The sequence below is a fragment of the Streptomyces sp. NPDC127098 genome (assembly GCF_042722465.1).
Taxonomy (GTDB): Bacteria; Actinomycetota; Actinomycetes; order Streptomycetales; family Streptomycetaceae; genus Streptomyces; species Streptomyces millisiae.
The window spans coordinates 1-57,671 of record NZ_JBHXFJ010000011.1 but is presented as its reverse complement, the minus strand read 5'-3'; the positions used below and the strand labels follow the sequence as shown (position 1 = coordinate 57,671).

At 74.8% G+C, this 57,671-nt stretch carries 31 protein-coding genes, 2 pseudogenes and 1 riboswitch (1 of these 34 running past the window's edge); of the genes and pseudogenes, 21 read left to right on the top strand and 12 right to left on the bottom strand.

Features of this window, described 5'->3' with window-relative positions; translation table 11 throughout:
- The 4 genes from ACFWI8_RS10030 to ACFWI8_RS10015 all read left to right on the top strand — a co-directional run.
- A protein-coding gene (locus tag ACFWI8_RS10030; protein WP_387087994.1) for a type I polyketide synthase crosses the window boundary here: on the top strand, positions 1-15,727 show its 3' portion. Its footprint begins 5,057 nt before the window's first position; only the last 15,727 of its 20,784 coding nucleotides appear in the window; its start codon lies beyond the left edge, outside the window; its stop codon occupies positions 15,725-15,727.
- Between the two features lie 41 nt (positions 15,728-15,768).
- Positions 15,769-22,992 carry an SDR family NAD(P)-dependent oxidoreductase gene (locus ACFWI8_RS10025; protein ID WP_387087991.1) on the top strand — a complete coding sequence of 2,408 codons (7,224 nt, stop codon included), beginning with the start codon at positions 15,769-15,771 and terminating at the stop codon, positions 22,990-22,992.
- A 102-nt stretch (positions 22,993-23,094) separates the two neighbouring features.
- Entirely contained in the window at positions 23,095-25,788 is a 2,694-nt protein-coding gene (locus ACFWI8_RS10020) for an alpha/beta fold hydrolase (protein ID WP_387087988.1), read from the top strand.
- Positions 25,788-26,693, top strand: coding sequence for an ABC transporter permease (locus tag ACFWI8_RS10015; protein WP_387087985.1), 906 nt, complete (start codon positions 25,788-25,790; stop codon positions 26,691-26,693). Before ACFWI8_RS10020 ends, ACFWI8_RS10015 begins: the two co-directional genes overlap by 1 nt.
- Here the strand turns inward: ACFWI8_RS10015 and ACFWI8_RS10010 are convergent.
- The gene (locus ACFWI8_RS10010) at positions 26,630-29,080 is read right to left on the bottom strand and encodes an FtsX-like permease family protein (protein ID WP_387087982.1); all 2,451 of its coding nucleotides are present in this window, start codon (positions 29,078-29,080) and stop codon (positions 26,630-26,632) included. The two genes, ACFWI8_RS10015 and ACFWI8_RS10010, sit on opposite strands and share 64 nt — an antisense overlap.
- Positions 29,077-29,835, bottom strand: a complete 759-nt coding sequence (locus ACFWI8_RS10005) for an ABC transporter ATP-binding protein (RefSeq protein ID WP_387087979.1) — start codon at positions 29,833-29,835, stop codon at positions 29,077-29,079. The genes ACFWI8_RS10010 and ACFWI8_RS10005 overlap by 4 nt, the downstream gene beginning before the upstream one ends.
- A 110-nt stretch (positions 29,836-29,945) precedes the next feature.
- Here ACFWI8_RS10005 and ACFWI8_RS10000 point away from each other — a divergent pair, with 110 nt between their 5' ends.
- Positions 29,946-31,115 carry a sensor histidine kinase gene (locus ACFWI8_RS10000; protein WP_387087976.1) on the top strand — a complete coding sequence of 390 codons (1,170 nt, stop codon included), beginning with the start codon at positions 29,946-29,948 and terminating at the stop codon, positions 31,113-31,115.
- Entirely contained in the window at positions 31,091-31,747 is a 657-nt protein-coding gene (locus ACFWI8_RS09995; RefSeq protein ID WP_387087973.1) for a response regulator, read from the top strand. Before ACFWI8_RS10000 ends, ACFWI8_RS09995 begins: the two co-directional genes overlap by 25 nt.
- A 34-nt stretch (positions 31,748-31,781) precedes the next feature.
- On the opposite strand, the gene ACFWI8_RS09990 is transcribed toward ACFWI8_RS09995, so the two are convergent.
- The 4 genes from ACFWI8_RS09990 to ACFWI8_RS09975 form a co-directional block, all read right to left on the bottom strand.
- On the bottom strand, positions 31,782-32,966 hold the full coding sequence (locus tag ACFWI8_RS09990) for a glycosyltransferase family 4 protein (RefSeq protein WP_387087970.1): 1,185 nt from the start codon (positions 32,964-32,966) through the stop codon (positions 31,782-31,784).
- The gene (locus ACFWI8_RS09985) at positions 32,963-33,406 is read right to left on the bottom strand and encodes a hypothetical protein (protein WP_387087968.1); all 444 of its coding nucleotides are present in this window, start codon (positions 33,404-33,406) and stop codon (positions 32,963-32,965) included. Before ACFWI8_RS09985 ends, ACFWI8_RS09990 begins: the two co-directional genes overlap by 4 nt.
- Complete coding sequence (locus ACFWI8_RS09980) at positions 33,403-34,338, bottom strand: sulfotransferase family protein (RefSeq protein WP_387087965.1); 936 nt, start codon at positions 34,336-34,338, stop codon at positions 33,403-33,405. The genes ACFWI8_RS09985 and ACFWI8_RS09980 overlap by 4 nt, the downstream gene beginning before the upstream one ends.
- A gap of 181 nt (positions 34,339-34,519) precedes the next feature.
- Entirely contained in the window at positions 34,520-35,473 is a 954-nt protein-coding gene (locus ACFWI8_RS09975) for a sporulation protein (RefSeq protein ID WP_387087962.1), read from the bottom strand.
- A gap of 200 nt (positions 35,474-35,673) precedes the next feature.
- Between ACFWI8_RS09975 and ACFWI8_RS09970 the strand changes: the two genes are divergently transcribed.
- Genes ACFWI8_RS09970 through ACFWI8_RS09960 form a run of 3 tightly spaced genes read left to right on the top strand, consistent with a single transcriptional unit; the run spans position 35,674 to position 37,496 of the window.
- Complete coding sequence (locus ACFWI8_RS09970) at positions 35,674-36,123, top strand: hypothetical protein (RefSeq protein ID WP_387087959.1); 450 nt, start codon at positions 35,674-35,676, stop codon at positions 36,121-36,123.
- A 60-nt stretch (positions 36,124-36,183) separates the two neighbouring features.
- Positions 36,184-36,876, top strand: coding sequence for a DUF3105 domain-containing protein (locus ACFWI8_RS09965; RefSeq protein WP_387087956.1), 693 nt, complete (start codon positions 36,184-36,186; stop codon positions 36,874-36,876).
- Positions 36,873-37,496, top strand: coding sequence for a DUF305 domain-containing protein (locus tag ACFWI8_RS09960; RefSeq protein ID WP_387087953.1), 624 nt, complete (start codon positions 36,873-36,875; stop codon positions 37,494-37,496). Before ACFWI8_RS09965 ends, ACFWI8_RS09960 begins: the two co-directional genes overlap by 4 nt.
- 396 nt (positions 37,497-37,892) lie before the next feature.
- On the opposite strand, the gene ACFWI8_RS09955 is transcribed toward ACFWI8_RS09960, so the two are convergent.
- A complete protein-coding gene (locus tag ACFWI8_RS09955; protein WP_311597851.1) occupies positions 37,893-38,276 on the bottom strand; it encodes a S4 domain-containing protein in 384 nt (127 codons plus the stop codon).
- A gap of 10 nt (positions 38,277-38,286) precedes the next feature.
- The gene (locus tag ACFWI8_RS09950; protein WP_387087950.1) at positions 38,287-39,312 is read right to left on the bottom strand and encodes a LacI family DNA-binding transcriptional regulator; all 1,026 of its coding nucleotides are present in this window, start codon (positions 39,310-39,312) and stop codon (positions 38,287-38,289) included.
- 220 nt (positions 39,313-39,532) lie between these two features.
- Between ACFWI8_RS09950 and speB the strand changes: the two genes are divergently transcribed.
- Genes speB through ACFWI8_RS09915 form a run of 7 tightly spaced genes read left to right on the top strand, consistent with a single transcriptional unit; the run spans position 39,533 to position 48,017 of the window.
- Entirely contained in the window at positions 39,533-40,747 is a 1,215-nt protein-coding gene (speB, locus tag ACFWI8_RS09945; protein ID WP_387087947.1) for an agmatinase, read from the top strand.
- Positions 40,748-40,775: 28 nt separating this feature from the next.
- Positions 40,776-42,368 (top strand): ABC transporter substrate-binding protein, encoded by a 1,593-nt coding sequence (locus tag ACFWI8_RS09940; RefSeq protein WP_387087944.1) that lies wholly within the window; start codon positions 40,776-40,778, stop codon positions 42,366-42,368.
- A complete protein-coding gene (locus ACFWI8_RS09935) occupies positions 42,365-43,666 on the top strand; it encodes an MDR family MFS transporter (protein ID WP_387087942.1) in 1,302 nt (433 codons plus the stop codon). Before ACFWI8_RS09940 ends, ACFWI8_RS09935 begins: the two co-directional genes overlap by 4 nt.
- Positions 43,667-43,671: 5 nt before the next feature.
- The gene (locus ACFWI8_RS09930) at positions 43,672-45,699 is read left to right on the top strand and encodes a dipeptide ABC transporter ATP-binding protein (RefSeq protein WP_387087939.1); all 2,028 of its coding nucleotides are present in this window, start codon (positions 43,672-43,674) and stop codon (positions 45,697-45,699) included.
- Positions 45,699-46,559, top strand: coding sequence for an ABC transporter permease (locus ACFWI8_RS09925; protein WP_387087936.1), 861 nt, complete (start codon positions 45,699-45,701; stop codon positions 46,557-46,559). Before ACFWI8_RS09930 ends, ACFWI8_RS09925 begins: the two co-directional genes overlap by 1 nt.
- Positions 46,560-46,578: 19 nt before the next feature.
- Entirely contained in the window at positions 46,579-47,577 is a 999-nt protein-coding gene (locus tag ACFWI8_RS09920; protein WP_311597841.1) for an ABC transporter permease, read from the top strand.
- 47 nt (positions 47,578-47,624) lie between these two features.
- Positions 47,625-48,017, top strand: coding sequence for a hypothetical protein (locus ACFWI8_RS09915; protein ID WP_387087931.1), 393 nt, complete (start codon positions 47,625-47,627; stop codon positions 48,015-48,017).
- 3 nt (positions 48,018-48,020) lie between these two features.
- Here ACFWI8_RS09915 and ACFWI8_RS09910 read toward each other — a convergent pair whose 3' ends face one another.
- Positions 48,021-49,463: a dihydrolipoyl dehydrogenase family protein gene (locus ACFWI8_RS09910; RefSeq protein ID WP_387087928.1), complete on the bottom strand. Its 1,443-nt coding sequence runs from the start codon at positions 49,461-49,463 to the stop codon at positions 48,021-48,023.
- 32 nt (positions 49,464-49,495) lie between these two features.
- A complete protein-coding gene (gene ligD / locus ACFWI8_RS09905; RefSeq protein ID WP_387087926.1) occupies positions 49,496-50,524 on the bottom strand; it encodes a non-homologous end-joining DNA ligase in 1,029 nt (342 codons plus the stop codon).
- A gap of 142 nt (positions 50,525-50,666) precedes the next feature.
- Between ligD and ACFWI8_RS09900 the strand changes: the two are divergent.
- Both ACFWI8_RS09900 and ACFWI8_RS09895 read left to right on the top strand, forming a co-directional pair.
- Positions 50,667-51,134, top strand: a pseudogene (locus tag ACFWI8_RS09900) (nucleoside deaminase); the annotation flags it as partial.
- Complete coding sequence (locus tag ACFWI8_RS09895) at positions 51,117-51,635, top strand: tetratricopeptide repeat protein (protein ID WP_387088180.1); 519 nt, start codon at positions 51,117-51,119, stop codon at positions 51,633-51,635. The pseudogene ACFWI8_RS09900 and the gene ACFWI8_RS09895, both read left to right, overlap by 18 nt.
- A 16-nt stretch (positions 51,636-51,651) precedes the next feature.
- On the opposite strand, the gene ACFWI8_RS09890 is transcribed toward ACFWI8_RS09895, so the two are convergent.
- Positions 51,652-53,046 (bottom strand): acetamidase/formamidase family protein, encoded by a 1,395-nt coding sequence (locus ACFWI8_RS09890; RefSeq protein ID WP_387087923.1) that lies wholly within the window; start codon positions 53,044-53,046, stop codon positions 51,652-51,654.
- 215 nt (positions 53,047-53,261) lie between these two features.
- Here ACFWI8_RS09890 and ACFWI8_RS09885 point away from each other — a divergent pair, with 215 nt between their 5' ends.
- Together ACFWI8_RS09885 and ACFWI8_RS09880 are read left to right on the top strand one after the other, a co-directional pair.
- Entirely contained in the window at positions 53,262-53,903 is a 642-nt protein-coding gene (locus ACFWI8_RS09885) for a UdgX family uracil-DNA binding protein (RefSeq protein ID WP_387087920.1), read from the top strand.
- Between the two features lie 98 nt (positions 53,904-54,001).
- Positions 54,002-54,118: riboswitch (SAM riboswitch) on the top strand.
- Between the two features lie 158 nt (positions 54,119-54,276).
- Positions 54,277-55,578 (top strand): aminotransferase class V-fold PLP-dependent enzyme, encoded by a 1,302-nt coding sequence (locus ACFWI8_RS09880; protein ID WP_387087917.1) that lies wholly within the window; start codon positions 54,277-54,279, stop codon positions 55,576-55,578.
- Between the two features lie 273 nt (positions 55,579-55,851).
- Here the strand turns inward: ACFWI8_RS09880 and ACFWI8_RS09875 are convergent, their stop codons facing one another.
- Positions 55,852-57,291 (bottom strand): helix-turn-helix domain-containing protein, encoded by a 1,440-nt coding sequence (locus ACFWI8_RS09875; protein ID WP_387087914.1) that lies wholly within the window; start codon positions 57,289-57,291, stop codon positions 55,852-55,854.
- 205 nt (positions 57,292-57,496) lie between these two features.
- Between ACFWI8_RS09875 and ACFWI8_RS09870 the strand changes: the two are divergent.
- Positions 57,497-57,671, top strand: a pseudogene (locus tag ACFWI8_RS09870) (glycosyltransferase); the annotation flags it as partial.

Below are 57,671 nucleotides of genomic sequence, written 5' to 3'. Positions count from 1 at the left end.
GGGCGAGGGCGTCGGCCTCGTCCTGCTGGAGCGGTTGTCGGACGCCCGCCGCAACGGTCATCCGGTCCTGGCCCTCATGCGCGGCTCGGCCGTGAACCAGGACGGTGCCTCCAACGGGCTGACCGCGCCCAACGGCCCGTCGCAGCAGCGGGTGATCAGGCAGGCGCTGGCCGATGCCGGTCTCGCCGCCGCCGACGTCGACGTCGTGGAGGCGCACGGCACGGGCACCACCCTGGGCGATCCGATCGAGGCGGGGGCGTTGCTGGCCACCTATGGTCAGGACCGTCCGGCCGAACGGCCACTGCTGCTGGGCTCGGTGAAGTCCAACATCGGCCACACCCAGGCGGCGGCGGGCATCGCGGGCGTCATCAAGACGGTGCTGGCGATGCGGCACGGGGTGCTGCCCGCCACCCTGCACGTGGACGAGCCCACCCCACACATCGACTGGACGAGCGGTGCCGTCGAGCTGGTGACCGAGAGCACCGGCTGGCCCGCCGTGGACCGGCCACGTCGCGCGGGTGTCTCCTCGTTCGGCATCAGCGGCACCAACGCCCACGTCATCCTCGAACAGGCGCCGGCCTCACCGCCCGCACCGGCAGCGCCGATCGGCGAGACCCCCGTGCTCTGGCCGCTGTCCGCCAGGACGCCGGACGCCCTGCGCGCCCAGGCCGGGCGGCTGCTCGACCATCTCGACGCCACACCGGCGCCGGACCTCGCCGCCATCGGGCGCACCCTCGCCACAGGGCGCGCCGCGCTCGAACGCCGGGCTGTCGCCGTCGGGCACACCCTGCCCGAACTCCGGGCCGCGCTCGGGGCGTTGGCGGCAGGCCGGACCGATGCCGGCCTCGTCGTGGGCGCCCCCGACGGCGCCCAGGGGCGCACGGCGTTCCTCCTCGCCGGCCAGGCCGCCCAGCGGGCCGCCATGGGGGCCGGTCTCTACCGCGCGGTGCCCGCCTTCGCCGAGGCGCTCGACGACGTCTGCCAGCACCTCGACCCGCACCTCGACCGGCCGCTGCGGCCCCTGCTCCTCGCCGACCCGCACACCCCGGAAGCCGCCCTCCTCGACCAGACCCGCTACGCGCAACCCGCGCTGTTCGCCGTCGAGGTCGCGCTCCACCGGTTGACCACCCGGCTCGGCATCACGCCGGACCTGCTCATCGGCCACTCCCTCGGCGAGCTCGTCGCCGCCCATCTGGCCGGCGTGCTCTCCCTGCCGGACGCGGCCACCCTGGTGGCGGCGCGCGGTCGGCTGATGCAGGACGCCACCCCCGGCGGGGTGATGATCGCCGTCCAGCTCCCCGAGGCGGAGGTGGCCACCGCGCTCACCGGCCTCTCGGACCGCGTCGTCATCGCCGCCGTCAACGGGCCGCGCGGCACCGTGCTCGCCGGCGACGCCGAGGTGACGCGGGAGGTCGCCGCCCGACTCGCCCCGCGCCCCGAACACCGCCGCGAGCTGCGGGTCTCGCACGCGTTCCACTCGCCGCACATGGACGGCGTGCTCGCCGAGTTCCGCGCCGTCGCCGGCAGCGTCAGCTACCACCCGCCGACGGTCCCCGTCGTCTCCAACGTCACCGGTGAGCTGGCCACCACGGAGCAGCTGACCAGCCCTGACTACTGGACCGAGCACATCAGGCGGCCCGTCCGGTTCCGGGACGGCGTCGACACCCTGCGCGCCCTGGGCACCACCACCTACCTCGAACTCGGACCCGACGCGACCCTGGCGGGCCTGGCCGAGGAGACCCTGGCCGCCGCGCACTCCACCGGCCACCTCACCACGGCGGTGCTGAGCCGCCGCCACCCGGAGCCGGTCGCCCTGTGGACCGCACTGGCCCGACTGCACGTCCACGGGATCTCCCCTGACTGGGCCGGTCTGTTCGGCGAGGCGGCCGGTGCCGCCACCGACCTGCCCACCTACGCCTTCGAGGGGCAGCGGTTCTGGGCGGATGCCGCCACATCCGGGCGCCTGGCCGGGGCCGACGCGGTGGACCACCCGCTGATCGACGCCCGGCTGGTGCTGGCCGACGACGAGGGCGAGTTGCTGACCGGGAGCCTCGCCACCGCCGCGCTGCCCTGGATGACCGACCACACCATCGCCGACACGCCGCTCTTCCCGGCCGCGGGCTTCGCCGAACTCGCCCTCACCGCCGGGGACCTGGTGGGCTGCCGCGTGCTGGGCGAGCTGACGCTCGAGACCCCGCTCGCGCTGCCCGCCGAGGGGACAGTGAAGCTGCAGGTTCGCGTCAGCGCCCCCGACGACGCCGGACGGCGCTCCCTCGCCGTCCACTCCCGCGTCCGCGAGGACGCGTCGTGGACCCGGCACGCCGCAGGACGCCTCGAACCCGACGACGCGCGGGAGCCGGCCGGCGAGCCGCTCACCCCGTGGCCGCCAACCGAGGCCGAGGCCCTTGACGTCGACGACGTGTACGCCGGCCTCGCCGACCGCGGCTACCGGTACGGCCCCGCCTTCCGGGGCCTGCGCGCCGCCTGGCGGCGCGGGGACGAACTCCTCGCCGAGGTCGAGCTGCCCGACACCGTCGAGCACGGCCAGTCCGGCGGTGACTTCGCCCTCCACCCCACGCTGCTCGACGCGGCCCTCCACCTGGCCGCCGCCGAAGAGACCGGCCGGTTGCGACTGCCCTTCGCCTGGACCGGACTGCGGCTGCACGCCACCGGCGCCCGCCGGCTGCGGGTGCGGCTCACGCCCACCGGCACGGACCGCCACGCCCTGCTCCTGACCGACACCGACGGGCGGCCCGTGCTCACGGCGGAGGCGCTGACCTGGGCCACGGCCGACGCCGACCGGCTGGCGGGCTCCGGCACCGCCCGGGACGGCCTTTCGCGGCTCGCCTGGCTGCCGCTGGCCGCCCCGACCGAGCCGGCGCGCACCACCGGGTGGGCCGTGCTCGGGGACGACGACCTCGGACTCGGCGGCCGCCGCCACCCCGACCCGTCCGCGATCGAGGAACCCTTCCCCGAGGTGGTTCTCGCACCGGTCGCCGGCCCGGACCCCGACCGGTCGCTGCCCGACGCCGTCACACACGCCGCGGAGCGGGTGCTCGACCTCGTGCAGCGGTGGCTGGCCGAGGAGCGGACCGCCGCCTCGCGCCTGGTGCTGGTGACCCGCGGGGCGACGACCGGCACCGACGCGGCCGCCCTGGCCCAGGCCGCGGTCTGGGGCCTGGTGCGGTCGGCCCAGACCGAGCACCCCGGCCGGTTCTCCCTGGTCGACCTGGCGGACGACCACTCCGCCACCGCCGCGGCGCTGCCGGCGGCCGCTGCCGCCGGGGAGCCGCAGGTCGCCGTGCGCGCCGGCGAACTCCTCGTGCCGCGGCTGCGACGGGTGACCCAGCCGCCGAGCGACACCCCGCGCGACCAGGAAGCCCCGGGCACCGTCCTGATCACCGGCGGCACCGGAGCGCTCGGAGCCGTGCTGGCCCGGTTCTACGCCGTCTCCCGCCCGGGCTGCCATCTGCTGCTGCTGAGCCGGCGGGGCCCGGAGGCCCCGGGGGCCGACCAGCTGCGCGCGGAACTGACCGGGCTCGGCGCCCGGGTCACCATCAGAGCCTGTGACGTGACCGACCGCGCCGCGCTCGCGGCCGAACTCGCCGCGCTGCGTGCGAAGTACCCCCTGACCTCGGTGGTGCACGCGGCGGGCGTGCTGGACGACGCCACCGTCGAGTCCCTGGACGCCGAGCGGCTCGGCCGAGTGCTGCGCCCCAAGGTCGCCGCCGCTTGGCACCTGCATGAGCTGACCAGGGACACCCCCCTCGCCGAGTTCGTCCTGTTCTCCTCGATAGCCGGCACGATCGGCACCGCGGGGCAGGCCAACTACGCGGCGGCCAACGCCTTCCTCGACGGCCTCGCGGACCACCGGCGCGGGCTCGGCCTGCCCGCCGTCTCGCTCGCCTGGGGGCCATGGGCCGCGGACGGCGGGATGGCGGCGGCGCTGACCGATGTCGACCTCGCCCGCTGGCGCGGCATCGGCATCAGCCCGCTGTCCGAGGACGAGGGCCTCACGCTCTTCGCCCGGGCCCTCACCCTGGACGAGGCCAGGCTGTGCCCGGTGCGGATCGACGCGGCGACGGCGACGTCCAGGACCACGGCCGCCGCCCTGCCCGCGGTCCTACGGGGCCTGGTCAGGACGGCGCGGCGCGTGGTGGCGGCCAGCGAAGGGACCGGCGGTTCCGTGCTCCGGGATCGGCTCGCCGGCCTGCCCGCGGAACAGGCGGTCGCGGTCGTGCTGGACGTGGTGCGTGAGCAGGCGGCGGCCGTGCTCGGCATGCGGGACCCGGCCGCCGTCGAACCCGAACGCGCCTTCAGGGAACTCGGCTTCGACTCGCTGGCCGCCGTCGAGTTGCGCAACGGGCTCAACGCGGTCGCCGGCTCGCGGCTGCCCACCACGCTGGTCTTCGACCACCCGACCCCCCTCACGCTGGCCCGCTTCCTGGCCGCCGAGCTGGGCGCCGCCGGCGCCCCGGCGACCGCCCCCGCCCCACGGCTGATCCCGCACGCCCTGGACGAGCCGGTGGCGATCGTGGCGGTCGGCTGCCGCTACCCCGGCGGGGTGCGCTCGCCGCAGGACCTGTGGCGACTGGTGACGGACGGCGCGAACGCGGTCGGCGAGTTCCCCACCGACCGTGGCTGGGACACGCACGCGCTCTACGACCCGGAGCCGGGAGTGCCGGGGAAGACCTACTCCCGCCACGGCACGTTCCTCTACGACGCGGCGGGCTTCGACGCCGAGTTCTTCGGGATCTCGCCGCGCGAGGCGCTGGCGATGGACCCGCAGCAGCGGCTGTTGCTCGAGACCTCGTGGGAGACGCTGGAGCGGGCCGGGATCGATCCCCGTGCACTGCGGGGCAGCCGGACCGGCGTTTACGTCGGCGTCATGCACCACGACTACGGCGCCCGGCTCCCCGGGATACCCGACGCCGTCTCCGGCTACTACGTGAACGGCACCGCGGGCAGCGTCGCGTCCGGCCGGGTGTCCTACGCCTTCGGCTTCGAGGGTCCGGCGATGACGGTGGACACGGCGTGCTCGTCCTCGCTGGTCTCGATGCACCTCGCGGCACGGGCGCTGCGCTCGGGCGAGTGTGACCTGGCGCTGGCCGGCGGCGTCACCGTGCTGGCGACGCCCGACGTCTTCACCGAGTTCAGCCGGCAACGCGCGTTGGCGCCCGACGGGCGGATCAAGCCGTTCGCGGCGGCCGCCGACGGCACGTCCTGGGGCGAGGGCGTCGGCCTCGTCCTGCTGGAGCGGCTGTCGGACGCCCGCCGCAACGGTCACCAGGTGCTGGCACTGGTCCGTGGCTCCGCGGTGAACCAGGACGGGGCGTCGAACGGGCTGACCGCGCCCAACGGGCCGTCCCAACAGCGGGTGATCCGCGATGCGTTGGCGAGTGCCGGGCTCGGCACGTCGGACGTGGACGTGGTGGAGGCGCACGGCACGGGCACGACGCTGGGCGATCCGATCGAGGCGGGGGCGTTGCTGGCCACCTATGGTCAGGACCGTCCGGCCGAACGGCCACTGCTGCTGGGCTCGGTGAAGTCCAACATCGGCCACACCCAGGCCGCCGCCGGCGTGGCCGGCGTGATCAAGATGGTCGAGGCGATGCGGCACGGGGTGGTGCCGGGGACCCTGCATGTGGACGAGCCGACGCCGCATGTGGACTGGTCGTCGGGGGCGGTGGAGTTGGTGACGGCCAACACCCCCTGGCCGGGCGTGGACCGGCCGCGCCGCGCGGGCGTCTCCTCGTTCGGCATCAGCGGCACCAACGCCCACGTCATCCTCGAACAACCCCCCGCGATCGCGGACCCCACCCCCGCCGAGCACGACTCCTCGCCGGCGCCGCGAGGGGCGATGCCCTGGCTGCTGTCGGCCAGGGACGACGCGGCGCTGCGTGCGCAGGCGGCACGGTTGCTCGCCCGTACCGCCGACGAGGAGGCACCCCCCGCCCAGGACGTGGCCTGGTCCCTGATGACGACCCGGACGTCCCTCGAGCACCGGGCGGTGGCCATCGGTGCGGACGACGAGGAACTTCGCGCCGCGCTGGGTGCCCTGGCAGCCGGCGAGACGCACTCGGGGCTGGTCACGGGCGAGGTCGTGCCAAGCGGGCGGCTCGCCTTCCTCTTCACCGGGCAGGGCGCCCAACGTGTCGGAATGGGGAGGGAGCTGTACGAGACGTTCCCCGCCTTCGCCGAGGCCTTCGACGCCGTCTCCGCCACGCTGAGCCGGCATCTCGGGACATCGGTGCGCGAGGCCGTCTTCGCCGCCGACAGCCCGCGGGCACGCGAGGCGCTGCAGCGCACCGAACTGGCCCAGGCGAGCCTGTTCGCGGTGGAGACCGCCCTGTTCCGGCTCGTCGAGTCCTGGGGACTGCGGCCCGACCACCTGGTGGGCCACTCCCTCGGCGAACTCGTCGCGGCCCATGTGGCGGGGGTGTGGTCCCTCGAGGACGCCAGCGCCGTGGTGGCGGCGCGCGGCCGGCTGATGGGAGCCATGCCGGCCGGTGGTGTGATGGTGTCGCTGCGCGCCGGCGAGACCGCCGTGCGCGAGTCCCTGGAGGGTTACCAGGACCGGGTGTGCGTGGCCGCCGTCAACGGGCCGGCGAACATCGTCATCTCGGGCGAGGCGGACGCCGTCCAGGAGGTGGCGGAGCGGTGGCGCGGCCGGGGGGTCGAGCCCCGCCGGCTGCGGGTGAGCCACGCCTTCCACTCGCCGCACATGGACGGCATGTTGGAGGAGTTCGGCCACGTCGTGGCCGGCGTCTCGGCGCGCCCGCCCCGGGTGCCGGTCGTCTCCAACGTGACCGGACGTCTCCTCACCGACGAGGAGGCCCGCTCGCCGGAGTACTGGACGCGGCAGGTCCGCCAGCCGGTGCGGTTTCACGACGGCATGACACACCTGCGCGAGCGCGGAGTGGGTGCCTTCCTCGAGCTGGGGCCCGATGCCGTACTGACCGTCCTCGGCCAGGAGTGCCTGGTCGAGGAGACCGGCGGGGAGGCCGCCCCGACGCCCCTGCTGATTCCGGCGCTCCGCCGTGACAGGGCCGAGCCGCGCGCGCTGCTCGACGCCGTCGCCCACCTGCACGTCCGCGGCCTCGCCGTCGACTGGCGCGCTCTCGTCGGAGGCGGAGACGCCAGGACCGTCGACCTGCCCACCTACGCCTTCCAACGTGACCGGTACTGGATCGCTTCGAGCGACGCGGCCGGGGACCCGGACACCCTGGGGGTGGCCGACGGCGACCACCCGTTGTTGGGCGCGGCCGTGGCACTGGCCGGCGAGGACAGCCATGTCTTCACCGGTAGGCTCTCGTCGCACACCCATCCGTGGCTGGCGGACCACGCCGTCCGGGACGCGCCGCTGCTCGCCGGGACGGCACTGGTCGAGCTGGCGCTGCGCGCGGGCCGCGAGGTCGGCCGCGACCTGCTCGAGAACCTCACGCTCGAAAGGCCGCTGCTGCTGCCCGCGACCGGCGCCGTGCGGATCCAGGTGCTGCTCGGTCCCGCGGACGACCAGGAACGTCGGGCCGTCACCATCCACTCCCGGCCGGCGGACGCGCCCGACGAACTCCCCTGGATCCGCCACGCCACGGGCTCCTTCGCCCCCTTCGCGGGCGGGCCGGTGCCGGGCACCGGTGGAACCACGGCCTGGCCGCCGGCCGACGGCGTCCCGCTCGACGTCGCCGAGCACTACGCGCGACTGGCCGCCCGCGGCTACCAGTACGGCCCCGCGTTCCGAGGGCTCGTGGCGGCCTGGCAGGACGGGCATGCCGTCCACGCCGAGGCCGCTCTCCCCGAGGCGGCCGGTCGGGCCGACGGCTTCGGTATCCACCCCGCCCTGTTCGACGCCGCGCTGCACGCCGCCCTCCGCTCGTCCGACGAAACGGTCGTACCGTTCATCTGGCGCGACGTCCGGCTCCACGCCACCGGCGCGAGCGTGGTGTACTCCCACGTCGACGCCAGCGACCCGGAGCGCTTCGCGATCACGCTCAGTGATCCGAACGGCGCTCCCGTCCTGACCGTCGGCTCCCTGACCCTGCGGCCGGCCCCGGACCTCGCCCCGACGAAGCCGGGGAGCGAGGACCTGTACCAGGTGGCCTGGGAGTCCCTTTCCCTGCCCGAGCCTTCGGCCCCGGCCGAAGGGGTGGCGACGGCCCCGCGGTTGGCGGTGCTTGGCAGCGGCGAGGAAGCCGACGTGCTCACCGACGCCGCCCGCGCCGCAGGGGCCGAGGTGACCGGCCATCAGGACGTCACGGCCCTGCGGTCGGCGCTCGCGGCCGGCGACCCCGTGCCCGATGCCGTCCTCGTGCCCTGCGCCGAACCCGGCGCCCGCACGGAAGCTGACACCTCGTCGGCCACGCACGCCACGGCACGGGCGGCCCTCGACCTGCTGCGGGCCTGGCTGAGCGACAGCCTTCTCGCCGGAGCCCGGCTGGTCCTCGTGACCCGGCGCGCCGTCGCGGCACGGGACGGCGAAGACGTGCCCGGCCTGGCCGCCGCCCCCGTGTGGGGCCTCGCGCGATCGGCCCAGACAGAGAACCCGGGCCTGTTCGTCCTCGTCGACCACGACGGCGACCCGGCGTCGCTCCGCCTGCTCACCGGTGCTCTCGCCACCGAGGAGCCCCAACTCGCCCTGCGTGCGGGTGCCTGTCTCGTACCACGGTTGGCGAGGGAACAGGCGGCCGCCTCCACGCGCCTCGTCGCGCCGGCCGAGGGCCCCTGGCGGCTGGACTTCACGGCCCCCGGGTCGGTCGAGAACCTGGCCCTCAAGCCCCACCCCGACTTCGATCGGCCGCTGGCCGAGGGCGAGATCCGCGTCGGGCTGCGCGCCGCCGGCCTCAACTTCCACGACGTGATGACCGGGCTCGGGCTCGTCTCCGACGGTCAGCCACCCGGTGGAGACGGCGCCGGCATCGTGCTGGAGACCGGCCCCGGCGTGCGGGACCTGGCGGTCGGGGACCGCGTCATGGGCCTGTTCACCGTCGGCACGGGACCGGTCGTGATCGTCGATCGACGGTTGGTCGTCCCGATACCCGAGGGGTGGAGCTACACCGAGGCGGCGACCCTGCCGGTGGCCTTCCTCACCGTGTACTACGGGCTCATCGACCTCGCCGCCATCAGGCCGGGCGAGCGTCTGCTCGTCCACGCGGCGACGGGCGCCGTCGGAATGACGGCGCTCCAACTCGCCCGCCACTGGGGCGTCGAGGTGTACGGCACGGCGAGCCCGGGCAAGTGGGAGACGCTGCGCGCGCAGGGGCTCGACGACCGGCACATCGCCAGTTCCCGCACGCTGGAGTTCGAACAGCACTTCCGTACCGGCACTGGCGGGCGCGGCGTCGATGTCGTCCTCAACTCCCTCGCCGGCGACTTCGCCGACGCCTCGCTGCGGCTCCTGGCGTCCGGGGGCCGGTTCGTGGAGATAGGCCTGACCGATGTCCGGGAGGCCGAGGCAGTGGCCGCCCAGTACGACGGGGTCGCCTATCACGCCTACCACGCCGCCCATGACCCGGGCGCGGACCGCGTCCAGGAGATGCTCGGCCAACTCCGGGAGCTCTGCCTGGCCGGCGTACTCAGGCCGCTGCCCAGCACGATCTGGGACATCAGGCAGGCACCCGAGGCCCTGCGCCACCTCGCGCTGGCCAAGCACACGGGCAAGGTCGTGCTCACCGTTCCGCCCACCGCCGACCAGGCGCGGAGCACCACCGCGGGCACGGTGTTGATCACCGGCGGAACCGGCGTGCTGGGTCGGTTGGTCGCTCGTCACTACGCGCGTGAGGGTCGGGCCGGTCATGTGGTGCTCGCGGGTCGGCGTGGTGCGGACGCGCCGGGTGCCGCGGAGATCGTCGCGGAGTTGGCGGAGTGTGGTGTGAGCGCCGCCGTGGTGGCTGCCGACGTGGCGGATCGGGAGGCGTTGGCCGGGGTGATCGCCGGCCTGCCGGCCGATCGTCCGCTGACCTCCGTGGTGCATGCGGCGGGCGTGTTGGATGACGGTCTGGTCGGTGCGTTGACGGCGGAGCGGTTGGCGGCGGTGTTGCGGCCGAAGGTTGATGCGGCCTGGCATCTGCACGAGCTGACCCGGGACCTGGATCTGGACGAGTTCGTGCTGTTCTCCTCGTCGGCGGGAACGCTCGGCACCGGAGGCCAGTCGGCCTACGCGGCGGCCAATGTGTTCCTCGACGCGCTGGCCGCGTACCGCCGTGCGCGAGGGCTGCCGGCCGTCTCGCTCGGCTGGGGGCTGTGGGCCGAGGCCAGCGGCATGACCGGACACCTCACCGAAGCCGACCAGGCCCGGATGGCCCGCCTCGGCCTCACTCCGATGAGCACCGACCACGGCCTTGGACTCCTCGACGCGGCGCGGGCCGTCGACCGGCCGCTGCTGCTGCCGATGACGGTCGACACCGCGGCGCTCGGCGCCTCCCCCGACCTTCCGGCGACGCTGCGTGGCCTGGTCCGGGGACGGACCCGCGGAGCAGCCGTGCTCGGCGTGGCGTCCGCCGCCCGCACCGTCGCCGACTCCGCCCTGGCGACCCGCCTGCGCGGGCTCACCGAAGGCGAGCGGGCCCGGACCCTTCTCGACCTGGTGACGCGCGAGGCCGCGATCGTCCTGGGGCGGGCGGACGCGGGCGGAATCGGGACAGAGCGGCGGTTCTCGGAGATCGGCTTCGACTCCCTCACCTCCGTCGAGCTGCGCAATCGGCTCAACGCCGCGACCGGGCTGCGGCTGCCGGCCGCCCTGACGTTCGACTACCCCACTCCGGAGGCCCTCGCCGGGGAACTGCTGATCCGCCTCACCGGACGACAGGAGCCCGCGGCGGCCCCGGGTGCCGAGCACACGGGCGTCCGCACGGACGACGAACCGATCGCGATCACGGCCATGGCCTGCCGCTTCCCCGGCGGGGTGCGGTCGCCCGAGGACCTGTGGCGGCTGGTGTTCGAGGGCGTCGACGCCATCGGGCCGTTCCCGACCACCCGCGGCTGGGACCTGGACGCGTTGGTCGACCCCAATCCCGACCGGTCGGGGACCACCTATGTCGCGCAGGGTGGATTCCTGCACGACGCGGGGGAGTTCGACGCGGAGTTCTTCGGGATCTCGCCCCGTGAGGCGCTGGCGATGGATCCGCAGCAGCGGTTGCTGTTGGAGACGTCGTGGGAGGCGTTGGAGCGGGCGGGGATCGAGCCCGGCACGTTGCGCGGCAGCCGCACCGGCGTGTTCGTCGGCGCGATCCCCCAGGAGTACGGGCCGCGGCTGACGCAGGCCCCCGCCGAGCTCGGCGGACACCTCCTGACCGGCAACACCACGAGCGTCGCCTCGGGGCGTATCGCGTACGCGTTGGGGTTCGAGGGGCCCGCGCTGACGGTGGACACGGCGTGCTCGTCGTCGTTGGTGGCGTTGCACATGGCGGTGCGGGCGCTGCGTAACGGTGAGTGCGATCTGGCGTTGGCCGGTGGGGTGACGGTGATGCCGGCGCCGGGCGTGTTCGTGGAGTTCAGTCGGCAGCGTGGGTTGGCTCCCGATGGCCGCGTCAAACCCTTCTCCGCGGGGGCGGATGGTACGGCGTGGGGTGAGGGTGTCGGGTTGTTGTTGGTTGAGCGGTTGTCAGACGCGCGGCGTAACGGGCACCGGGTGTTGGCGGTGGTCCGTGGTAGTGCGATCAATCAGGACGGGGCGTCGAACGGTTTGACGGCGCCGAACGGTCCCTCGCAGCAGCGGGTGATTCGGGAGGCGTTGGCTGACGCGGGGTTGACCACGGCTGACGTGGATGTGGTGGAGGCGCACGGGACTGGTACGACGTTGGGTGACCCGATCGAGGCAGGGGCGTTGTTGGCCACCTATGGTGAGGGTCGTCCGGTGGAGCGTCCCCTGTTGTTGGGGTCGCTGAAGTCGAATATCGGTCATACCCAGGCGGCGGCCGGCGTCGCGGGTGTGATCAAGATGGTTCTGGCGATGCGGCACGGGGTGGTGCCGGGGACCCTGCATGTGGACGAGCCGACGCCCCATGTGGACTGGTCGTCGGGGGCGGTGGAGGTGGTGACGGCCAACACCCCCTGGTCCGAGGCGGAGCGGCCACGGCGCGCCGGCGTGTCCGCGTTCGGCATCAGCGGCACCAACGCCCACGTCATCCTCGAACAACCCCCCGCGATCGCGGACCCCACACCTGGCGAGCAGGACTCCTCGCCGGCGCCCCGAGGGGCGATGCCCTGGCTGCTGTCGGCCAGGGACGACGCGGCGCTGCGCGCCTACGCGCGCACCATGCTCGACCGCCTCGCGGGGGAGACCGGGACGGATCCGGCGGCCATCGGGCGTGCCCTGGCACAGACCAGGACGGCACACGAGCATCGGGCCGTCGTCCTCGGTGGCGAACTCGGCGAGTTCCGCGCCGGGCTCGCGGCCCTCGCCGCGGGGAAGGAAGCCGACAACCTGGTGACCGGCACCTCCGGCGGGCAGCCGGGCGGCACGGTCTTCGTCTTCCCGGGCCAGGGCGCTCAGTGGGCCAGGATGGGCGTCGAACTCAGTGCGACCTCAACGGTGTTCGCGGAGCACCTCGCGGCCTGCGCCGATGCGCTCCGGCCGTACACCGGCTGGGAGCTGCTCGACGTGCTCACCGAGGCCGACGGCGCGCCGCCGCTCGATCGGGTGGACGTGGTCCAGCCCGCGCTGTTCGCCGTGATGGTGTCGCTGGCCAGGCTGTGGGAGTCGCTCGGCATCACTCCGGACGCCGTCGTCGGGCACTCCCAGGGCGAGATCGCCGCCGCGCACATCGCGGGCGTGCTGACGCTCGAGGACGCCGCCCTCGTCGTGGCCCGTCGTTCCAAGGCGCTCACCGCGCTCGCCGGCAGCGGCGGCATGGTCTCACTGCCGCTCGACCGCGACCGGGCCGCCGAACTACTCGTCCCCTGGGCCGGCCGGCTGACCGTCGCCACCGTCAACGGCCCCGGCAGCACCGTCGCGGCGGGCGAGGCCACCGCCGTCGAGGAGCTGCTCGCGCACTGCGCAGACCGGGGGATCGGGGCCCGCCGAATCCCGGTGGACTACGCCTCGCACTCACCGTGGGTCGACGCCGTCCGCGACGAACTGCTCGCCCAACTGGCGACGGTGCGCCCTCGCACGCCCGAGATCCCCTTCCACTCCACGGTGGCCGGCCTGTCGGGTGGGCCACTGCCAGAAGGCACCGCCCTTGACCACGCCTACTGGTTCGAGAACCTCCGCGAGCCCGTCGAGTTCGAGAGCGCCACGCGTGGCCTGCTGGCCGCGGGCCACACGCTGTTCGTGGAGGTCAGCCCCCATCCGGTGCTGGTGCCCGCGATGCGCGAGACGGTCGAGGCCCACGGCGCGGACGACCGCGTCGCCGTCGTCGGTACACTGCGCCGCGGCGAGGGCGAACGACGGCTGCTCACCTCGCTGGGCACGGCGGTCGCGCACGGTTCAACCCCCGACTGGCCCGCCGTGCTGGGCGTGGGACCGGCCGACCCCGCCGAACTGCCCACCTACCCGTTCCAACGTCGCCGCTACTGGCTCGACCCGGCGGGTACCGCGGGCGCCGCGCCCGACCCGGCGCCCGATCCCGCGCAGGCCGCCGAGCGGGAGTTCTGGGGCGTCGTCCTCCAGGAGGACCCGACCACCCTGGCCGGCATGCTCGGGCTCGCCGACCCCGGGGCGCTGACCCCCCTGGTGCCGGCGCTCGCCTCCTGGCGCCGGCGCGGCGTCGACCGCTCCCGCATCGACTCCTGGCGCTACCGGGAGTCCTGGGAGCCGTACACCGAGCTTGGCCGGGGCGACGCCGCCGGCGTTCCCAGCGGCACCTGGCTGCTGCTGATCCCCGCAGGCCATGCCGAGCACCCCTGGGTGAACGCCGTCACGGCCGCCCTTGAGGCGCGCGGCGCCGAGCCCCTGCCCATCGTCCTCGACCCCGCCATACCGGAGCACCAGACGCTGGCCGAACCGCTGCGCGCCGCAGTCACCGCCGCCGGCCGGCCGCCGGCCGGCATCCTCTCCCTGCTCGCCCTCGACGAGGGCCCGCACCCGGTCAAGCCGACCCTGCCGGTCGGCCCGACGCTGAACCTCGCGGTGATCAGGATCCTGGAGGAGGCCGGCGCCACCGTCCCCGTGTGGTGCGCCACCTTCGGCGGCGTCGACGCTGGCCAAGGCGGCACGAGGCTCAGCCCCACCCAGGCCATGATCTGGGGGGCCGGACGATCCATCGCCCTGGAGAACCCGGAGGTCTGGAGCGGGTTGGTCGACCTGCCGGCGTCACCGGAGGACACGGTGATCGCCCAGCTGAGCGCGGTGCTCGGGCAGCACGACGCCGAGGACCAGATCGCCCTCCGGCCGGCCGGAGCCCTGGTGCGACGCCTCGTCAGGGCTCCCCTCACCACCGCGCCCGCCGACACGGAGTGGCGGCAGCGCGGCACCACCCTGATCACCGGCGGCACCGGCGGCCTGGGCGCCGGCGTCGCCCGCCGGCTGGCCGCCCGCGGCGCCGAGCACCTGCTGCTGGTCAGCCGCCGCGGGCCGCAGGCCGAGGGGGCCGCCGAACTCGCCGCCGAACTGCGAGCGCTCGGCAGCCGGGTGACCCTGGCCGCCTGCGACATCGCCGACCGCGACGCGCTGGCTCGGCTGCTCGCCGAGGTCCCCGCCGACCTGCCCGTCCGCGCGGTCGTGCACACCGCGGCGGTCAGCGTCTACCGGCCCGTCGCCGAGAGCACCCTGGACGACGTGGACCAGGTGCTCGTCGCCAAGGTGCGGGGCGCGGTCAACCTGGACCGGCTGCTCGCCGACGCGCCGCTCGACGCCTTCGTGCTCTTCTCGTCAGCGACCGGCACCTGGGGCGGCGCTGGCCTCGCCGCCTACGCGGCCGGCAACGCCTTCCTCGACGCGCTCGCCGCGCGCCGCCGCGCCGACGGCCTACCGGCCACGGCGATCGCCTGGGGTACCTGGGGCGGCTCCGGTCTCGGCGCCGACGAGCGGACCCGCGCCTTCATGAACCGGACGGGCGTGCACTCCATGCCGCCCGAGCAGGCCATCGACGCCCTCGAACTCGCCATGGCCGTGGGGGAGTCCGGACTCACCGTCGTCGACGTCGACTGGGACGCCTTCGCCCGCTCGTACGCAGCGGTCCGCCCCGCGCCGCTGCTCTCCGGCATCCCGGAGGCCCGCCGGGCCATGACACCGGCGGGTGAAGCCGGTGCGGACGACGACGGCCCGCGCGGAACCGCGTTCGTCGAGCGGCTCGCCGGCCTCCCGGCCGCCGAGCAGCACGCCGCCCTGCTCGACCTGGTGCGGGCCGAGGTGGCGGCGGTGCTCGGCCACGACAGCCCGAAGGAGGTGGCGGCCGACCGCCCCTTCCAGGACCTGGGGTTCGACTCGATGACCTCCCTGTCGTTGCGTGTCAGGCTGCGGGTTGCCACCGGGCTGCGCCTGCCGGCCACGCTGGTGTTCGACCATCCGACCGCGGACGCCCTCGCCGGCTGGCTGCGCCAGGAGATCCTCGGCGCCCAAGCCCCCGACGAGCCCTCGGTGTTCGGGCAGCTCGACCAGTTGGAGGCGGCCCTGGCCAAGGTCGAGGACCCGGTCGCCCTCCGGGCCCAGGTCACTTCCCGGCTCAGCCAACTGCTCGACACCTGGCGAGAGCTGTCGGTCGGCGCCCCCGCCGACGGGGCGCGGCTCAGCCAGGCGTCCGACGAAGAACTGTTCCAGATGCTCGACGACGAGTTCGGCATCTCCTGACCGGTCACTTTCAGCAGGCGGATATAGGGGTGTTTGTTGTCATGCCAAGCTCGGCACACGGGCCGGTGAGCGACCCGGAGAACGAGGAGAAGCTCCGTTACTTCCTCAAGAAGACGATGTCCGACCTGCGGGTGGCCAGGCAGCGGCTGGCCCAGGTCGAGTCACGGCTGACGGAGCCCATCGCGATCGTCGGCATGGGATGTCACCTGCCGGGCGGCGTCGAGAACCCCGACGAGCTGTGGGACCTGGTGGCCGGCGGCGTCGACGCGATCGGTGAGTTCCCCACCGACCGCGGCTGGGACCGGTCCGCGGTCTACGGGCCCGACGCGGCGGCCGACGGCCGCCCCACCCCCTTCGAGGGCGGCTTCCTCGACGGCGCCACCACCTTCGACGCCGAGTTCTTCGGCATCTCCCCGCGCGAGGCCGCGGTCATGGACCCGCAGCAGCGCCTGGTGCTGGAGACCGCCTGGGAGACCCTGGAACACGCCGCCGTCATCCCGGCCGACCTGCGCGGCAGCAGGACCGGCGTCTACGTGGGAGTGCGCGCCGCCGACTGGGAGTCCGGCTGGTACCGGGCCCGCGAGGCCGCCGGATTCGGCGTGACCGGCGGCACCCTGTCCGTGCTGTCCGGGCGCGTCGCCTACCACCTCGGCCTCGAGGGGCCGGCCGTCACCGTCGACACCGCCTGCTCGGCGTCGCTGGTCGCCGTGCACCTCGCCGTGCAGGCCCTGCGTTCCGGGGAGTGCGAGCTGGCGCTGGCCGGCGGCACCACCGTGATGACGCAGCCGGCCGAGTTCACGTCCTTCTCCCGGCAGGGCGCCCTCGCCAGGGACGGCCGCTGCCGGGCCTTCGCCGCCGCCGCCGACGGACCCGGCTTCAGCGAGGGCGTCGGCCTCGTCCTCCTGCAACGGCTCTCCGACGCGCGCCGCGACGGACGACGGATCCTCGCCGTCGTCCGAGGCAGCGCCGTCAACCAGGACGGTGCGTCCAACGGACTGACCGCCCCCAGCGGCCCCTCCCAACAGCGCGTCATCCGCCAGGCGCTGGACGCGGCCGGGCTCACCGCGGCCGACGTGGACGTGCTGGAGGCGCATGGCACGGGCACCCGGCTCGGTGACCCCATCGAGGCGCAGGCCCTCCTCGCCACCTACGGCCGCGACCGGCCGGCCGACCGGCCGGCGCTCCTCGGCGCCCTGAAGTCGAACATCGGCCACACCCAGGCGGCGGCCGGAGTGGCCGGGCTGATCAAGATGGTGCAGGCGATCCGGCACGGCCACGTGCCGCCGACGCTGCACGTCGACCGGCCGACCCCCCTCGTCGACTGGGACTCCGGCGCCATCCGGCTGGCCACCGAGGGACGGGCCTGGCCGGAGACCGGCAGGCCCCGGCGCGCCGCCGTCTCCGCCTTCGGTATCAGCGGCACCAACGCCCACGTGATCGTCGAGGAGGCGCCCGTCGACGAGGAGCCGGCGCCCACCGGCCGCGTGACCGCCGCCCCCGGCGCCCCCATGCCCTGGGTGCTGTCGGCCCGCGACCCGCGGGCGCTGCGCGGCCAGGCCCGCCGGCTGCTCGACCGCCTCGACCGCGAACCCCGACCGGAACCCGCCGAGGTCGGCCACGCGTTGGCCGCCACCAGGACCCCGTTCGAACACCGTGCCGTGCTCCGCGGCCGGACGGCCGCCGAGGCGCGCTCCGCCCTTGCCGCGCTCGCCGCCGGCACGGCGGACGCCGCTCTCACGGTCGGCGTCGCCGCGCCGGAGCCCGGCAGGACCGCGCTGCTCCTCACCGGCCAGGGCGCCCAGCGCCCCGGCATGGGACGCGAACTGCACGCCGCCTTCCCCGTGTTCGCCGAGGCCTTCGATGAGGCGTGCGCCGCCTTCGAGGGACTGCTGCCGACGCCCCTTCGGGACGTCGTCCTCGGCGCCGACGGAGCGCCGGGCAGCGGTGCGCTGAGCGGCACCGGCTTGGCGCAGCCGGCCCTCTTCGCCTACGAGACCGCCCTCTACCGGCTCTGGCGCTCCTGGGTGCCGACCGCTCCCGACTTCCTGCTCGGCCACTCGCTCGGTGAGATCACCGCGGCCCACCTCGCCGGCGTGCTGTCCCTGCCCGACGCGGCCCGGCTGGTCGCCGCCCGCGCTCGGCTGATGCAGGACCTCCCGGCCGGCGGCGCGATGGCGGCGGTCGCCGCCACCGAGAAGGAGGTCGCCGCGGAACTCGCCGCCCACGCGACCCCCGCCCGCCCGGCGGTGATCGCCGCCGTCAACGGGCCCTCGTCCGTGGTGATCTCGGGCCACGAGGAGACGGTGACGCGCGTCGTCCTGGCCTTCGCCGACCGCGGCACGTCCACCAGCCGGCTACCGGTCTCGCACGCCTTCCACTCGCCACTGATGGAGCCGATGCTCGACGAGTTCGCCGAGGTGCTCCGCGACCTCACCTTCGCCGAACCCGAGATCCCGCTGGTCACCAACCTCACCGGCCGCGTCGCCGAACCCGGCCGGCTCACCACCCCCCAGTACTGGCTCGACCAGATACGCCAAACCGTCAGGTTCGGCGCCGGCGTCGAGACGCTGCGCGCCGAAGGCGTCACGGCGTTCGTGGAGATCGGACCCGACGCCGTCCTGACGCCCGCCGTCCTGGAGAGCCTCGGCACGGGGCCCGACGCCCTCGCCCTCGCCGTCCAACGCCGCGGGGGCACGGCGCGCGCCCACCTCGACGACGCCCTGACCGCCGCCTTCCTGCACGGTCTCGAGGTCGACTGGACCCGCGCCTTCGACACCGGCGGGACACGCCACCACCTCGACCTGCCCACCTACGCCTTCACCCGTAGCCGCTACTGGCCGACCCCGACACCCGTCGTCGGCGCCCGTGCCACCGTCCCGCATCCCCTGATCGACGGTGTGGTCCGCGACCCGGTCACCGGCCGCCTCGAACTGACCGCGCGGCTCTCCACCGCCGCCGCGCCCTGGCTCGCCGACCACGTCGTGCTCGGCCGAGTGGTGGTCCCCGGCGTCGTCTTCGTGGAACTCGCCCTCCAGGCCGGCCGCGAGGCCGGCTGCCCCGTGGTCGAGGAGCTGGATCTGGAGAGCCCGCTGCTGCTGCCGGCCCGGGCCACCGCCGTCGTGCGGATCACCCTGGACCAGCCGGGACCGACCGGCCGCCGGGCGCTGCTCCTCGAGTCGCGACCGGCGGACGCGGCCCCCGACGCGCGCTGGGTGCGGCACGCCACCGGCACGGTCGTCGCCTCAGCGCCCGCGCCGGAGCCGGCCACCCTGACCCAGTGGCCACCGGCCGGCGCCGTCCCGCTCGACGGTCCGGACCTCTATGAGCACGCTGCCGACTCCGGCTTCTCCTTCGGGCCGTCCTTCCGCGGGCTCGTCGCGGTATGGCGACGCGGAGACGAGACCTTCGCCGAGGTCCGACTCGCCGAGGAACTACGCGAGCGGGCCGGCGGCTACCTGATGCACCCCGTCCTGCTCGACAGCACGCTCCATCCGCTCGGCCTCGACATGGTCGGCGAGACCAGGCTGCCGTTCGCCTGGAACGGAGTGCGGCTCTCCCCGCCGGAGACCACCACGCTCCGGGTCAGGATCGGCCCCGCGTCCTCGGGCGAGGGCCACTCCGTCACCCTGGCCGACGACCGGGGCACCCACGTCGGCGGCATCGACTCCCTCGTGATGCGGGCCGTCACCACCGCCAGGCTCGACGCGGCGATGGACGAGCCGGGCGACGCGCTGTACCGGGTGGCGTGGCAGCCTCTGCCCGCGCGGGACGCCCGCCCGACGCCGGGGCGCCGGCTCGCCCTGGTCGGCCACCTCCCCCAACCCCTCACCGACCTCGCCCCCCACTATCCCGACCTGGCCGCGCTCGCCGCCGTCACCGGGCCGGGGGCCGCCACGTGTCCCGACACCGTGGTCTGGTGCGCCCCGGAACGGCCGGACCTCGACCCGGCGGCCGGCCCGGCGACCGGAGTGCGCGAGGCCCTGCTCGAGATCCAGCGCTGGCTCGCGGACGACCGGCAGGCCTCCTCCCGCCTCGTGGTGCTCACCAGGAACGCCGTCGCCACGGACGCGCCGGAACCGGTCGATCCCGCCGGCGCGGCGATCTGGGGCCTCGTCCGGGCGGCCCAGACGGAACACCCGGACCGCCTCCGGCTCGTCGACTGGGACGGCACCCCCGCCTCGGCCGACGCGCTGCGGCACGCGTTGGACGACGACCGGCCCCAACTCGTCGTCCGCGCCGGCCGATGCCACGCGCCGCGCCTGACCCGCGCCACCGGGCAGCGGCTCACCCCACCCGCCGTGGCGGCCTGGCGTCTCGAACCCGGCCACACCGGCAGCCTGACGACCATCCGGCCGGTGCCCCACCCGGCGGCCGAGGCGCCGCTCACCGGCGGGCAGATCCGGGTCGCCGTGCGGGCGGCCGGACTCAACTTCCGCGACGTCCTCAACGCCCTCGGGCAGCTGCCCACCGCGAGCCCGCTGGGCGCCGAGGGCGCGGGCGTGGTCACCGAGGTCGGCCCAGGCGTCACCGGGATCGCCCCCGGCGACCGGGTGATGGGCCTCTGGCCATCCGCTCTCGGCCCCCAGGTGGTCGCCGACCGACGGCTCGTCCTTCCCGTACCCGAGGACTGGACCCTCGCCCAGGCCGCGACCGTGCCCATGGCCTTCCTCACCGCCTACCACGCGCTCCGGGTTCTCGCCGACCTGCGGCCCGGCCAGACCGTCCTGGTGCACGCGGCCGCCGGTGGCGTGGGCATGGCGGCCACCCAGATCGCCCGGCACCTGGGGGCACGGGTCCTCGCCACGGCCAGCCCCGAGAAGTGGCCCCTGCTGCGCTCGGTCGGCATCGCCGCGAACGACATCGCCTCGTCCAGGTCGCTCGACTTCGAACCGGCCTTCCGACAGGCCACCGACGGGCACGGCGTCGACGTGGTGCTGAACGCGCTCACCGGCGACTTCGTCGACGCCTCGCTGAGGCTGCTGGCCCCCGGCGGCCGGTTCGTCGAGATGGGCGTGACCGACGTCCGCGACCCCCGGGAGGTCGCCGCCGCCCACCCCGGCGTCGGCTACGACGCGTTCCTCGTCACCGACCACGGCCCCGACCACCTCGGGCGGCTCCTCGCCGAACTGCGGGACCTCTTCGCCCGCGGCGTGCTGCGTCCCCTGCCGCTCACCGCCTGGGACATCCGGCGCGCCCCCGAGGCGTTCCGCCAGATGCGCGAGGGCCTGCACACCGGCAAGCTGGTCCTCACCGTCCCCCGGCCCCTCGATCCGGAGGGCACCGTCCTGGTCACCGGCGGCTCCGGCACCCTGGCCGGCGAGATCGCCACCCACCTGGTCGCCAGGCACGGCGTGCGGCACCTGCTGCTGGCCAGCCGGCAGGGCGAGCACGCGCCGCGGGCGCGCGCACTCCGCGACGAACTGGCCGCGAGGGGAGCCCGGGTCACCATCGCGGCCTGCGACACCGCCGACCGCGCCCAGGTCGCCGCACTGCTCGACCTGATTCCCGCGGAACACCCGCTGACCGCCGTCGTGCACACGGCGGGCGTGCTCGACGACGGCGTCATCGAGGCCATGACACCGGACCGCCTGACCGCCGTCCTGGCACCCAAGGTCGGTGGCGCCGCCCATCTGGACGAGCTCACCAGGCGGTTCGACCTGTCGGCGTTCGTGCTGTTCTCCTCCGTCGCCGGGGTGCTGGGCAGCCCGGGGCAGTCCAACTACGCGGCGGCCAACGCCGCGCTCGACGCCCTGGCCGCGCGCCGCGCGTCCGCCGGCCTCCCCGCCACCTCCCTGGCCTGGGGCCTGTGGGCCAAGCCGAGCGGCATGACGGGATCGCTCGACGCGGCCGACCTGGCCCGCGCCCGCCGGCTTGGCGTGGGGCCACTGCCTACCGACCGCGCGCTCGCCCTGCTCGACGAGGCACTCGACCGGGCCGACGCGCAGCTGGTGCCGGCCAGGATCGACGGCGAGGCGCTGCGGGACTCCGCCGCCGGCGGCACCCTGCCGGCCATGCTCGAAGGACTGGCCGGCCGGGTGGCCACCACCGGGGCACCGCGCGACCTGCCGGCCGTGTCGGCTCTGGACGCCCGGCTCGCCGCGGCCCCCGAAGCCGAGCGGCACGCCATCCTGCTGGACATCGTGCGTGCCGAGACCGCCACCGTCCTCGGCCACCCGGGACCCGCGGCCATCCAGCCCGACCAGTCCTTCCAGACCATGGGCTTCGACTCGCTCACCTCCATCGAGCTCCGCAACCGACTCAGCGGCGCGCTGCGGCTGCGCCTGCCGGCGGCCCTCGCCTTCCGGTATCCCACCCCGGAAGCGCTCGCCCGGAGCCTGGCCGAGGAACTGGCCGACACCCCGACCGCGGCCCCGCCGCACCCCGACGCGGCGACCGGCGGCGACGCAGGTCAGGGCCCCGGCCCGGGCGAGCTCTATCGACGGCTCGTCCTCGACGGCCGGGACGAGCAGGCGGAGACGCTGATCGCCAGTGCCGCCGGCGTTCGGGACCGCTTCGAGGCGCCGTCCCGCGCCGTGTACGGGGCGCCCGCCCTGACCCGGCTTTCCTCGGGTGACGAGGTGCCGGAACTCATCGCCCTGCCACCGCTGGCGCCGGTCGACGGGCACGCCCAGTTCGTCCGCCTCGCCGAGCAGTTGCGTGGCCGGGCCGGCCTGTCGATCCTCGCCATCCCCGGCTTCCGGCAGGGCGAGCCGCTCGCGGCCACCCGGGACGTCCTGGTCGGTGCCCTCGTCGAGGAGCTGCGATCCGATGTCGACCGGCCGTTCGCCCTGCTCGGCTACTCCTCGGCCGGGCCGGTCGCCCACGCGGTCGCGGAACGGCTGGAGAGCGAGGGCGCGCCGCCCGCCGGCGTGGTCCTGCTCGACAGCTACATCCGCGACCAGATGACGCCCCGGTTCCGGGCCGCACTCGGCTACGAACTCGTCGAGCGGAGGCGAGAGTTCGCTGCCCTCGACTTCACCACGGTCACGGCCTGCGGCTGGTATGGCGCGATGTTCCACGACTGGCGCCCGGGGCCGCTGCGGGCCAGGACGCTGCTGGTGCGCCCCGAGCACTGCGTGCCCGAGGCCCCGGACATGCGCACCACCGACCTGACCGACTGGCGCACGGTCTGGCCGCAGGAGACGGAGAACGCCGAGGTGCCGGGCGACCACTGCACGATGATGGCGGAGCACGCGGACACCACCGCCGAGTCCGTCCACCGTTGGCTCGCCGAGCTGCGGGTGCCCAGCGCGTCCGTGCGCTGAGCCCACCCACACCATCGGCGGCCGGCCCACCCGGACGGGCCGGCCGCCGCCTCGGTTAGCGTTGAGGTGCTGTCCGTCACCTCGAAGGGGGAACCCCGGCACATGAGAACGCGATGGCCCCTGCGGGGCCGCCGGTTGGCCGGGGCCCTGGCCGCCCTGGCCGTGCTCGCCGGCGCCGGCACCTGGGTGGCGGCCGGCGACGAGGGCCCTGAGGTGGTGCGGGACGACCGGGTCTTCGAGATGCCGGAGGAGCCTGGCAGCCGTCAGACCGTGCGGATCGACACCTCGTTCTTCACCACGGCCGACGCCGCCGAGCCGCGCCCCGCCGTGCTCCTCGCGCACGGCTTCGGCGGCAGCAAGGACGACGTCAGGCCGGAGGCCGAGCGGCTGGCCCGTGCCGGCTACGCCGTGCTGACCTGGTCGGCCCGCGGCTTCGGGGGCTCCACCGGCCGCATCGGCCTCAACGATCCGGACCGCGAGATCGCCGACGTCTCCCGGCTGATCGACTGGCTCGCCGAGCGCCCCGACATCCGGCTCGACGGCGACGGCGACCCCAGGGTCGGCATCGCCGGCTCCTCCTACGGCGGCGCCGTCGCGCTCCTCGCCGCGGGACACGACGACCGGGTGGACGCCATCGCCCCCCGCGTCACCTACTGGGACCTCGGCCAGGCGCTCTTCCCCGACGGCGTCTTCAAGCGACTGTGGACCGGCATCCTGTTCACCACCGGATCCACCGAGGCCACCGGCTCGCCCGGCGACGACCCGGGCTGCGGCCGGTTCCTGCCCGAACTGTGCGAGCTCTACGAGCGGGTGGCCGTCGCCGGCGAGCCCGACGAGGCCGCCCGCCATCTCCTGCAGGCCCGCAGCCCCGCCGCCGTCGCCGACCGCATCGACGTGCCGACCCTCATCACTCAGGGCCAGCACGACTCGCTCTTCCCCCTCGACCACGCCGACGCCATGGCCGGCGCCATCGAGGCCAACGGCGCACCCGTCAGCGTCGACTGGGTCTGGGCCGGCCACGACGGCGGCATCTCCGAGGCCGGCAGGACCGAGGCCCGCACCCTCGACTGGTTCGACCGCTACCTGCGCGAGGACCCGGCCGCCGACACAGGACCCGGCTTCCGCGTCACCCGGATCAGCGGCTTCGACTCCACCAACGGCTCCACGCTGCTGCGCGGCGCCTCCGGGGACACCTATCCGGGGCTCGCGGGCGAGCCCACCACCATCGACCTCGAGGGCGGCGAGCAGACCTTCGTCAACCCGCCCGGCGGCTCCCCGCCCGGGGTCTCCGCCGTGCCGGGGCTCGGCGCCCTCGCCCGGATCTCCACCCTCGGTCTCGGACTCGCCTTGGACTTCCCCGGCCAGTACGCCGCGTTCGACTCCGCGCCGCTGACCGAGACGGTGCGCGTCACCGGCGCCCCCACCGTCCGGATCCAGCTCGACTCGGACGCCGACAGCGCCGTGCTGTTCGCCAAGCTCTACGACGTCGCGCCGGACGGCGGCAGCCAGAGCCTGCCCGCCCAGCTGGTCGCCCCGCTCCGCGTCGACGACATCGGCGAGGGACGCGTCGTCGACGTCCGCCTCCCCACCATCGACTACCCCTTCGAGGCCGGCCACCGGCTGCGCCTCGTCCTCTCCAGCACCGACATCGGCTACGCCTCGCCGGACGAGCCCGCCACCCACACCGTCTCGCTCGCCGACCCCGGGCTCACCCTCCCCACCGCCCCCGACCTCGCCGGCGGCGCGTCGCCGCTGCCCTGGTGGACCTGGGGCCTGCCGCTCGCCGCCGTCCTCGTCGCCACCACCCTGCTGCTCACCGGCCGGCGCCGCACCCCGGCCGCCGCGGCAGGCCCGGCCGACCCCGCGCCCGACCCCCGGCTCGCCGACGTACCGCTGCGGATCGAGGGCCTCACCAAGCGCTACGCGGGAGCGGGCGACCGGTACGCCGTCCGCGACCTCTCCTTCCAGGTCAGGCGCGGCCAGGTGCTGGGCCTGCTCGGCCCCAACGGCGCCGGCAAGACCACCACGCTGCGCATGCTGATGGGCCTGATCCGCCCGGACGCGGGCGAGATCAGGCTCTTCGGCCACCTGGTCACCCCCGGAGCCCCGGTGCTCTCCCGGGTCGGCGCCTTCGTCGAGGGCGCCGGCTTCCTGCCGCACCTCAGCGGCCGCGCCAACCTGGAGCTCTACTGGGCCGCCACCGGCCGGCCCGCCGCCGACGCCCACCTGGCGGAGGCGCTGGAGATCGCCGGCCTCGGCCCGGCCGTCGACCGCGCCGTGCGCACCTACTCGCAGGGCATGCGGCAGCGGCTCGCCATCGCCCAGGCCATGCTCGGCCTGCCGGAGTTGCTGATCCTCGACGAGCCGACCAACGGCCTCGACCCGCCCCAGATCCGCGCCATGCGCGACGTGATGACGGGGTACGCGGCCGAGGGCCGCACCGTGATCGTCTCCAGCCACCTGCTGGCCGAGGTCGAACAGACCTGCACCCACCTGGTGGTGATGGACGGCGGCCGCCTGGTGCGCTCGGGGCCGGTCGGCGAGATCACCGGATCCGGCGACACCCTGCTGGTCGGCATCGACATCGAGGCCACCGACGCCGTGCTGGAGCGGATCGCCGCGCTGCCCGGCGTCGCCTCCGTGGGCCGCGCCGAGGCCGGGCTGCTCGTCCGGCTCGACGGCCTGACCGCCTCCGAACTCCTCGCCGAGCTCGTGCGGTTGGAGATCCCCGTGCACTCCGTCGGCCCGCACCGCCGTCTCGAGGACGCCTTTCTCACCCTGATCGGAGGCGCCTGATGGCCGCGCCCGACACCACCGCGAGCACCACCGCCACCACGGCCGCCGCCGGCACCACGGCCCTCGACGCGGCGCCCGGCTACGCCGCGCGCCGCACCCTGCCGCTGCGCGTCGAGGCCGTCCGCCAACTGCGCCGCCGCCGCACCCTCGTGCTCGGCGCGCTGCTCGCCCTGCTGCCGGCCGTGGTGGCCGTGGCCTTCGAGGTCGGCGGCCAGCCGGGCGGCGGCGGGGGTGAACTCACCCTGCTCGACACCGCCACCGTCTCCGGCGTCAACTTCGCCGCCACCTGCCTTTTCCTCTCCGCCGGCTTCCTCCTCGTGGTGCCCGTCGCGCTGTTCTTCGGCGACACCGTGGCCGCCGAGGCCGGCTGGTCCTCGCTGCGCTATCTGCTGGCCGCCCCCGTGCCGCGCACCAGGCTGCTGCTCAGCAAGCTGGGCGTGGCGCTGCTGTTCAGCGCCGCCGCCATGGCCCTGCTGCCGCTGGTGGCGCTCGGCGTGGGCACCGCCGCCTACGGCTGGGGCCCGCTCGAACTGCCCACGGGCGGCACCCTGCCGGCCGGCGAGTCGGTGCGCCGGCTCGCCATCGCCGTCGGCTACGTGCTGGTGTCCCAACTCGTCACCGCCGGCCTGGCGTTCTGGCTGTCCACCGCCACCGACGCGCCGCTCGGCGCGGTGGGCGGCGCCCTCGGGCTCACCATCGTCGGCAACATCCTCGACGCCATCACCGCGCTCGGCGACTGGCGGGACTTCCTGCCCGCCCACTGGCAGTTCGCCTGGGCCGACGTCTTCCAGCCACAGCTGGAATGGGGCGGCATGATCCGCGGCGCGGCCATTTCCACGAGTTACGCCCTGGTGCTGTTCGCCCTGGCCTTCCGCGGCTTCCGCACCAAGGACATCGTCTCCTGAGCCGGACCGGGCGCCGCCTCCCGGCGCAGGGCGCGGTGGGCGGGCAGCACGCTGGCGGCCAGGCCGAGCAGCAGGCACCCGACCACCGCGCCCACCACCCAGGACCACGCCACCACCGGTTCCACCGGAACGCCCAGGTTCTCCCGCAGCCCCCGGCTCATGCCCAGCAGGGCCGGAGCGGCCGCGGCCAGGCCCAGCGCGGCGCCGATCGCCACGACACAGCAGGTCTCCCCGGCGACGGCCAGCTGGACCTGACGGCGGGAGGCGCCGGACAGCCGCAGCACCCGGAAGTCACGCACCCGGTCCGAGGTGGCCGCCAGCAGGGTGGAGCCGACGGCGATCGCCGTGTACCCGGCCGTCATGGCCACCAGGATCAGCGTGAAGAGACGTATCAGACGATCCTCCTCCGCGTCGCCGGCCCGCGCCTGTTCCAGGACCGAGACCTCCTCCGCCCCCAGCTCCGCCGGAGGACGGGCCGGAGAACCACCGGTGCGGAAGACGACGTCGGCCAGTGCTGAGGGGTCACGCTCCCGAACCGCCTCGGCCGGCAACAGCAGCTGGTAGGGCAGGTCGTCGCCGACCACCGCCGCCACCCGGGGACGCTCCACCCGGCCGTCCTCGAAGACGAGGTCGGCGTTCGCACCCTCCGACCAGCCATGCGCGGCGGCCACCGCCGCGCTCACCACGACGGTGCCCTCGGCCGGCGCGGGCGCGGCGTGGACCGCCTCGAACCCCGGGAAGACGCCGGCCGCCTGCAAGGCGGACCCGTCGGCCCCCGCGTAGACGGTGGTCGACAACACCGCGGTGCCCTCGACACCGTCGGCGGCCGCGGCCGAGAGGCCGGGCGTGCCCCGCGGGACGATGGCGGCCTCCGCCCGCACGGCCGCGGCCTGGCTCGCGGCGTCCGCGCCGGCGGTGGTCTCCACCGTGCTGGTGATCAGCACGGCGAACGCCACCGTGGCCAGCACCGGCGCGATCGTCGCCGAGGTACGGCGCACCGCGGTGCGCATGCTCTCGCGCACCAGCATGGCCGTCGCCCCGGGACGTGACGCGAGCGGCCGGGCCAGGGCGCTGACGACGGGCCGGGTGAGGGCCGGGCCGAGGACGGTGAGCCCGGCGGTCAGACCCATCGCGGCGCCGAGCCCCAACAGGACCATGGCGTCAGGCCCGGCGGCGGCCGTGCCCACGGCACAGGCCAGGCCGGCGCCGGTCAGCCCGAGCCCGGCCAGCCACCGCCCGCGCGTCATCGGCCGGCTGTCGACCACCGCCTCCCGCATCGCGTCCAACGGAGCCACCCGCGCCGCCCGCCGGGACGCGACCCACACCCCGGCCAGGGCCACCAGGAGTCCGAGGGCGAAGGCCGCCGCCGGCACCCACCAGGTGAACCGCACGGTGAAGCCCACCGGTTGCAGGCCGCCGTCGACCAGCAGCCCGGCCATCACGGGCGCGAGCGGCACCCCGAGCAGCGTCCCGACGCCCGCCGCGAGCCCGCCCACCGCCAGCGCCTCCACGTACAGCACCCGGCGCAACTGCCGCGGCGTCGCGCCGACGGCCCGCAGCAGGCCGAACTCGCGGCGGCGCCTGGCGACCGTGAAGGCGAAGGCCGACGACACGACGAAGACGGTGACGAAGGCGGAGAGCACCGTCATGGCGGTGACCACCTGGGCGCCGATCCACCGCGTCATCTCGTCCTGCTGCGGGGCGAGCGCGTCCCGGGCCGCACCGGACAGCACCCGGCCCTCGGAGCCGACGACCTCCCGCGCCGCCCCGGCCACCCGCGCCGGATCGGCGTCGGGCGCGAGGGTGAGACCGATGACGCGGACGCCGCCCGCCAGTTCACCGGCCCGCTCGTCGGTGACGTAGTAGCCGGGGCCGGCCATCGTCCCCGCGACCGCGAAGTCCACCGGACCCTCCGCCGTGAGGATCGCCACCCGCTCACCCGGCGGAATGCCGAGCGCCCGGTCCACGACGATGTCGTCGCTGGCGACCGGCGGGCCGCCGGCCGTCAGTCCGTAGGAGGCCAGCGCCGCGGTGGACCAGCCTCGGCCCTGCCGCTCGCCGGCGCGCTGCTCGGTGCCGACCGCCTGCGCGTAGAAGTCGCGCACCGGCACCGCAGACTCGACCCCCGGGAGCGCGGCCAGCGCCTCCCGAAGCCGCTCCGCCCGCTCGGGCGCCCAGGGCGGTGGCTGCGCGAACACCCCGCTGACCCGCGCCCCCTCCGGGCTCGCGACCAGCACCGGGGCACCGGCGAGCCGCTCGGGCACGCCCGTGCCGCCCGAGAGCAGGATCAACGAGCTCATCGTCAGCACGGCGACGCCCACCGCGACCGCGACGAAGGAACCGAGGAACGAGGACCAACGCTCCCTGACCATGGCCCACCCGATCACGACCGCACCTCCAGCGCCGCCGTCCTCGCGGCTATCGCCTCGGCCCCCGCGCCGCCGGGCAGCTCGTCCGCCAGCCGGCCGTCCGCCAGCAGCAGGACGCGGTCGGCGAACGCGGCCGCCGCGGGGTCATGGGTCACCATGACCACCGTCTGCCCTTCGGCGTCGACCAACTGCCGCAGCAGCCCGAGTACCAGGCGTGAGGCGGCGCTGTCCAACGCCCCGGTCGGCTCGTCGGCGAAGAGCACCGCGGGGCGCGCCATCAGGGCCCTGGCGATCGCGACGCGTTGTTGCTGCCCCCCGGACAGCTCGCTCGGCCGGTGTCCCGACCGGTCCGCGAGGCCGACCCGTGCCAGGGCCTCGCGCGCCACACCGGCCGCCGGGCGTCGGCCGGCGAGCCGCAGGGGCAGCTCGACGTTCTGCTCGGCGGTCAGGGCCGACACCAGGTTGAAAGCCTGGAAGACGAAGCCCACCCGCTCCCGACGCAGCAGGGTGAGGGCGTCCTCGTCGAGGCCGCCGAGCTCGGTGCCGTCGATCCACACCTCGCCGGCGGACGGGCGGTCGATGCCGGCCGCGCAGTGGAGCAGGGTGGACTTGCCGGAGCCCGAGGGGCCCATCACGGCCGTCATCGTGCCGGGGGAGAAGTCGACGGTGACACCGTCCAGGGCGGCGACGGCATGCTCCCCCACGCCGTGGCGCTTGTGTACGGCGCGGAGCCGGACGGGAGGGGGAGCGAGGGCGGTCTGAGTAACGTTCATGGCTCAAGGCAACGACACGGTGACCCACCGGCACATTGGTGCCTGGGCGAGAACGAATACTCCACCTGGCACTACCGACCGGCCGCCGTCCACTCGGTACGGTCGGTCGCGTGTTTCCCCGTAACGTCCTGGAGGCCCTCAGCTACCGGCCTCTGGGGTATCTCCGTAGCGGCTGGCCCCTGCGGGCGCTGACGTACCTCCTGACCGGCGGGTTCTTCAGTACCACGCTCGGCCTCGCGGTGCTCGGCGTGCTGACCGCCCCCTTCGGCCGGGTGGCCGGGGTGTTCGCCGCCGTCCACATCCTGGCCTTCGCCGTGCTGATGGCGGGGCCGTTCGAGAGGTGGCGCCTCACGCTGATAGACCGCGAGCCGCTGCGCCCGCTCGACGGCTGGCGGACCGTGGGCTACGGCGCCGTCTCGATCGTGGCCGTGGGCTGGGCGGACCTCGCCGTCGTCCTCGTCTCGATCGGCATCCCCGGCTTCCTGCTCTGCGCCCCGTTCCAGCCCACCGCCGCGCCCTGGCAGTCCATCGCGGGACCGGTCGCCGGAGCGGTCCTGCTGCCCGTGGCCGCCTATCCCATCGGCGCCTGGGCCGGGGCTCGCGGCGCCCTGGCCCGCGCCGTGCTCGCCCCGAAGGACCGTGAGCTGCGCGAGGTGATCCGCTCCCGGGCGCGGCTCGTCGACGCCTTCGAGACGGAGCGCCGGCGCATCGAGCGGGACCTGCACGACGGAGCCCAGCAGCGCCTGGTGGCACTCCACCTGAAACTGGGCATCGCCGCGCTCGACCTGCCGCCGGGCGGCGTCGCGGCCAAGGAGGTCGGCGAGGCCCACACGCTCGCCAAGGAGGCGCTCGCCGAGCTGCGCGAGCTGATCAGGGGAGTGCACCCCCAGGTGCTCACCGAACGCGGAATCCCGGCCGCCGTCCGGGACATAGCCGGGCGCTCCCCGGTCCCGGTCGACACGGACCTCGACCTCCCCGACCGACTGCCGCCAGGCGTCGAGGCGACGGCCTACTTCGTGGTCACCGAGGCGCTGACCAACATCGCCAAACACAGCGGCGCCGGCCGGTGCCGCATCGCGGCCCGCAGCACCGAGGGCGTGCTGCGCCTGGAGATCGAGGACGACGGCGTGGGCGGTGCCGACACCGCGCGGGGCAGCGGCCTGATCGGCCTGGCCGACCGGGTCGCGGCGGCCGACGGCAGAATGTTCCTCTCCAGCCCGCCCGGCGGGCCCACCCTGATCAGAGCGGAGATCCCGTGCCACCAGCCCTCCGCATCCTGATCGCCGAGGACGCCGTGCTGCTGCGCGAGGGCATGGTGCACCTGTTGCGCCGCTTCGGCCACGAGGTGCTGGGCGCCGTGGGCGACGGCACCTCACTGCTCGCCGCCGCCCGGCGGCAGAAGCCCGACCTCGTCGTCGCCGACGTCCGCATGCCGCCCGACTACCGTGACGAGGGCCTCCGCGCCGCCCGCAGCCTCCAGGCGGAGCAGCCGGAACTCGCGGTCCTGGTGCTCAGCCAGTACGTCGAGCAGACCTTCGCCGACGAGCTGCTCCAGGACCGCCGGGGCGGCGCGGGGATGGGATATCTCCTCAAGGAGCGGATCGGCGACGTCGAGGAGTTCGCCGACGCCCTCGACCGGGTCGCGGCCGGGGCGACGGTGGTGGATCCCGAGGTGGTGCGTCAGCTGCTGGCCCGGCGCCGGGACCCGTTGAGCCGCCTGACCCCACGCGAGCACGAGGTGCTGGCGTTGATGGCCGAGGGCCGGTCCAACGCGGCGATCGCCCGACGTCTGGTGGTGACCGAGGCGGCGGTCGCGAAGCACATCGCCAGCATCCTGGCCAAGTTGGACCTCCCGCCGGCTCCGGACGACCACCGCCGGGTGCTCGCCGTGCTGGCCTACCTCCAGGTCTGACGGTGGGCGACGCGAGCGCGGGCGCGGCCGACCGTCAGCCGGCCGGCGCCCGGGAGGTCGACAGGGACTCGAAGAGCGCGGTCCACCTGTCCCGGATCGCCTCCGGGGAGTACGCCTGCACGGTGGTCAGCGCCGCGTCGCCCATCTGCGCCCGCAGGCCCTCGTCGGCCATCAGCGTGCGCATCGCCCCGGCCAGCCCTGCCACGTCCTCCGGCGGGACCAGCAGCCCCTCCTTGCCGTCCGTGATCACGTCCGCCGGGCCCGTCGGGCAGTCGAAGCTGACCACCGGCAGCGCGTGCGTCATCGCCTCGATCATCACCATCGGCAGGCCCTCGGCCCGCGAACTCAGCACGTACATCGAGGCCTTGGCGAGCTCCTCGTCCATCTGGTCGGTGCGGCCCATCAGGAGGACGTGGTTGTAGAGGTGGCGTTCGTCGATCATCCTGCGCAGCTGCTGCCTGCGGTCCCCGGTGCCGTAGATCCGCAGCTGCCAGTCGGGGAACTCGTCGACCACCTGGGAGAACGCCTTGATCAGCAGGTCGAAGCCCTTCTGCGGGCGCAGCCGGCCGGCCGCCACGGCGATCCGGCTGGCACACGTCGACGGCTTCTGCTTCAGCGAGTGGACGGCGTTGGGAATGCACTCCACCCGAGCACCGGGCGCGATCCGGAGGTAGTCGCGGCGATCCCGCTGCGTCAGCACCGCGATCGCGTCGAACCGCCCGTACCACCGGGAGATCGCCGCCTGCACGTCCGGTTGGTGCACCGCCAGGTTCATGTGCTCCTGGGCCACCCGCAGCACCCCCCGGGTGGCGAAGCGGGCCGCCAGCAGGTTCAGCGAGGGCCTGGTGGTCACCAGCACCCCGTCCCGCAACTCGCCGAGGTAGCGGATGATCTGGCGCTCGATCCGCCGGGTGAGCGCCGAGTGGCTGCCCTCGCCGCGCGGCACGTGGCGGGGCGGCAGCCCGGCCCGGCGCGCCGCGAGCCGGCCGAGCCACCCGCGGGGCTCGCTTCCCGGGCCCTCGTGTCCCGGTCGCAGGTCGCAGAGGGCGAACAGCCGCACCCGGGGATCCAGCGGGAAGTACGGCCGGTCGGCGCGCCGCAGCACGCTGACCACCCGAACGTCGTGGCCCGCCGCGGCCAGCGCCCCGGCCTGGGTGAACACCGTCCGGATGGTGCCGCCCATCCCATAGGCGTGCAGCAGCAGATAGCGGATCTTCATCGCCCGGGTAGCACCTCGACGGAGAGATTTTCCTTGATCGTGTAGTACGGCCGCACCAGCATCGTCAGGTCGCCCCTGGTGACCTGTTGGCCGGGGAAGACCATGATCTTCTTCTTGCCCCTGATGTCGTCCAGCAGCCGCCCCACCCGTAGCCCGGCACCGCTGTCGTCAGGGGGCACCAGCCACACGTCCCACAGCGCCGGCGGTTCGAACGGGCCCTCGGGCACCAGGTCGGCCACCGGCAGCGAGGCGTCGAAGGCCACCCCGTCGAGCGGCGCCGGATAACACAGCGCGCGCTCGCCCGCCGCGCCGCGCAGCGTCAGCCGCAGCGTCCAGGCGCCGGCCGTCGCCGGCTCGGGTTCGTGCTCGTGCAGCCGGCCGACCAGCCGCAACGCGCCGTCCCGCGGCCACACCTGGGCCAGTTCCGCGTGGCCGCTCACGACGACCGCCCGCTGGGGACCAGCTGGCCGGCAGCCGTCTCCGCCTCCGCGTATCCCCAGGTTTCGCAGATCTCCCGCAGCACCGTCGGCACCGCCTCCGGCGGCGGCAGTTCGCGGCCCGGCTGGACCCGGCCCGACCTGACCTTCTCCCGCCAGTCGCCGAGCCCCTTCTCCAGGCCGGCCGTCCCGCCGGGTGCCTGCCCGTACTCCAGCATCCCCGGCTCGAAGTCGACCTCCAGGAAGTCGCAGACGGCGCGCAGCGTGGTCTCGGGCTCGGCCGTCAACTCCTCGTAGCGCACGGTGTGTCCTGGCAGCGCCTGGCGGGCGCGTTCCACCGCGTTCAGATAGCGCAGCGCGTCGTGCGCGGCGTGCTCGGGGTTGCGCTTGACCGGGTCCGCCTCGTGCCAGGACCGGGCGACGGCGGCCGGGTGACGCAGCAGGAACAGGAACCTCGCGTCCGGCCAGCAGGCGGCGATCCGCCGGAACACGAAGGCGTTGCCCGGGGTCTTCTCGACCAGCGTCTGCTTGCCGGAGCGCACCAGCTCCCGGTGCAACACCCGGTCCCACAGCAGGTGTTCGAGCTCGGTGCGGTCCAGCCCGAGCAGGCTGAGCGAGCGGTCGGCCAGCCGGGTGGCGTGCGCCACCTCGAGGCGGCGGAAGTGCAGTTCGTGCGGCGCGTGCAGCCGGGAGTGCGCGTTGAGGGTCAACCGCAGCAGGGTGGAACCCGAGCGCACCGGCGCGATGACGAAGACGGGCCGGCGCAGCAGCCGGTCGATGGCCGGATCGGCCGGCGGCCGCGGCTCGATCGCGCCCCGGGTGCCGGTCGGGCGCTGGGTGACCGCCGGGCGGGCGACGATCCGAGGGCCGGCGCGACGCACCTGGAAGCCGGTCGCCGAGCCGAGCGCGGCGTTGATTGTCCGAAGCAGTTTCATGGCGAACGAGGCCCAACACCAACGGGGATGAGAAGGAGGAAGATCGATTTCAGGGTCGTTCTTACACCAGACTCACCGCGTCGCCGGGGCAAGACCCGTTGCCGGCCGTGGATAACGCGCGAAGGCTCACTCGCCCGAGTGAATCGGGGAACTCGGGCGAGTGGGCGGGTGGTTCAGCGCGTCATTCCTCGTCGCCCTCGAAGGCGTCGCCGATCTCGTCGATGATCTCGCCCATCACGAGCCCGCCGACCACACCGGCCGCCACGCCCGCGACCATCGCGCCGGCGCCGAAGCCCGAGCGCTCCTCGTCGTGGTGCTCGTGGTGGCCGTGGCCGCCGCCGAAGAAGCCGCCGCCGTGGCCGCCGTGCCGTTGGGCGAGCTGCTGGACCCAGGAGTCCACCAGGGCGTTGAAGTCGGTCTGCCCGACGTCCTGGTGGCTCACGAAGAACCGGTTGATCACGTCGTGCCCCGAGGAGAGGAAGCCGCCCGGCTTGTCGGCCTCCAGCACCACCTCGAGCCCGCCGGGGGAGGCCAGCAGGGAGATCTCGACCTCCCGCATCGCGTGCGCGTACCGCTCCGGCGGGTACATCTCGATCTCCTGGTAGAACGGCAGCGTCTGCCCGGTGCCGCCGATGCGCCCCAGTTCCAGGTCGGCCGACCTGAACCCGAAGCCGAGCTGGCCGAACGCCTCGAGCACGGCCTCCTGCACCGGCAGCGGCCGCACCATCAGCGGGTCGAGGTCGCCCTTGTCCACCGCTCCCGCCACCGCCAGCTCGGTCCGCACCCCGAGCACGATGCCGAGCGGCTGGCCGTAGATCTCGGTGATCGGTGTCTCCCAGGGCACCGGCACCTGGAAGGGCACGCTGAACTCCTGCTCCTCCGCGAGCCGGAAGCCGCCGCCCACCGTGACCCGGTGGAAGGCCACCTGGCCCTCGGTCTCCGAGTCGTGCCCCTCGGCCTCGACCCGGGCCACGAAGTCGAGGTGGATGCCGGTGATCTCGACGTCCATGGAGCCGCCGCGCACCATGACCCGCCCCGTCAGGGTGCTGCCGGGAACGACCGCACCACCGTCCAGGATCGTGTCCACCGAGGGACCGCCCACGCCGATCGCCCCGAGCAGCCGTTTGAACACCATCTCGGCGTTCTCCTTCGAATCTGAGAGTCTGATGAGTCGGATAGATCCTGAAGATCCCATATGTATGGAATCCGCGCGGCCGCGGCCCCAACAACCGTGCGACACAAGGCCGTTTCCCACGCTACCCTGCCGGTCGCGACGATCCGTGGTCATGACGGCACCGGTCCATCACCGATCGGCCATGAGTACGATGACCGTCGATGACCCGAACAGCCGGCCGGACCGGCGGCACAGACGTCAGCCCCGCCCGGTACGGCGGGGCTGCCTCGGGCGCGCCACCAACGCGGAGCCTGCTGCTCGCGCTCGTCGTGGTGCTGTGCGCGCTCGGCCTCTGCGCGGCCGGCGCCGAGACCGACGCCCTGGCCGCGAGCCACGCCGTGTCCCCGGGTCAGCACGCCGCGCAGTCGGATCTCGGGCAGCACCCGCACGCCCAGCAGCCGGCGGATTCCATCGACCCGGGCAGCACCTGCCATGGCGGCCCGGGCACGCCGGCGGATCCGCTACTCCCGGCCCCGCTCGCGCTCCACGTTCCGCCGACCGATCCGGCCCCGCCCGCCGCCCGCGTCGTCGCCATCGCCGGCATCAGCGGCCCGGCGAACGACCGGGTCGGGGAGGTCGACCTGCATCGGCTGCGGATCCAGCGAACGTGACGGGAAAGTCCCACCCCGCAATCCCAGACCGGACCATCCCGTTTGCCGGAAGAGGACACCATGGCAACCAACAGGACCAACAGCAAGGCCACCAACAAGCCCGGGGGGAAGTCGGGCAAGCGGAACGCGGCCGCCGAGCGCCGGGCCAAGATCGAGGAGGCCCGCCGCAAGGAACGCGCCCGTGACCGCCGCAACCGCATCCTCACCATCGCCGCCTGCATGGTGGTGCTCGCCGCCACCGTCGGCGGCGGCTGGTGGCTGTGGGCCAGCACCGACGGCGACGACTCGGGGACGCCGCAGGCCGGCGAGGCCAGCGAGATCGAGGGCGTGCAGACCTGGGACGAGCTGGGGCGCAACCACGTCGAGGGCCAGGTCGACTACCCGATGAACCCGCCGGCCGGCGGCGACCACGCGCAGGCCTGGATGAACTGCGACGCCGACGTCTACGAGACCGAGATAGCCAACGAGAACGCGGTGCACTCGCTGGAGCACGGCGCGGTCTGGGTCACCTACAACGACGCCGCCGCCGAGGCCGACATAACGACCCTCTCGGAGCGGGTCTCCGCCACCAGCTACACCCTGATGAGCCCCAAGCCCGACCAGGAGTCCCCGATCGTGCTCACCGCCTGGGGCAACCAGCTGGCCCTCGACACCGCCGACGACCCGCGCGTCGAGACCTTCTTCAACACCTTCGTCCAGGGCGCCCAGACCCCTGAGCCGGGCGCCGCCTGCACCGGGGGGCTCACGGAATGACAGCCAGTGTCCGGCGGTGGCTGCTGGCGGCGAGCGGCGCGATCGCCGTGGTCGCCGCGGTGCTGATCGGGCTGACCGCCCTGGCCCCCGCCGAGTCCCCGCCGGCCGCGCCCGCCGAGGGCTCGGCGGACGTCGGCTTCGCCCGGGACATGTCCGTCCACCACCAGCAGGCGGTGGAGATGTCCTTCATCGTCCGCGACCGCACCGACGACGAGGACGTGCGCAGGCTCGCCTACGACATCATCAACACCCAGGCCAACCAGCGGGGCATGATGCTCGGCTGGCTCGAGGTCTGGGGTCGCAACAAGAGCTCGGGCGAGCCGCCGATGTCCTGGATGGCGGAGGGCGGCCACGGCGGTGGCCACGAGGGCGGGATGCCCGGCATGGCCACGGACGAGGAGCTCGACGAACTCTCCGCGGCCGAGGGCGAGGACGCCGAGATCCGCTACCTGCGCCTGATGACGGCGCACCACGAGGGTGGCGTGCTCATGGCCGAGGCGGCCGCGCGCGAGGCCGACACCGAGGAGATCAGGAACCTGGCGGCCGGCATGGTCGAGGCCCAGGAATCCGAGATCCGCCTCATGACCGACATGCTGGCCGACCGCGGCTCCCAGCCGTAGCCCTGGCCGGGCGGGCCGCACGGGGCCGGGCCCGGTCGGGCCCTGGGCCCGGCGCCCTGCCGGGCGGTCGGCCTGCGGCCGTGCCGCTGCCGCCGCGCGGCGGGGCGGGGTCGGCTGGCGGTGCCGGGTGCGACCGGCCGGCGATCGGCTTGGCCGGGTGTGGCCGCTGGCTGGAAGTCCCGGCCGTGGCCACGCGGCCGTGGCCGCCGCGTGGCGGTACCCGTCGTCGCCGATCCGTCGGGCGGCCGGCGGCGGTCGGGCCGCTCGGCCCGGCGCCTGCGGCGGCTCGGCTTGGCCGGGGTGTGGTCCCCGGGCTGGGATTCCCGGCCGTGGCCGCCGCGTGGCGGAACCGGCTGGTGGCGGCTTCGGTCGGTCCGGCCGCCGCCTTCGGCGGCGTCAGCGGAGGCCGCGGAGGCGTTCCGTCTCGCGGCGTTCGCGTTTCGTCGGGCGGCCGGTGCCGCGGTCGCGGCGGGGGATCGCGGCCCACTCCTCGCGCGGGGGCGGCGGCGGGCTGTTGTCCTGGTAGCACTCGACCGCGACCGGCGCGCCGACCCGCTTGCGGATCAGCTTGCGCACCACCACGACCCGCTCCCACCCCTCCTGCCGCACCCGGATCTCGTCGCCGGCCCGCACCGGCTGCGCCGGCTTCGCCCGCTCCCCGTTCACCCGCACGTGCCCCGCGCGGCACGCGCTGGCGGCGGCCGAGCGGGTCTTCGCCAGCCGCACGGACCAGATCCAGCTGTCCACCCGGACGCTGCCGCTCTCCTCCTCGGAAGCCATGCGGCCGAGCCTAACCCGCCCGCACCGGCTCGCGCCGCGCCGTGGACTCGCGCCAGCGCACCCGGGCCGGCAGCACGGTCGTCCGCTCCGCCGGCGACTCGTCCTCCTCGATCAGCCGGATCAGCAGCTGGGCGCACCGCAGCCCCAGCTCCCGCGGCCGCATGTCCACGCCGGTGACGGTCGGCGTCACGGCGGACAGCGTGCGGCCCTCGCCGCAGCAGGCCAGCAGCACGTCGGCCCCCGGCGCGCGCCCGAGGGCGCGCAGCGCGTCGAGCGCGCCCAGGGCGATGGCCTCGGAGGACACCACCAGCAGATCGGTCTCGGGCTCAGCCAGCAGCAGTTCGGTGAGCATCGCCGTGTGCTCCGCCACCGAGAGGTTGAGGAACCGGCTCTCCCGGGTGATGCCGGGCAGTTCGTGTTCCTCGCACCAGGCGAGGAACTCGGCCCGCAGCAGCACGCCCCAGCCGCTGTTGGCGTCCGGACCGACGAAGGCCGGTCGCCTGGCGCCCTCGCGCAGCGCGTGGTCCAGGATCTCCCGCAGCGCGGCACCGTGGTCCGCCGCCACCACGGGGCAGGTGGGCATGCCGGGCGGGAAGTGTTCGCCGGCGACCACCGGGAGGCCGGAGCGCAGCAGTTCGTGGGCGCGCAGGTCGTCGGCGATGGGGTCGGCGATGATCACGCCGTCCACGCGCGGCACGCGGTTGCGCGGCACGGCCGGGTTGCTGGACAGCAGGGTGAGGTCGTAGTCCTGGGCCTGGGTGCCGTCCAGCACGCCCGTGACGAACTCCCTGAAGTAGTCGGAGGCGAAGCGGTCGCCGGCGTGTACGTGGTGCAGCGCGATGCTGCGCAGGATCCCCGTCCGCAGGCCGCGGGCGACGGCGTTGGGCCGGTAGTCGAGCGCCCTGGCCGCCCGGATCACGGCCTCCCTGGTCGCCTCGGTCATCCGCCCGGTGCCGGAGAGTGCCTCGGACGCGGTGCTCGGGGAGACCTTCGCGGCTCGGGCCACGTCCTTGAGCGTGACTGCCTGGCGCCTCATGTCGCACATCATACGGACGGCCCGTCGCCGGGCCGTGGCCGCACCGGCTCCGCACCGAGGCGGTGTTACGGCCGTGAGTCGGGGGCGATTCGGTCGGCGGCGCCCCGGGGGCGACGTGTAAACACCCGCCTCGGGAGGGCCGTTACGCATTGACGAATCGATTCGGCAGTTCTTAGGTTCGCTGCCTGCCAACCCCGTTCTGAGGGTCTGAGAGGGTTCCTTGACAGCGCACCACCACGATCACGACCACGGCCACCACCACCACGACTTCCCCGAGGGCTTCTTCGAGCAGCCGGCCCGGCTCGGCAGTGGGCTCGAAGGACACGGTGCGGTCGACGACTTCAACACGGGTCGCGCACCGGGGCCGATCTTCGTCAACCGCAAGGGCGAGGGCGGCTTCGCCGGCATCCAGACCTTCGCCAAGCTGCCCATCTGCCTCACCCCCGAGGACCTGGTCGCCGGCGAGATGGACGTGGCCATCTGCGGGGTCCCCTGGGACGCCACCGCCACCGGACGCAGCGGCACCAACCACGGCCCGCTCGCCATCCGCGCCTGCGACTACAAGGGCGGTTACGGCCGCGCCCACTTCTCCCTCGACACCCATGTCGACGCCCTGGAGGTCCTCAGGGTCTGCGACTACGGCGACGCCCCGATCAAGGTCGGCAACACCTGGAACACCTTCGAAGGCATCCGGAAGTTCGTGGGCACCATCGTCGGCTCCGGCGCGATCCCCATCATCCTCGGCGGCGATCACGCCACCACCTGGCCGTCCGCCACCGCCGTCGCGGACCACTACGGCTACGGCAAGGTCGGCATCGTCCACTTCGACGCCCACGCCGACACGGGACCCGACACCCCGGGGAGTCTCGCCAGCCACGGCACGCCCATGCGCAAGCTCATCGAGAGCGGCGCCGTGCCCGGCCGGAACTTCGTCCAGGTCGGACTGCGCGGCTACTGGCCCGACCAGGAGATCCTCGACTGGATGGACGAGCGCGAGATGCGCACCCACTTCATGGCCGAGATCAACCGGTTCGGCTTCGCCACCGTCCTGGAACGCGCCGTCGACGAGGCCCTCGACCAGGCGGACCACCTCTACATCTCGCTCGACATCGACGTCGCCGACCCCGCCTACGCTCCCGGCACCGGCACCCCGGAACCCGGCGGACTCACCAGCACCGACGTTCTCACCGCCGTCCGCCGGTTGTGCGCGGAGGTCGGCATCGTCGGCATGGACGTCGTCGAGGTCAGCCCGCCCTACGACGACCGCGGCGAGATCACCGCGCTGCTCGCCAACCGCGCCGTCCGCGAGGCGCTGACCGGCATCGCGATGCGCCGCAGGGGCATCACCGAGCCCGACTACCTGCACCCGCACGCCCTCGGCCCCGGCCACTCCCGCGCGCTGCGCGACCGCGAAACCGACCAGCCGGCGCAGTGACCCCGGCACGCAAGCAAGGAGCGTCCCCATGAAGAGATCGCGCGCCGCGGGCCTGGCCGCCGGCACCCTGGCCCTGACGCTGGCCGTCGGTGCCTGCGGCGGGGGAGCGGCCGGCACGGCGGGCTCCGCCGCCCCCACGGACGGCGTCCTCCGCGTCGGCCTGCTGAACGACATCGGCCAACCGCCGGACCCCGACGTCTACTACGCGGGCAACGGTCTCGCCCTCACCACCAACATGTACGAGGGCCTGGTGCGTTACGAGCCGGGCACCGAGGAGTCCGTCATCGGCCCGAGCCTGGCCACCGAGTGGGAGGTGTCGGACGACAACACGACCTTCACCTTCACCCTCAGGGAGGGCGTGACCTTCCACGACGGAACGCCCTTCACCTCGGCCGCCGTCGAGCCGTCCTTCGACCGCCGCGCCGCCGTCGCGGCCGGCCCCGCCTACATGGTCGACGGGGTCGCGTCCGTCGAGACCCCCGACGACACGCACGTCGTCATCACGCTCGACGAGCCCAACTCCGCCTTCCTCGACTACCTCGCCTCGCCCTACGGCCCGCGCGTGATCAGCCCCACCGTGCTGAGCGAACAGGCCGGCGACGACCACGCCCAGACCTACCTCGCCACCCACTCCGCCGGCACCGGCCCCTACCAGCTCAGTGCCGCCCGGGTCGGCGAGCGCTACGAGATGACCGCCCACGACGGCTACTGGGGCGGGGAGCCCACCTTCACCACGGTCGAACTCCCCGTCTACACCGACACCTCGGCCATGCAGCTCGCGCTCGACAACGGCGACCTGTCCGCCATCATCGGCGCCGTCCCCTCCGCCTCCCAGGAGCGGTACATGGCGGACGACAGCCTCCAGGCGCTCAGCCTGCCGTCCTTCCAGGTCGGCGTCCTCTACATGAACCCCAACCGGCCGCTGCTGGCCGACGCCGCGGCCCGCCGCGCGACCTTCCAGGCCGTCGACTGGGCCACCATCATCGACCAGGTCGTCACCCACAAGGCAGAGTTGGCCACCGGCACCTACTCACGCGGCGCGATACCCGACGGCGCGGACGCCCGCGAGATCACCTACGACACCGCGCCGTTGGAGGAGTACGTCGCCGGCCTCCCGGCCGCCCAGCGGTCCGTGGTGATCGGCCACAACGGCGGCAGCGCCGACGACCAGCAGATCGCCACCATCGTCGCCGCCCAACTCCAGGAACTCGGCCTGGACACCACCGTCTCCGCCTACCAGACCTCCCAGGTCTTCGGGACCTTCGCCTCCGACCCGCAGGACGCGCCCGACCTCTACGTCGCCTCCGGCACCTGGCCCGACTCCAGCAACGCCTACATGTACGGGCACGTGTTCTGGGACCAGGACGGCGGCCTCAACCACCTCCAGTGCTCCGACCAGGAGACCAGCGACCTGCTGGCCGAGGCCCTGCGCACCGGTGACACCGACACCTACGCCGCCGCCGGACGGGCCATCACCGAGGCGGCCTGCACCCCGGCCTGGTCCTACGTCAACGACTTCGTCGTCACCCAGCCCTGGCTCGGCGGCGTCGCCGAGTCGCACTCCATCGCCGAGCCCTACACGCTCGACTTCAACACCCTGACCATCCAGGACGGTCGGTGACCGCACCACGCACCCGCGCCCGGGACCTCCCCACGGGCTTCTGGTGGCTCTGGCTCGCCGTGCTGGTCACCTGGACGGGACGCTTCGTCGTCCCGTTCATGACCCTCTTCCTCACCCGCGACGCCGGCCTGACCACCTCCCAGGCCGGGCTGATCGTCGCCGGGTACGGCGGGGGAGTCGTGGTCTCCACGCTGGGCGGCGGCGTCCTGTGCGACCTCGTCGGACGCCGCCGCACCCTCCTCGGCAGCATGCTGCTGTCCGCCGTGGCCATGGGCGTGATCCCGTCCTTCACACACCCCGCCGCGACGGCCGGGCTGCTGTTCGCCTTCGGCCTGGTCAACGGCGCCGCCCAGCCGGCCATCACGGCCCTGGTCACCGACCTGGTGGCCCCCGCCCACCGGCGGACCGCGTTCGCCTACAAGTACTGGGCCGTCAACCTGGGCTACGCGATCGGCCCGCTGCTCGCCGGCTTCATCGCCGAGCGCGCGTTCGAGTACCTCTTCTACGCCCAGGCCGGCGTCCTGGTGGTCGCCGCCGCCATCGTGCTCGGCGGCGTCCGCGACACCTACACGCCACCCGGGCTCCGCGGGCGGGACCGGCGGGCCGACCGCGCGGCGGATACCGGCAGCCTCGGCGAGGTGCTGCGCGACCGTGTCTTCCTGACGTTCGTGGCCGGGATGTTCGTCTACTCCGTCGTCTATGTGCAGTCCACCGTCTCCCTCCCGGTGACCATGCTGGACGAGGGCTTCACCAGCCAGCAGTACGGGCTGCTGCTCACCCTCAACGGCGTGCTGCTGTGCGCCCTGGGGATCCCCTCGGCGAGCCTCGTCGCCCGTTGGCGGCGGGAGGCGATCCTCGCCGTCGCGCTCTGCGTCACCGCCGTCGGCGTCGGGCTCCAGGCGTTCGCCACCACCTGGGCCTGGTACGCGGTCGCCGTCGGCGTGTGGACCCTGGGCGAGATGGGCGCCCACCCCGCCGCCCAGTCCATCGCCGCCGACATGTCCCACCGGCGGGCCCGCGGCCGCTACCTCGGCGTCTACGCCCTCGCGTTCTCCACCGCCACCATGGTCGCCCCCCTCGTCGGCGGCGGCGTCGTCCAGTACCTGGGCAGCGCCGCCCTCTGGCTCGGCTGCGCCGCCGCCTGCGTCCTGATCGCCGCCTTCCTGACCGCCACCGCCCGCTCCCGCGAGGACCGCGTCGCCCGCTCCGAGGACACCGAGGGCGCCGACGGCGCCGCGGACACGGACGAGCCGGACGACAGGCGGCCGGTGGACGAGACCGTCCAGAAAGCGAGGTAACCGAAGTGCTCCGCACCCTCGGTGAACAGACCGCCACCCCCGTCACCCCCGCCGCCAGCATCCGCGGACTCGAACTCAGCCTGGTCCGCAACGGCACCCGCACCACCGTGCTGCACGGCGTCGACCTGGACATCGCGCCCGGCGAGATCCTCGGCCTGGTCGGCGAGTCGGGCTCCGGCAAGAGCGTGCTCAGCCTCGCCCTCATGGACCTGCTGCCCCGCGCCGCCGAGCCGCGCGTGACCGGCACCCTCACCGTGGGCGGCACCGACATGGTGCGCGGCGACCAGGAGCGCCGCCGGCTGGCCCGCGCCCGCGACCTCGGCGTCGTCTTCCAGGACCCGATGACCTCGCTCAACCCCACCATGCGGGTCGGCCGCCAGGTCGTGGAGGCCGCAGGCAGCGCCGCCGAGGCCGTGCGGTTGCTGCGCGCGGTCGGCGTCCCGGACCCGGAACGACGCATGCGCGCCTACCCCCACGAGCTCTCCGGCGGACTGCGCCAGCGGGTGATGATCGCGATGGCCGTCGCGGGTGGCCCCAGGCTGATCGTCGCCGACGAGCCCACCACGGCCCTCGACGTCACCGTCCAGTCCCAGGTGCTGCGGGTGCTGCGCGGACTGACCGACGAGGTCGGCTGCGGAGTGCTGATGATCACCCATGACCTGGGCGTCGCGGGCCAGATCGCCGACCGCGTCGCCGTCATGTACGGCGGCCGGCTCGTGGAGACCGGCCCCACCGACCGGGTCCTCACCGACCCGCGCCACCCCTACACCATCGGGCTCCTCGCCTCCCGGCTCGACTTCACCACCGACCGCCACGCGCCGCTGCGCACCCTCCTCGCGGAACCGACCGCCCACCAGCCCACCGACGCCGGCTGCGCCTACCGCCCCCGCTGCGGGATCGCCGCCGCCGGCTGCGCCGAGGAGCTCCCGGCCCTGTCGCCGGCACCGGGCACCGCCCTCCACCACGCGGCCTGCCACCGCGCCCCGGAGGCCGCCCGCCTCCTGGCCGACCAGGCCGGAGCCCCCGTGACGCCCGCCGGCGAGCGGCCAGGACCCGCCGGCCGGGGGCGGCCACCCGTGCCGGACGTCGTGCTCCAGACCACGGAACTCACCTGCGACTTCACCGTCCGGGACCAGCGCGGGCGGAAGGGCAGGCTCGCCGCGTTGCGCGGGGTCACCGTCGACATCGAGGCGGGCGAGTCGATCGCGCTGGTGGGGGAGTCCGGCTCCGGTAAGTCCACCCTGCTGCGGATTCTCGCCGGGCTGCAGAAGCCGACCAACGGCACCGTCGCCGGGCCCGACCGGGCCGACATCCAGATGGTGTTCCAGGACGCCGGCGCCTCCCTCACCCCCTGGCTCACCGTCCGCGAACTTCTCACCGAACGCCTCGCCAGGCTCGACCGCGCCACCAGGCGCCCCCGCGAGCGGGTCGCCGGGGCGCTGCGCGCCGTCGGGCTCCCCGAGTCCGTCGTCGACGCCAGGCCCGCCGAACTCTCCGGCGGCCAGCGGCAGCGCGTCGCCCTCGCCAGGGCCACCATCGTGCCGCCCCGCGTGCTGCTGTGCGACGAGCCGACCAGCGCCCTCGACGTCTCCCTCGCGGCCAACGTCCTCAACCTCATCCGCGAACTCCGCCGCGACCTCGGCATGACCGTCGTCTTCGTCACCCACGACCTCTCCGTGGCCCGCGTCATCGCCGACCGCATCGCCGTCATGTACCTCGGGCGGCTCGTCGAGATCGGCTCGGCCGACGAGATCGTCGCCGACCCACGGCACCCGTACACCAGGGCGCTCATCTCGGCCGTACCCGGACTCGGCGTCACCCTGCCCGAGATCGTCGGCGAACCCGCGAGCCCGCTGGCCCCGCCGAGCGGCTGCGCCTACCACCCGCGCTGCGCCGTCGCGCGCGACGAGTGCGCGAGCACCCTCACCGGGGTCCAGCTCGTGCCCATCGGCCCCCGCCCGCCCGGGCCGGCCCGCACCGCCCCGCCGTCCGCCCGCCGCAGCCTCGCCTGCGTCCACCGAGGGGAGTCCTGATGTCAGCCACCGCCGCCGAGGCGGCCCTCGTCCCCACCCCGCGCCTGCGCCTCTCCGGAGGACCGGTCGTGGACCACGCCGTCCTCGGCCTGGTCGCCGTCGTCACCCTGGTGGCCCTGTTCGCCCCCTTCCTCGCGCCGGAGGACCCGGTGCGGGCCGCGGGGCAGCTCTACGCCCCGGTCGGCAGCGAGGGGAACCTGCTCGGCACCGACGGCATCGGCCGCGACCTGCTCTCCCGCACCCTGCTCGGGCTGCGCACCAGCTGGCTGATGGCCCTCGTCGTGGTGGCCGTCGGCCTCCTCGTCGGCGGCACCGTCGGCCTGCTCGCCGGCGCCTTCGGCGGCTGGCTCGACTCCCTGCTGATGCGGGTCACCGACCTGTTCCTCGCGCTGCCCGCCATGCTGGTCGCCGTCGCCGTGGCCGCCGCGCTCGGCTCGGGTCTCTGGAACACGTTCCTGGCCGTCTCCGTCGTCTGGTGGCCCTACTACGCCCGCATCGTGCGCGGCGAGGTGCGGGCCCTGGCGGTGCGCCCCCACGTCGAGGCGGCCAGGATGGCCGGCGTCGGCCGGACCCGGCTCGTCCTGCGGCACCTGCTGCCGGGCGTCGTCCCCTCGGCGGTCGTGACCGCGAGCCTGGACGTCGGCAGCGTCGTCCTCGTCCTGGCCAGCCTCTCGTTCCTGGGCCTCGGACAGTCGGCCCCGGCGCCGGAGCTCGGCGCCGACACCGCGCGCAACCTCGCCGAACTCCTCCCGCACTGGTGGATCCCCGTGATCCCCGGGCTCACCGTGATGCTGCTGAGCCTGATCGCCAACCTCGGTGGCGACGCCGTACGCAACATCCTCGCCCGCCACGGCCGTTGAGAGACACAGGTCAGACGCCATGACGATCCGCTTCGCCCTCTCCCGCCTCCTCTCGCTCGTCACGCTGCTGCTGGTGCTCTCCCTGCTGCTGTTCGTGCTGCAGGAGATCTCCGCCGCCGACGCGGTGGCCGCCACGCTCGGCCCCACCGCGTCACCCGAGGCCGTCGCCGCCGAACGCGCCCGCCTCGGTCTCGACGACCCGGCCCCCCAGCGGTATCTCGGCTACCTCGGTGGGCTGCTCACCGGCGACCTCGGCACCTCCTTCCGCACCCACCGACCGGTGACCGACGACATCGGCGTCTACCTGCCGGCCACCCTGGAACTGGTCCTCTTCGCCCTCCTGCTCGCCCTGGTCATGGCGGTGCTGTTCGCGCTCTCCAGCGTGCTGCGCTGGCGTGCCGCCGCGCCCTTCCGCGGCCTGCTGTTCCTCTCCTCCACCGCGCCCACGTTCCTGCTCGGCATCCTCAGCCTGATCCTCTTCTACCGGGAGTTGGGCTGGCTGCCGGCCAACGGCCGGGTCACCGGATCCTCCCCGGACGGCGGTCCCACCGGACTGCTGGTGCTCGACGGCCTGTTGACCGGTGACCCCGCGCTGGCCGGCGACGCGCTGCGGCACCTGGTGCTGCCGGGGCTCGCCCTGGCGGTGGGGCCCGCGCTGGCCATCGGCCGGGTCTTCCGCTCCAGCCTGCTGACCACGCTGGACGCCGAGTACGTGCGCACCGCCCGGTCCAAGGGGCTGACCGAACGGGCCGTCGTGCTGCGGCACGTGGTGCGCAACTCGGTCAACGCGGCGCTGTCCATGAGCGGTCTGCAGATCGGCTTCATGTTCGCCGGGGTGCTGGTGGTGGAGAGCGTCTTCAGCTGGCCGGGACTCGGCAGCTACCTGGGCGCGTCGGTGCCGGTCTCCGACTTCCCCGCGGTGGCCGGCGTCACCTTTGTCCTGGGAGCGGTGTATATCGTGGCCAACGCCCTTGCCGACGTTCTCCAGGCTGCCGCCGACCCCCGGCTGAGCGTCTGAGAGAGTGGTCCGCACCACACGCCGGACGATCAGTGCGGAGGGAACAAGTGCGGGCTCGGCAGAGGACGTTGGGAATAGTCGCGGCGGCGCTCGTGGGCGCGGCGGGGTGCGGCACGGCCGACTCGCTCGAACCCGACCGGGGGCCGCGCCCCGCCTTCACCACGGACGCCACCCCCGAGGCGCCCGAGCCGGACCAGGAGATCACCGACCCCCTGCCGGACGAGGGGCTGACGACCACCGTCCCCGAGCCGCGCCAGGAGGAGCCGACCGCCGAACCGGAGCCCGAGCCCGACCCCACCACCGCCGAGCCCCCGCCCGCGACCGAGCCCGCCGACCCCGAGGAGGAGGCCATGACGGCGTTCTGCGAGGCCGCCGAGGAGTGGAGCGAGTTCTGGGACGACCAGATGCGCGACCTCTGCGCCCCCTACGCGGGCGGCTAGGAGTTAGGCCGCGGGCTGGTCCCGGTAGGTCTCCAGCAGCCGCAGCCAGATCTCGTTGACCGTGGGGAACGCGGGGACCGCGTGCCAGAGGCGGGAGACCGGGACCTGCGCCGTGACCGCGATGGTGGCGGCGTGCAGCAGTTCGCCGGCGCCGGGACCGACGAAGGTGGCGCCGAGCAGGCGCTCGTCGTCCAGGTCCACCACCATCCGCGCCTGCCCCCGGTAGCCGTCCGCGTACAGCGCGGCGCCCGACACCGAGCCGAGGTCGTAGTCGACCACCCGGTAGCGACGGCCGGCCGCCTCGGCCGCGGCGGCGGTCAGGCCGACCGAGGCCACCTCGGGCTCGGTGAACACCACCTGCGGCACCCCCGCGTGGTCCGCCGTGGCCGCGAACGGGCCCCAGGCCGTGTCGTCCACCGGCTCGCCGGCGGCCCGGGCCGCGATCGCCGCCCCGGCGATCCGCGCCTGGTACTTGCCCTGATGGGTCAGCAGCGCCCGGTGGTTGGGGTCGCCCACGCAGTAGAGCCAGCCGTCGGAGACCCCCGTCACCCGCAGGGTGTCGTCCACGTCCAGCCAGGAACCCGACTCCAGGCCGACCGTCTCGAGCCCCAGGTCGTCGGTGCGCGGCGCCCGGCCGGTGGCGAAGAGCACCTCGTCAGCGGTCACGGAGTCGCCGCTGTCGAGCGCGACCTCCACCGGCCCGTCGCCCCTGGACAGGCCGGTCACCGAGACCCCGGGCCGCACGTCGACGCCCGCCTCCCGCAACCCGTCGGCCACCAGGTCGCCGGCGAACGGCTCCATCCGGGGCAGCGGCCGCTCCCCGCGCATCAGCAGCGTCACGCGCGAACCGAGCGAGCTCCACGCCGCCGCCATCTCGGCGCCCACCACGCCGCCGCCGACGATGGCCAGCCGCCCCGGCACCTGCTTCGCCGCCGTCGCCTCCCGGCTGGTCCAGGGCCGGGCCGCCGCCACCCCGGGCAGCTCGGGGACGACCGCCCGGCTGCCGGTGCAGACCACCACCGCGTGCCGCGCGGTCAGCCGCCGCTCGCCCACCACGACCCGGCGCGGGCCGTCCAACCGGGCGTGGCCGCGGACCAGTTCGATGCCGACCGAGTCCAGCCAGGAGACCTGCCCGTCGTCCCGCCAGTCGCCCACGAAGGAGTCGCGCCGCGCGAGCACCGCCGCCGCGTCCACCGGCCGCTCGCCCGCCACCTGGCGGGCGCCTTCCACGGACCTGGCGGCCCGCAGCGCGGCCGCCGGCCGCAGCAGCGCCTTGCTCGGGATGCACGCCCAGTAGGAGCACTCGCCGCCCACCAGCTCGCTCTCCACGATCACGGTGCGCAGCCCGGCCGCAGCCGTTCGGTCCGCGACGTTCTCGCCGGTCGGCCCGGCGCCGATCACGATCACGTCGTACGTGTCGTGGGCGGCGTTGGCGTCGTCACTCATCTTCAACTCCCGTCTCGTTCAACCGTTCCACGCTAGGCGCTCCCTTCCCGATCTTCATCTGGCCGCGCCGGCAACGTGACCTCGGCCGGCTCGCGGTCGGGGCGCAGCCCGCGCCACACCGGGTGGCGCAGCCGGCCGTCTGCGGTCCAGGTGCGGTGCGCCACCTCGCCGACCAGCCGGGGCTCGACCCAGTGCGCGCGGCGGGCGTGCGGGCGCGGCACCGGCTCGTCGAACGGACTCGTGGCGCGCGCCAGCGGCGCGAGGCGGGCACCCAGGTCGGCCAGCACCGCCTCGCTGAAGCCGGTGCCCACCCGGCCGAGGTACCGCAGCGCGCCCGTGGCGTCGTGCGCGCCGAGCAGCAGCGAGCCGATGGTGCCGCCGCGCCTGCCCTCGCCCGGCTGCCAGCCGCCGAGCACCACCTCCCTGGCCGTGAACAGCGCCTTCTTCACCCACAGCCGGGAGCGCCGCCCCGGCAGGTAGCGGGAGTCGAGCCGCTTGGCGATCACCCCCTCCAGGCCGTGCTCGCGGGCGACGTCCACCAGCCGCGCCGGCTCGATCTCCTCGCCCGTGTAGTGCGGCGGCACCGCGATCCCGGGCGCGGTGTCGAGGCCGAGGTCGGCGAGCCGCTCCCGCCGGACGCGGTAGGGCTCGTCCAGCAGGGGGCGCCCGTGGACCCGCAGCACGTCGAAGGCGAAGTACGTCACCGGCACCCGGGCCAGCAGGCCGGCGGCCGGCCGTCGCTGGTGGCGGCGCTGGAGCAGCCCGAAGTCCGGGCGGCCCGCCTCGTCGAGGGCGACGATCTCGCCGTCGAGTACCAGGCCGCCCCGCGCGCCGAGCGCCTCCGGCACGACGCCGGCGAGCTCCGGGTAGGTGGCGCCGAGGTCGTGGCCGTTGCGACTGGTGAGCCGGGTGCGGCCGGCGGGTCCCGCGCACAGGCAGCAGCGGTAGCCGTCCCACTTGAACTCGTAGCCCCAGGGCCCGGTCGGCGGCTCGCCGTCGACCGCCAGTATCGGCTCCACCGCGTCCGGCACGCCCGCCAGCGGGCTCCGCTCCCGTTCCATGCCCCCAGTAGAGGCGGGCGGGGCGCGGGCCCGGCCGCCGGGACGCCGCCGAGCTGCCCGTTTTCCGTTCGAACGGCGCAGGGCGGCGACGTATCCTGACCGCCGCGCGCCGAGGCGCGGGGTAGGGAAGCGGGAGGACACGATGGTGAACGAGGCCGACCTGCGGCATCTGCGACGCTGCGTCGAGCTGGCCGCCGAGGCGTTGGCGGCCGGGGACGAGCCGTTCGGTTCCGTGCTGGTGGACGGCGACGGGACGGCGCTGGCCGAGGACCACAACCGGGTGGCCGGCGGCGACCACACCCGGCACCCGGAGTTCGCGCTGGCCCGCTGGGCGGCGGCCAACCTGACCCCCGCCGAGCGGGCGGCCGCGACGGTCTACACCTCGGGTGAGCACTGCCCGATGTGCGCGGCCGCACACGCCTGGGTCGGCCTCGGGCGGGTCGTCTACGCCAGCTCGTCCGAACAACTGGGGGAGTGGCTGGGCGCGTTGGGTGTCCCGGCGCCACCGGTTCGGACGCTGCCCATCCCCGAGGTGGCGCCGGGTGTGACGGTCGAGGGCCCGGTGCTCGAACTGGCCGAGGAAGTACGCGAGTTGCACCTCGCCTTCCATGGCGAGCCGAACTGGGAGCGCCGGGTGGCCCAGGCGTGGCTCTCGATCGACGAGCACGACGAGGCGGAGTTCCGGGCGTTGATCGAGGCCCTGGCGGCGGAGCTTCCCGAGGACAGCGCGCTCGCCGCGTTCGAGCGCGGCTGCGCCCACGACTCCACCGGCCAGCCGGAGCGCGCCGTGCCGGAGTACCGGCGGGCGCTCGCCCTGGGACTGACCGGGGTGCGGCGGCGCCGCGCGGTCTGCCAACTGGCAAGCTCGCTGCGGAACCTCGGCCGCCCCGAGGAGAGCGTGGCACTGCTGACCGCGGAGCTGGCCCGCACCTCAGACGTCCTGGACGACGCCGTCCGCGCCATCCTCGCGCTGGCCCTCACCGACGTCGGCCGTGAACGTGAGGCCGTCTCCGTCGCCCTCACCGCCCTGGCCCCCCACCTGCCGCGCTACCAGCGCTCCATGGCCACCTACGCCAGGGCTCTCGCCGGGAAGCCGTCCACCGCGGGGTAGGCCGGGCGGCTCCCGCTCACTCGCCGAAGTGGTCCTTGGGGATCACGCCGTGGACGCCGACCGTGCGGTCGACCACCTGGGAGATGTGGAAGTCGGCCGCCGCCGAGAGGTAGGCGTAGGCCGTGGCGCGGTCCATGCCCAGGTCGTGTTCGAGGAAGTCGAGCGCGTTGACCACGGCCCGGCGCATGGCGATGTCCAGGTCGCCGATCTGGCCGCCCTGGCTGCCGTCCGGGTCGGAGAGACCCACCGGCAGCCACGCCTCCTCGGTCTCGCCGAAGGGGTAGCGGAAGGCGACCGAGGGCGCGTCGCCCGAGCCGGGCTTGCAGACGGTGAGCCGGAACGTCGTGCGCAGCGAACCCTCCACGGCGGTCAGCGCGACCTCGCCGTCGGCCATGGCGAAGTGCGGGTCGCCGGTGTAGAAGAGGGCGCCCTCGGCGAAGACCGGCAGGTAGAGCGTGGCGCCCTCGCGCAGCAGGTTGATGTCGATGTTGCCGCCGCCGAGCGTGGGCGGGATGGAGTTGAGCGCCGGGTCGTCGAGCGCGGCGGCCTCGGCGAAGGCCACGCCCATCGTGCCCATGTGCGGCCGCAGCGGGAACGTGACCTCTCGGCCGCGCCGCGAGCCGAGCGGCAGCACCCCGTTCAGCGCGCCGTCCCGGCCGCGCCGCACCGGCGTGAACACCGAGACGTTGCCGTACTCGGCCGGGTCGCCGCCGGGGCGGCCGTCCGTGGCCACCGGCGGCATCACCTCGTCGAGCGTGATCCCGTCGGGTGCCGAGCCGTCGGGGCGGCGGCCGAGCGCGCCCTTGCCGTGCCGGCTCGATATCACGCCGTACGGCACGCGGGGGAGCAGCGAGAGCGGCTCCACCTTCAGCACGTCGCCGGGCTCGGCGCCGGCCACCTGGATCGGGCCGGTGATGACGTGCGGGCCGTCGGCGTCGAAGTCGCGCTCGGTGCGGTCGTACTCGGCGGCGATGGCGATCGCGTCGCTCAGCACCTGGCCGCGGGGCACGTCGTGGCCGCCGAAGAAGGCCACCGGGTCGCGGCCCTGGTCCTCGAGGAGGCCCTCGTGCGAGAGCGAGTCCACGGTCACCGTCTCGCCCGAGCGGATCCGCAGCACCGGCTCGCTGTCCACGGCCGGCGTGTAGCCCCAGCGGACCTGGTCGGGGAGCGACGGCAGGTAGTGCCGACCGTGGATGGGACCGCGGTGGGGCTGCAGGATCTCGCGCGGGTGGCCGGGGCGTGATCCGGCGCCCGCGCCGCGCGCCGCCGCCGCGGCCGGGGCGGCGGCCGTGAGGCCGGTGGCGGTGCCGGCCGCGGTCACGGCGCCGGCGGCCTGGAGGAAGCGGCGGCGGCCGAGGGCCGCGATCAGCGTGTCCCGGGCGGTGGCGGCGTGCTCTTCTGGGGTGTTCATGGTGGGGCTCCTGTTCCGCCCGGGCACGAGCGGTCCGCCCCGGGCCAGCCGTCACCCTAGGTGAGCTTCGGGCCCTCATCGGCGGCTGTCTGTGATCGACCCATGCTTCTTACCCGCAGGTAACACGCCGGCCGTCCGGCGGTGCCCGGGGACACACCACCGAAACGAGGGGCGCACCGGGGGATGCTTCGCCGCCGGCCGGGTACTCGCGGGCGGTGTCGGAACCCGAGTCCTACGACGCCGGCCCCTACGTCCCGGAAGGCGCCGGGCTGCCCGAGCTGCGCGGCGCCGCCGCCGACTGCCACGGCTGCCCGCTGTACCGCGACGCCACCCAGACTGTGTTCGGCGCCGGCGAGCCGACGGCCCGCCTGGTACTGGTCGGCGAGGAGCCCGGCGACCAGGAGGACCGGCGGGGCGCGCCCTTCGTCGGTCCGGCCGGCCGGGTGCTCGACCGGGCGCTCGCTGACGCCGGCATCGACCCGGACGACGCGTACCTCACCAACGCCGTCAAGCACTTCAAGTTCGCGCCCCGGGGCAAGCGCCGCATCCACAAGCCGCCGACGCTGCGCGAAGCGGCCGCCTGCCGGCCCTGGCTCACCGCCGAACTCCGCCTGATCGAACCCGAGGTGATCGTGGCGCTCGGCGCCACCGCGGGCAAGGCGCTGCTCGGCTCCTCGTTCCGGGTGACCAGGCAGCGCGGAACACGGCTGCCGTGGTCGGGCGAGGGCGCGGACACGGTGGTCGCCACCATCCATCCGTCGGCCGTGCTGCGCGCCGACGACGCGGAGCGCGAGGCCGCCTACGCCGGCCTGGTCGCCGACCTGAAGGTGGCCGCCCGCGCCCTGGCGGGGGCCTGACCACCGGGTTTCCTGTCAGCGGCCGCGTGCCCAGGGCTCGTCCGAGGAGTGAGACACCCCGGGCGCGCGGGCGAGCCCTGTGCCAGAATCCTCGGCGAGGTCACGAGTGACAGCGACCACGGCCCCGGCCCGCTGTCCGGCAACCCTCCGTCGTGGCGGGGTGCCCCGGGTGATGACCGGGTCGCGAGCAGCAGGGCTCGCGGCAAGTGCGGCCCAGAAGGAGCTCCCTCGTGCGAATGCGAATGCGGTAGAGCGTCACGCTCCCCCCTCGTCTTCCTTCCCTTCACCCTCCCCCTTTCTCTCGTTACCCGCCTTCTCGCGCCGACGGCCACCCGCGAGGCCGTCGGGCGCGCCTGCCCACGGAGACGTGCTCATGACCACCAGCTGTGCCCCCGTCGCCCCCAGCACCACCGCCGCCCCCGCCAGCCTCGACGTGCTCAGCGCCGGCGTCCGCGCCCCGCTCGCCAGCGGCGGCGACATCGAGTACGCCGCGCTCGACTACGCGGCGTCCGCGCCCGTGCTGCGCCGCGTCTGGGAGGAGGTGGCCGAGTACGCGCCGTACTACGGCAGCGTGCACCGGGGCACCGGGCACCTCTCGCGGCTCTCCACCCAGCTCTTCGAGCGCAGCCGGGAGACCGTCGCCGGGTTCCTCGACTGTCGCCCGGCCGACCAGGTGGTCTTCACCCGCTCCACCACCGACTCGCTCAACCTGCTGGCCGCCGCACTGCCCGCCGGCACCCGGGTGTTCGTCTTCGAGACCGAGCACCACGCGGCGCTGCTGCCGTGGGCCCGCCACGGCCACCAGGTCACCTACCTCGACGCCCCGCACTCGCCTCGCCACGCCGTCGAGATCGCCGAGTCGGCGCTCGCGGCCCGCCCCGAGGCCGGTGGACCGGCGCTGCTGTGCGTCACCGGCGCCTCCAACGTCACCGGCGAGCTGTGGCCGGTCGCCGAACTCGCCGCCGCCGCACACCGCCACGGGGCCAGGATCGTGCTCGACGCCGCCCAGTTGGCCCCGCACCGGCCGGTCAGCGTGCGGCGACTCGACGTGGACTGGGTGGCGTTCTCCGGTCACAAGCTCTACGCCCCCTTCGGCGCCGGCGTGTTGGCCGGCCGCGCCGACTGGCTCGCCACCGCCGCGCCCTACCTGGCCGGCGGCGGCGCCACCCGCGTCGTCAACCGGCGCGCCGACGGCGGCGTGCACGTCCAGTGGGCCGACGACGAGGCCAGGCACGAGGCCGGCTCGCCCAACGTCATCGGCGCCTTCGCCATCGCCGCCGCCTGCCGTGCCCTCACCGAGGCCGGCCACGAGACGCTGGTCGCCCACGAGCAGGCGCTGCTCGCCCTGCTCCGCGAGGGGCTGGCGGAGATCCCGGCGGTCAGGGAACTGTCCCTGTTCGGGCCGGCGGCGGACCGCGTCGCCGTCTCCTCCTTCACGGTGGCCGGCCACGACAACGGGCAGCTCGCGGTGGAGCTCTCGGAGCGCTTCGGCATCGGCGTGCGCTCCGGGATGTTCTGCGCCCAGCCACTGGTCCGCAGGCTGCTCGGCGCCTCGGCGGAGTCCACCGAGGAGTGCGACGGACCGCTCCAGGCGCTCCGCGTCAGCTTCGGCGCCGGCACCCCTCGGGAGCATGTCACCCGGCTCGTCGACGCGGTTTCAACCCTGGCGGGTTGAAGGCCCCGAAGGGACGGAGTGCGAGGGGCCGACGCGCGGTCTTCCGCGCCGGGACGCCACGGCCCTCCGGTCGGTGGGCGGGCTCGTCTGCCCGGGCGCGCCCGCAGGCCGCGCCCGGGCATCTTCCCCCTGGCCGGCGCGCTCAGCCCTCCCCCGAGGTGTGAGCTGAGCGGCGCCGTCGCACCACAAAGCTAGAAGGTGCGAAACACCCCCACCACCGTGCACGCCGCCCTGCCGCCGCCGGCGACTGGGCACGACGCACCCGGCGCCGGGTCAGGTCGCCCCCGTCGAGCGCAGCGCGTGCACGAGGTCGTGGATCCCGGCCCCGGTGCTCAACAGGTCGCGGCCCAGCAGCCGTTCGGTCACCCTGAGCCGCGCTCGCACCGTGTTCCTGCTGATCCCGAGGCGGTGCGCGGCACGGCGCGCGTCCGCGTTCTCGTCGATCCAGGCCCGCAGGGTCGCGAACAGCTCGCGGTGCTCGGGCCGCCGCAGGGGAGCGAGCAGCGCCGTGGCCCACGCGGTCGCCGCCGGGGTCCGCAGCAGCTCATCCAGCGTCGGGGCCGGTGACCCCCGCCCGTCGCCGGCCGACGACGCGGCGACCGCCAGCGCCAGCGCCAGCGAGGCCCGGGCGCCGACGTCCCGCAGATCGAGGCCGAGCGCGCGCTCGACCTCCCCGAGCCGTGCCGTGACGGTGTTCCGGCCGATGCCGAGCAGCCGCGCCACGCCCGCGCGGGGGAAGCTCAACGCCAGCCGGGTGACGTCGACGGCCTGCCTGGGAACCGTGTCGAGCGGCCGCAGGAAGGCGCGCGCCCAGGCCCGGGCCGCCGGCTGCGGCAGCAGCCGCTCCAACGGGCCCTGGCCCCGGTAACCGGCCACCCGCTCCGGCGTGTTCCGGGCCATGGCCAGCGCGTGCCTGGCCTGGTCGTACGCCTCGGCCGTGGCCCGCGCCGGCTGGGGCGCGCTGAGGCCGAGCGCGTACCCGGGCCGCTCGGCCACCAGGGCGCGCAGCCGGTCGGCGAGTTCGTCGCCCTCGGGCACCAGGCAGATCAGGTGCTCCTCGTACACCGGGCAGCGCACCAGCAGCCCCCTGCCGTGGAAGCCGGCCGCGTCCTGGTAGCGCCTGGTCAGCGAGTCCCGCTCGGCCGGGGGACAGCGCAGCAGCAGGACCCGCAGCGGCCCGGCGTTCAGCACCGGCGGCACGGCACCCGTGGTCAGCCGCCTGGCGAGCGTCGGATCCCCGGCCATCAGCGCCATGAAGACGGCGAGCCGCACCTGGCCCGCCTTGGCGTGGTAGGCGCGCGCCGCGGCCTCCGTGTCCGCGAGGCGGCACAGCAACGCGATCAGCCCGCCGGCCCGCGTCGCGAGCCACGCGGCGTCCCCGCTCCGCGTGGCCGCCCCCGCCACCACCAACACCCGGCGCCGCCGGCCCGGGCCGAGCGCCTCGCACCGCACCCGCACCCCGTCCACCTCGGTGGCCGCGGCCGCCATCTCCCCGCCGGACAACCGCCCGAGCACCGGCCCGAGCGCCTTCGGCAGCGCCACGGGGAACCCGCCGGTCGACGCCTCCACGCCGCCGCCGGGACCGACCAGGGCGACCTCGGCCCCGGTCCGCCGCCCCAGCCACTCCAGCACCTCGCCCACGTCGGGAGCCGCGTCGAGCGCCGCCTGCCGCCCCGCCTCCCGTAACAGCCGCTCCGCCCACTCGACCCGCACCGGCCTCCCCCTTCGCCACGCCGCCGCCCGGGGTCCGCCGGTTCGCGAGGAGGCTGTCCGTCCACCGGTGACAGCGCACAAAGCAAAGGCAAGGAGAGCACACTCCCTGCCACTTTCAACCTATAGCGCACCGGGGGGCTTGCGGCAAGGGCCGGGTCGTGCCGCAGAATCGGCGGCTCACTGCCGTGGAACGGGGAGTTGCGAAGTGCGTGTGTTGCTGACGACATGGGGATCGCGCGGGGACGTCGAGCCGCTGGTGGGGCTGGCGGTGGCGTTGCGGGGGCTCGGTGCGGAGGCGCGGGTGTGCGCGCCGCCGGACGAGGAGTTCGTGGCGCTGCTGGCGCGTGCCGGCGTGGAGCTGGTGCCGTTGGGCCCCGCGG

Bases quoted from the DNA above. Each gene is read 5' to 3' on its own strand.
- ACFWI8_RS10025 (WP_387087991.1), top strand. From the start codon at position 15,769: ATGCCAAGCTCGGCACACGGGCCGGTGAGCGACCCGGAGAACGAGGAG.
- ACFWI8_RS10020 (WP_387087988.1), top strand. From the start codon at position 23,095: ATGAGAACGCGATGGCCCCTGCGGGGCCGCCGGTTGGCCGGGGCCCTG.
- ACFWI8_RS10015 (WP_387087985.1), top strand. From the start codon at position 25,788: ATGGCCGCGCCCGACACCACCGCGAGCACCACCGCCACCACGGCCGCC.
- ACFWI8_RS10005 (WP_387087979.1), bottom strand. From the start codon at position 29,835: ATGAACGTTACTCAGACCGCCCTCGCTCCCCCTCCCGTCCGGCTCCGC.
- ACFWI8_RS09990 (WP_387087970.1), bottom strand. From the start codon at position 32,966: ATGAAGATCCGCTATCTGCTGCTGCACGCCTATGGGATGGGCGGCACC.
- ACFWI8_RS09980 (WP_387087965.1), bottom strand. From the start codon at position 34,338: ATGAAACTGCTTCGGACAATCAACGCCGCGCTCGGCTCGGCGACCGGC.
- ACFWI8_RS09975 (WP_387087962.1), bottom strand. From the start codon at position 35,473: ATGGTGTTCAAACGGCTGCTCGGGGCGATCGGCGTGGGCGGTCCCTCG.
- ACFWI8_RS09970 (WP_387087959.1), top strand. From the start codon at position 35,674: ATGACCCGAACAGCCGGCCGGACCGGCGGCACAGACGTCAGCCCCGCC.
- ACFWI8_RS09965 (WP_387087956.1), top strand. From the start codon at position 36,184: ATGGCAACCAACAGGACCAACAGCAAGGCCACCAACAAGCCCGGGGGG.
- ACFWI8_RS09960 (WP_387087953.1), top strand. From the start codon at position 36,873: ATGACAGCCAGTGTCCGGCGGTGGCTGCTGGCGGCGAGCGGCGCGATC.
- ACFWI8_RS09955 (WP_311597851.1), bottom strand. From the start codon at position 38,276: ATGGCTTCCGAGGAGGAGAGCGGCAGCGTCCGGGTGGACAGCTGGATC.
- ACFWI8_RS09950 (WP_387087950.1), bottom strand. From the start codon at position 39,312: ATGAGGCGCCAGGCAGTCACGCTCAAGGACGTGGCCCGAGCCGCGAAG.
- ACFWI8_RS09940 (WP_387087944.1), top strand. From the start codon at position 40,776: ATGAAGAGATCGCGCGCCGCGGGCCTGGCCGCCGGCACCCTGGCCCTG.
- ACFWI8_RS09925 (WP_387087936.1), top strand. From the start codon at position 45,699: ATGTCAGCCACCGCCGCCGAGGCGGCCCTCGTCCCCACCCCGCGCCTG.
- ACFWI8_RS09920 (WP_311597841.1), top strand. From the start codon at position 46,579: ATGACGATCCGCTTCGCCCTCTCCCGCCTCCTCTCGCTCGTCACGCTG.
- ACFWI8_RS09910 (WP_387087928.1), bottom strand. From the start codon at position 49,463: ATGAGTGACGACGCCAACGCCGCCCACGACACGTACGACGTGATCGTG.
- ligD (WP_387087926.1), bottom strand. From the start codon at position 50,524: ATGGAACGGGAGCGGAGCCCGCTGGCGGGCGTGCCGGACGCGGTGGAG.
- ACFWI8_RS09890 (WP_387087923.1), bottom strand. From the start codon at position 53,046: ATGAACACCCCAGAAGAGCACGCCGCCACCGCCCGGGACACGCTGATC.
- ACFWI8_RS09880 (WP_387087917.1), top strand. From the start codon at position 54,277: ATGACCACCAGCTGTGCCCCCGTCGCCCCCAGCACCACCGCCGCCCCC.